Here is a 57671-nt window from a genome sequence, read left to right on the forward strand (position 1 = left end):
GACAAGTCCAATGTCATTTTTTGGTGGTCAGGTGCCCATTGCCAGCTTAATTGGTGACCAAAATGCATCAATGGTTGGTCAATTAGCCTTAGAAAAAGGCATGGTGAAAAACACCTATGGTGCAGGTGCATTTATGATCATGAATACGGGACATAAACCAGTGATGTCCCAAAATCGATTGGTGACAACAATTGGCTATCAGGTTAATGATAAACCGGTTTATGCTTTGGAAGGTTCAATTTTTTCTGCAGGTACAGCTATTCAGTGGTTACATGATCGCTTAGAGTTGATTGAGACGCAATTAGATGCTTGGTCTTTAGCTGAACAGTCAACGAATAATGATGAAGTATATATTATTCCAGCGTTTAATGGGTTGGGCGCACCTTATTGGGATCCAAATGCAAGAGGCAGTGTCTTTGGTATGACGAGAGGAACCAACAAAGCCGATTTTGTGAAAGCAACCTTACAATCAATTGCTTATCAAACGGCGGATATCTTATCAACGATGAAAAAAGATTCCGGCTATGAACTAGCCACAATGAAAGCGGATGGTTCTGTGTCACGTAATCCATACTTGATGCAATTCCAAGCGGACATTGCGCATGTAGAAATTGAACGTTCTTTAGATGAAGATGCAACACCGTTAGGCGCAGCTTTTTTGGCGGGATTAGCGATTGGTTATTGGCAAGATTTGTCCGACTTAGAACAATATGTCCAAGCTGGTCGTCAATTTAAGCCAACGTTAGCTGAAGAACAACGTCGACACTTACGACAAGGTTGGCGTCGTGCAATTAAAGCAACGCAATACTTTGGCCAGAATTAAAATTGTAAGCGATTTACATTAATATAGAAATATTGTGAAAAAAAGTTTATAATTGTTCATATTAAAGTGATGAACTAATAGAGAGTTATTCTTAATGAACGAACAAGTAAAGGAGCATTCATCGTGCCTAAAGAAATTACAACATTGTTAACGTTTTTTGGTGGAACTGGCGATTTAGCAAAACGTAAGCTATATCCATCTACTTATAACCTGTTTAAGAAAGGTTTCTTACAAGAACACTTTGCGATTATTGGAACTGCACGTCAGGCCTTGACGACAGATGAATTTCGTCAGTTAGTGCGGACATCAATTGCTGATACGACTGAAAATCAAGCAAATGCTGAAGAGTTTGTTTCACACTTTTACTACATTCAACAAGATATTACGGACCAAGAGGGCTATGCTGATATGCTTGCATTAAATAATGAGTTAGATGCTAAGTATAGTTTGAAAGGCAATCGTATTTTCTATATGTCTGTTGCACCTCGATTCTTTGGTACAGTGGCAAAATATCTAAAGTCAGAACATTTAATCACTGACAACGGCGAATTCAACCGTTTGATGATCGAAAAACCATTTGGTTCATCATATGAGACCGCTGAAGCATTACAAAATGAGTTATCAGAAGCTTTTGATGAGAACCAAATTTATCGTATTGATCACTATCTTGGTAAAGAGATGGTGCAAAATATTGCAGCAGTTCGTTTTGGTAATCCATTATTTGATGCCACTTGGAACAAAGATTACATTGAAAATATCCAAGTAACGCTATCAGAGGTTTTGGGTGTTGAAGAGCGTGCTGGTTATTATGATACAGCTGGTGCTTTACGTGATATGATCCAAAATCACACGATGCAGGTCATTGGGTGGTTAGCTATGGAGAAGCCGGCATCATTTAACGATAAAGAAATTCGAGCAGCTAAGAATGCAGCCTTTAATTCATTAAAAATTTACAATTCAGCTGAAGAAGTTGCCGAGAATTTTGTGCGTGGTCAATATGGCGAATCAGCTGATGGTTCACAAAAAAAGTATTTGGATGAAATGGACGTGCCTGCAGATTCACAAAACAATACCTATGTTGCTGGTAAATTGCAATTTGATATGCCACGTTGGGAAGGTGTGCCTTTCTATATTCGTTCAGGTAAGCGGTTGGCTGCTAAGTCAACACGTGTTGATGTGGTCTTTAAGAAAGGCTTGAATATCTTTGGTGATGATGTATCATTGCAAAACCCAGTCTTGTCAATTTTGATTGATCCTAAGGGTGGCATTGAATTTAAGATTAACGCTAAGGATATTACATCAGCTTTTGCAACTCGAATGATTGATTTGCAATGGCAAGTATCTGATGAAGATAAGGCACTGACACCAGAACCTTATGAGCGTATGATTCACGATGCCATGAATGGTGATGGATCAAACTTTGCTGATTGGAACGGTGTTGGTACTGCATGGCGTTTCGTTGATGCCATTCAGACAGCTTGGGACGCTAAGAAAGAAAAGTTTCCTAATTATGTTTCAGGCTCAATGGGACCTGTTGCGGCTGATGAATTATTAGCTAAAGATGGTAATGAGTGGGTCTTCAAAGGCTAATTTTAGATAATGAAATAAAATAAATCATCCTCCGTAACCATGGTGTCAATCACAGGTAACGGGGGATGATTTGCATCAGGGAGAAAAAATGGCAAGATATACATCGATTGAATTAACAAATATGATTATGATAGAGAATCCAACGACGCATGAAATTTTAGTAGAAGATCGGCGCAATCCAAATTGGTCGGGCGTGACCTTTCCAGGTGGACATGTTGAAATTGGTGAAACAGTCACGCAATCAGTTTATCGTGAAGCACTTGAAGAAACCGGCTTAACGATTACCAAACCCAAATTAGTCGGTATCAAGGAGTGGCCTTTGCCAGATGGTGCTCGTTACATCGTCTTTCTTTATAAGACAGATGAGTATCAAGGCCAGATTAGAACTGGACGTGAAGGCCAGATTTTTTGGACGACACGTGAAAAATTGTTAAGTGGTCAGTACCAATTGCCAAATACATTTGCCGAAATGTTACCCGTGTTTGACCAGCCCGATATCAATGAATTAGCATTGCATGCAACGGTTGTGGGTGAAACACGAACGGTTAGTTGGCAATAAGTCTGTAGAATACGAACGTCCGAAAAAATAATTTAATTTTAAACGATTATGTCGTTTGAATTCGGGTTTAATTGGAATTATTAAACTTAAAATGAACGACTATGTTATAATGTCAGTATTAAATTAAAAATTACCGAACGTTCGAGGTTATAAAATATGAAAACACGTCGAAGTGATCGTCTAGTAGATATGACACGTTACTTGTTAGAGCGACCACGTACTTTAGTCTCACTAACACATTTTGCAGAAGAATACGAAAGTGCAAAATCTTCTATTTCAGAAGATTTAACGATTTTAAAGCGTACATTTCGTGAACGCGGCATTGGTTTATTAGAAACAATTCCCGGTGCAGCTGGTGGTGCACGCTTTACACCATATATGACACAGACCGATGCGGATGAATTTGTACAATCTTTGGTTAACGCGATTGATGACGAAACACGAGTATTACCTGGTGGTTATGTTTATTTGTCTGATATTTTAGGGCAACCATGGTTCTTACAACGAATCGGTCGTTTAATTGCAACACAATATTTACGCGAGCCCATTGATGCCGTGATGACTGCAGCGACAAAAGGGGTGCCTGTTGCGCAAGCTGTTGCTGAACAGTTAAATGTGCCATTTGTTATTGTGCGTAACGATACCAAAGTTACTGAAGGACCAACGATGTCAGTTAATTATGTGACTGGACAATCACAACGTCTTGAAAAGCTTGAACTATCACGACGTTCTTTGCCGATGGGTTCACGTGTCTTGATTGTGGATGACTTCATGAAAGCTGGTGGGACCATTCGCGGTATGGCATCGTTAGTTAAAGAATTTGAAGGACAAGTTGTTGGCGCTGCGGTTGTTGCAGAAGGTCGAGTAGCACACCGAGTAATTGATGATTATACATCATTAATTCATGTTGATACGAATAAAGATGACGGCATTATCAAAGTGACATCTGGTAACTATGCAGATGAAATTTATGCCAAATTTGAAGAACAATTAGAAAATAAAAAAGATTAGATCAAAGGTGGTAGTCATGCAGAGATTTGTCATTGTTTTGGCAGCTGGAAAAGGGACGCGAATGAAATCGGATTTACCCAAAGTGTTGCATAAAGTTGGTGGGAAACCAATGGTGCAGTTAGTGGTAGATACGGTCAAAAAAGCAGGTGTTGCGAAGGTTGTGACGATTGTTGGTAATGGTGCTGAACAAGTCCGTCAGGCTCTCGGAAAATCATCTGAATTTGCGGAGCAAACAGAACAATTAGGAACGGGACATGCGATTCAAATGGCAGCACCATTGTTGGCAGATCAACAGGGTGTGACATTGATTGCTTCTGGTGATGCCCCAATGTTCACGACAGCAACTTATGAAGCATTATTTAATTACCATGAGCAATCAAATAATGCTGTGACGGTATTAACAGCGAAAGCGCCAGATCCAACAGGTTATGGTCGGATTATTCGTGATGATCAAGGAAATGTGCTACGTATCGTTGAACAAAAAGATGCCAACGATGATGAAAAAAAAGTAGATGAAATTAATACTGGTGTGTATGTTTTTGATAATCATTTATTATTTGAAAGTCTAAAACGGGTGACTAATGATAATGCACAGGGTGAGTATTATTTACCTGACACATTAGAAATTTTACGTGAATCAGGTCAGACTGTTGGCGCTTTCCAAATTAATGATTTTGGTGAATCGATGGGTGTCAATGATCGTGTGGCCTTAGCAAAAGCTAACGAAATTATGCGTCAACGTATCAATGAAGCACATATGCGTGCAGGAGTAACTTTAGTTGATCCAGCAAACACATACATTGATATTGATGTTGAAATTGGGGCTGATACGTTGATTGAGCCCAACGTTTACTTAAAGGGTGACACGAAGATTGGACGACATGTTGTGTTGACAGCGGGAACGAAAATAGTCGACTCTATTGTTGCGGATGGTGCACAAATAGATGCAAGTCATCTAGAAGAAGCCGAAGTGCGAGAAGCAGCAACAGTTGGACCGTTTGCACACTTACGGCCAGCAGCTTACCTTGCTCGTGAGGCGCATGCTGGTAATTTTGTGGAAGTGAAAAAAGCAACACTTGGTGAACGTTCAAAGATGGGACACTTATCTTATTTGGGTGATGCAACTGTTGGTGAAGATGTAAATATTGGTGCTGGCACGGTTTTTGTTAATTATGATGGCCAAAATAAATGGCATTCTAATGTGGGTGATCGCGCATTTATTGGCTCAGGTTCAAAAATTATTAGTCCAGTTGAAATTGCTGATGAATCTTTTGTTGCAGCAGGTTCAATTATTACTGATGACATTCCGAAACATGCCATGGGAATTGCACGTGCTCGGCAAACTGTTAAGTCAGATTTCTGGCAACGAACGCCACTCTTTAAAAAGTTCCATAAATAACAACTTTATTTGATTACTGAGTGCATGAGTCGATTAATAATAGATTGAAGAATACATTGAAAAACTGTACAATGAGACTATTAAAGACTTGAATACACAATTGGATGTGTCTAATGGAGGAAAGCATGGCAACTTATTCGGATCCACATTTGAAAATTTTTTCATTGAGCAGCAACCGCCCATTAGCGGAAAAAATTGCGGCAGCTATTGGTGTGGAACTATCGAAAATTAATATCGCTCGTTTTAGTGACGGTGAAATTCAGATAAATATTGAGGAATCAGTTCGTGGAGATAATGTTTACATTATTCAACCGACATCGGCACCCGTTAATGACAGTTTAATGGAATTGCTGATTATGATTGATGCACTACGTCGTGCAAGTGCACGCTCAATTAATGTTGTAATGCCTTATTATGGTTATGCACGTCAAGATCGTAAGGCGCGTTCTCGTGAGCCGATTTCAGCAAAATTAGTTGCTAATATGTTGGAAATGGTTGGCGCAACACGTGTTCTAGCGCTTGACTTACATGCATCACAGATCCAAGGATTCTTTGATATTCCCGTTGATCACATGATGGGAGCACCATTATTAGCTGATTACCTGATTACAACTGGTATTGCAGATGATAATACAGTTGTTGTATCACCGGATCATGGTGGTGTAACACGTGCTCGTGCCTTAGCTGAATTATTGGGTTCTCATGAACCAATCGCAATTATTGATAAACGTCGTCCAAAGGCAAATGTGGCGCAAATCATGAATATCATTGGTGATGTGAAGGGTAAGCGTGCAATCATGATTGACGATATGATCGACACTGGTGGTACCATCACGCAAGGCGCACAAAAGCTAAAAGATGAGGGTGCTTCTGAGGTTTACGTTGTTGCAACACACGCAGTATTTTCAGGAAAAGCGGTTGAGAACTTACAGAATTCTGTCTTTGAACAAGTCATTGTGACGGATTCAATCAACTTACCTGAAGAAAAGAAATTCCCAAAGTTGGTACAAGTTTCTACTGCAGAATTAATTGCTGAGGCGATTAAGCGCATTAACGAGAATAAGGCAGTTTCGCCATTGTTCAAGAAACGCTTTCATCGGACAGTTGAGTAAAAAATAAGTCGTTGCTCTAGCAAAGTTTAGAGCAACGCTTTTTTATAACAAAGGGAGAAGAATATGGCAAAGAAGAAAATGATTTTAGATTTAGATACTGGGGTTGATGACGCACTTGCGTTAGCATACGCTTTAGCAACACCAGATGCTGATTTGATTGGTGTGGTAACTTCTTTTGGTAATACACAAGTAAATACAGCAGCAGAAAATACGCTGAAATTATTAGAGTTGTTAGGTAAAAGTAATGTACCTGTCTTTGTTGGGGCAAGTTATTCATCAACAACCGACCATTTTGAGACAATGCAAGTTTCGATGGATATTCATGGTAAAAATGCGATTGGAGATGTGATACTACCAGATCCGGAACAAACAGTTGAAACAACGTCAGCAGTTGACTTTTTGATTACGGCTGCGCACCAATATGCTGATGATTTGATTATTGTGCCAACAGGTCCATTAACAAATTTAGCTGCTGCTTATAAACAAGATCCTGCCATTGCTGATTTAATTGGTAATGTGACACTAATGGGTGGTGCTTTGACAGTACCTGGCAATGTCACACCATACACTGAAGCTAATATCAATCAAGATCCTGGGGCAGCTGATTACGTCTTTAAACATGCTAAGCATTTGGTTATGGTTGGATTAGATGTCACGTTGCAGACGTTATTAACGAAAAAAGAAACGCAACAGTGGCGTGATCTAGGAACAGAAAAAGGTCGTGTGTTTGCAGATATTTTTGATTATTATATTGATGCTTATTATAATTTAGATATTAATAAAGCAGGCGCAGCGTTACATGATCCTTTAGCGGTCGGTGTGGCAGTTGATCCTAATTTTGTGTCGTTATTACCATTGAATATGATGGTTGATGTCAATGATGGTCGGACCATTGGTGATTTAAGTCGTTTACATGAGTCCAAAAAGAATAACTTCGTTGCTGTTGCAGTTGACGAGCCATTTTACTTAGAGCGTTTTATGAATTACACATTGACAATTTTGGCCTAGCAAGGGTTATAACACTTGCAAATTGTTGTATTGTCGTGTAGTATAAGTGTTTGTGAGTTATCATTTTTGTTAACTCTCCTTGCCGGCAGGTAGTCGGCCATAGACCAAAAGGAGGAATATATAATGGCATACGAATTAACATACATTATTCGCCCTGACATGAATGCTGACGCTAAGAAAGCATTGGTTGAGCGTTTTGACAAGGTGTTGTCAGATAATGGTGCTACGGTGGTTGAGTCAAAGGACTGGTCATCACGTCGCTTTACTTATGAAATTGCAGGTTACCGTGAGGGTCTTTACCACATTGTTAACTTTACTGCAGAAGATGACGCAGCAATTAACGAATTTGACCGTTTGGCTAAGATTTCAGAAGATATCTTGCGTCACATGGTTGTTAAGCGTGAGTTAGCATCAGCTGAGTAATTTTTATAAATGACATTAATTTAATAATTTAGGGGCTAGGTCTAAAGACCTTGAAAGGAGGCTTTCCATATGATAAATCGAGTTGTTCTGGTTGGTCGTTTAACTCGTGATGTTGAATTACGTTATACGACTTCTGGCGCTGCTGTGGGTTCATTTACAATTGCTGTTAATCGGCAATTTACAAATGCTAACGGTGAGCGTGATACTGATTTTATTAATGCTGTTATTTGGCGTAAATCAGCAGAAAATTTTGCTAATTTTACTTCAAAAGGATCATTAGTTGGTATTGAAGGTCGTATCCAAACTCGTAACTATGAAAATCAACAAGGACAGCGTGTTTACGTTACTGAAGTTGTTGTTGATAACTTCTCGTTATTGGAAAGTCGTGCAGAAAGTGAGGCGCGTCGTTCGCAAAATGGTTCGAACAATTCGAATAATTTTGGTGGCGGTCAACAGCGTAACCAGGGGAACTTCAATTCCTCATCTTCACAAAATCCATTTGGTGCACCCGCATCAAATGGCAATGTGTTTAATGGAAGCGCTGCTAGTTCACAAGCATCTGACGATCCCTTCGGTGGTGGTCAAGAGATTGATATCTCTGATGATGATTTACCATTCTAAATTATTAAGCGTAACATTGTCTAACGACATTATTCTATCAGGAGGAATTTAATCATGGCACAACAACGTCGTGGTGGCGGACCTCGTCGCCGTCGTAAGGTTGACTTTATCGCAGCCAACCATATTGAATATGTGGATTACAAAGATACTGAATTGTTGGAGCGTTTCATTTCAGAACGTGGTAAGATCTTGCCTCGTCGTGTGACTGGTACTTCATCAAAGAACCAACGTAAAGTTACGACTGCTATTAAGCGTGCTCGTATCATGGGCCTTTTGCCATTCGTTGCGGAAGACTAATTTGTATTTAAAAAAGCGACCATCATTTAATTGGTGGTCGCTTTTTGTATGGTCTTATCATTCGCTTCGGTATGTTGTATCAGTTATAATAAATGTAATAAAAAATGGGGGGAGCGAAATATGAATCGAACTATCGTGAATCCCAGGCTTCGTCATTCAAAAACGAGCAAAATAAAACTGTAACCAGTCAAAGTAGTCAGAGTGGCAGCTCTCAAACTAGCGCGATTACTTTGCCAACGAAAAATGAAGTGACTCAGCAAGTCAGTGATATGTTAAATCAGTTTATTAAAGAGCAAAAAAATGAGTTGATTAAAGAGGTATCAGTGAGTGATGCTGCTGATGCCTTTGAAGATTCTTATTTGGATAGTTATGAAGATGATTTGAAAGCGAAATATCCAGGTGAGTCAAATGAAGATCAGATTGAACATTTGTTAGATGTTGCTGAAGCAACGGTTAATGTGCAACAAAAAATTTCAGACAGTAAATCATAATCTAATAGAGAAACTGTTAACAAGATAGTGAGACAAAAGACGTTCTGAAGCCGATTATAACGATGATTAGGGAATTTTAGTTCGAATAATCGGCCCCCTTAATTGTTGTTACAGCAAGCATTCAGTCTTTTGGAACATATTTAAGGACGTCAATCTACCAGTCAATGAACTAAACCCCGTAAGTTGGAGTAAATCCAAACTTACGGGGTTTATTATGTATTCAAAAGAAATTCAAATAGCAGTTTGCTCCTGATCCTTTCAAATGATGTTCTTTTTAGCTGATCATAATGACTGGTATCGTAACTCCTTTTTTATGTCATCATTACTTAAAATACGAACTTTAAATTAATTAAAAGCTTTATTTAGCTATTAATTTAAATAAATACGAACTATTGCGTTGGCTTATATTTAATCGTTAAGTATTATGAAGGTGAAAATAAGTATGTTGCCTAATGACGTTTAAGGAGTGAGCAATGACAATAGCAGGTGAAGTCGCAATATTGATGGGTTCAATTTCAGATTGGCCAACAATGAAATTAACATGTCAACAACTAGATGAAATGGATATTCCATATCAAAAACAGATTATCTCGGCACATCGAATGCCAAGCGAATTACAAACATTTGGTCAACGAGCTCGAGAAAAGGGAATTAAAGTCATTATCGCTGGTGCTGGTGGTGCTGCTCATTTACCTGGAATGATTGCTGCAAACACAACACTACCAGTTATTGGGGTACCGATGAAAACACATGCTCTTAATGGCGTCGATTCACTACTTTCAATTGTTCAAATGCCTGCCGGTACACCAGTTGCAACGGTCAGTATTGGTGAAGCGGGTGCTAAAAATGCAGCTATTTTGGCAGCACAAATATTGAGCATCACGCAAGCTAATATTGAAAAATCACTTAATGATTTTAAACAAGCACAACGGTTAGCGTCTATGGAAAGTGAGGAACATTTTGATTAAAACCATTTAAAGAGACGATCGAAAAGCCGGGCACAACAGAGGCACAGGCAATTGAACAAATTGACATTGGTGGTCCAGCAATGCTTCGGGCTGCGGCTAAAAATTTTACAGATGTCTTAACGGTAGTCGATGTTGCTGATTATGATCAAGTCGTAGCGCGCTTAGCATTTGGGCGGGATGATTTAAAATTCAGAAAATCATTAGCTGCTAAGGTATTTCAGCATACGGCGGCATATGATGCGTTAATTGCCAATTATCTAACAACAGAGGCGTTTCCTGAAAAGTTAACGTTGACGTATGAAAAACAACAGAGCTTACGTTACGGTGAAAATAGTCATCAAGCAGCTGCTTTCTATCGCGAACCAATACCAGCAAAATTGTCGATCATTACCAAACAATTACATGGCAAAGTACTGTTGTTTAACAATTTAAAAGATGCTAATGCCGCATTGAATATGGTTAGTGAATTTAATGAACCATGCGTTGTGGCAATGAAGCACATGAATCCTTGTGGCGTCGGTATAGCTGATAAGATTGAACGCGCTTGGGGTGAAGCATACGAATCGGATCCGATGTCAATTTTTGGTGGTATTGTTGCCGTTAATCGTGAAGTTGATCTTGCCACAGCTCAAAAAATGCACGAAATCTTTTTGGAAATTATCATTGCGCCGTCATTTAGTGCAGATGCATTAGAAGTACTGGCAAAAAAGAAAAATATTCGTTTATTACAAGCTGATTTTAGCCATCGAAAGGAAGATGAACGCTTTGAGGCGGTTACTGTTAGTGGTGGGTTACTAGTGCAAGAAACAGATCGCGAAGTGGCAGAAATACCGGCTTTTGAAGTTGTGACGCAAACACAACCAACACCAGAACAATTAAAAGCACTCCAATTTGGGCAACATGTCGTTAAATTTGTTAAAAGTAATGCGGTTGTCGTAACAACCGCAACGAAAACACTGGGTGTTGGCATGGGACAACCAAATCGCATTGATGCCACTAAGATTGCGATAAACAAAGCGATGCCGAAGGCGGGTTACGAAGATGCCATTTTGGCTTCTGATGCTTTCTTTCCAATGGATGACTGTGTTGAATATGCAGCGCAACACAATATTAAAGCAATTGTGCAGCCAGGGGGGAGTATTCGGGATAAAGATTCAATTGCGATGGCGGATAAGTATGGTATTGCGATGGTAACAACTGGTGTCCGTCATTTTCGACATTAATTAGAAAGGAGTTTTTAATGGTGAAGGTATTGGTCATTGGTTCAGGTGCGCGTGAACATGCGATTGCAGCAACGTTTCTTGCAAGCGGTCAAGTAACGGCTGTTTTTTGTGTGCCAGGTAATCCAGGGATGCAACAACATGGTATTCAAACGATGGCGATTGCTGAAAATGATTTTGAACAGTTGGCAAATTTTGCGGTACAACAACGAATTGATCTAATTTTTGTTGGTCCTGAGGCACCATTAGCAGCGGGAATCGTTGATTTTTTTCAGCAAAAAGGCTTACGTATTTTTGGACCAAATCAAATGGCAGCACAGTTAGAAAGTAATAAAAAATTTGCGAAAGATTTTATGGTTCGTAATCAAGTGCCGACGGCAAAATTTGCGTCTTTTACAGATGCAAATAAGGCATTAGAATATGCTCAAAAATTAACTTTGCCACTTGTGGTCAAAGAAAATGGTTTAGCAGGTGGAAAAGGCCTTCAAATTGTCAAGACATGGGCTGATGTTGTAGCTGCTGTAACAGTTACTTTGAATAATAGTGATCAAATACTCATTGAAGAGTTTTTACAGGGTGAAGAATTTTCATTAATGCTTTTTTTGGGTGGTCCTGAGCCGGTGATTTTACCGGTATCACAGGATCATAAAAAAATTTTTGCTGCTGAAACTGGTCCTAATACGGGTGGCATGGGGGCATATTCACCGGTACCTCATATGACATCAGATGTTATTGACCAAGTTAAACGAACAATTATTAAGCCAATAATGGCAGGTTTGCGTAAAGAGCAGTTGATGTATGCTGGAACATTATATATTGGTTGTATACTGACTAGTACTGGTATTAAAGTGATCGAGTTCAATGTGAGATTGGGTGATCCAGAAACTCAGATTTTATTACCACAATTAGAAAGTGATTTTTATGAAGCCGTAACAGACTTAATTGCTGGCAAAACACCACAAATGGTCTGGCAAAATCACGATTATTATTTAGGAACGGTTGTAGTTGCACCGGGTTATCCAATTGCCCCACAGCAGCAAATTAAGTTGCCAAAGCTACCTGCAAATGTTTTTTATGCTGGAGTCATTGCTAAAGAACAGCACCTTTATAGTACTGGTGGTCGTATTTTTACACTAATCGAACACGCTAAAACTCTTAAGGAGGCACAAAAGAAGGTTAATCAATCGTTAAACTATTTAGTACTGGATGATTTTTATTATCGCACCGATATTGGTTTTCGTGATTTAAACGAATGATTATGATGGTATAAAAAAAGAACGACATTTTGCCGTTCTTTTTTAAGTAGTGGACAAGCAGGGGCTCGAACCCTGGACCCACGGATTAAGAGTCCGTTGCTCTACCAACTGAGCTACTTGTCCAAAAAAATTGTCTCACAACAACAAACAATAATATATCATACAATGAGTATATATGCAAGTGTTTGTTGTAAGTGAAAAAAAGAACCAATTAGTATTAGTTCTTTAAAATGGACAAGCAGGGGCTCGAACCCTGGACCCACGGATTAAGAGTCCGTTGCTCTACCAACTGAGCTACTTGTCCAAAAATTGTTTCACAACAACGAATAAAAATATACCATAAAACGGATCATGATACAAGTTTTTTTATTAGGAAAATTATTAGCAATTAGGTCTTGCAATTTTGTTTTAGCCGAGTAAAATCAGTTGATAAATAAATATTAATTAATTGTTGTAGATTTAATCGTTAGATAAACGGGCTAACAAGTTTCTACCGCCTACCCAATAATAGGCGACAATCTACAAATGATTAGGTATAACTGTACAGTTAACTAGCATTTGTAGGATTATATACTATCCTGCAAATGCTTTTTTATACAAAAAAATGGAGGAATTATGGTTAATTATAGTTTTGCAAATAAATTTGTACCAATGGGGCTAACATTTCAAGATGTTGCATTACCAATTCATCAAACAGAAAATGCGCAAGAAAAAATAAATATGCAAACTATATTGACGCCAACGTTAAAATTAAATCGGCCAATTTTATCAGCAGCAATGGATACGGTTACTGAAGCACCTATGGCAATTGCGTTAGCTGAATTTGGCGGACTAGGCGTGATTCACAAGAACATGCTAATTGCAGATCAGGCTGCTGAGGTTAGACAAGTTAAAGCTGTCAAAGTTGACCCTAAAGCATCTCCGAATGCAGCAATGGATACACAGGGTCGTTTACTAGTTGCTGGGGCCGTTGGTGTGACTTCTAATACGCTGGAACGAGTTGCCGCATTAGTAGCAGCTGGCGCTGATGCGATTGTTCTAGATTCAGCACATGGTCATTCGGAAGGCGTCTTACGTAAAATTCGTGAAGTTCGCCAGGCTTTTTCAAATATTAATATTATAGCTGGTAATATTGCTACTAAAGCGGGTGCAATGGCATTATACGATGCTGGTGCTGATGTTGCTAAAGTTGGTATTGGACCAGGTTCGATTTGTACAACACGGGTCGTCGCTGGCGTTGGTGTACCACAGATTTCAGCGATTGTCGCAGCCCAAGAAGCGGCAAAGATATACCATAAAACGATTATTGCGGATGGTGGCATTAAGACGGCTTCAGATATGAGTAAAGCATTATTAGCTGGTGGTCATGCCATTATGCTAGGATCAGTATTAGCAGGTACTTTTGAAACGCCTGGTGAGATTATAACCACACCAGAAACTGGTTTACGATACAAGGCTTACCGAGGAATGGGATCAATTGCTGCGATGCAAAATGGGTCAAAAGATCGTTATTTTCAAGGTGAAGTTAATGAAGCTAATAAAATGGTTCCTGAAGGTATTGAAGGAAAGACAGCATACAAGGGCACGTTGTTAGATGTATTAGAACCATTGTTAGCAACGACAATGGTCGATTTAAAGCAGGCTGGTTTAACATCAGTCACACAGGCAGCTAATGAGGGTCAATTATTAGTTACCACAACAACCCCAGATTATGCGAATGTGCCACAGAATATACGGTTGATCATTAAAAAGGAGGAGTTGATATAATGCTCAGCAAACAAGGATTAGGACTCAATGAGGTATTATTAGTGCCCAGTGCATCAGATGTGTTACCAAATGAAATCGATATTCGTACGCAAGTCACACAGTATTTGCAACTATCAGTGCCAATTATTGGTGCCACTAATTTTACGACTGTTGATCATGCACTTGCCTTTGCGAAAGCAGGCACATTAGCAATTTTGCCAGAAACATTAGCAACACCGATCATTGTTGAAAAAATGAAGCAAATTGATACAACGTATCTAGTTGGTGTTTCAATCAACTTGTCTGCTAGTATGATAACTAGAGTTCATGAATTAGTAACTGCGGGCATAAATGTGTTGCAATTACCAACCACAACGCAACAGACATCATTACTGATGCGAAGTATTCATGATATAAAAAAGCAATTTCCGACATTACCAGTTTGGGTTGGACCGACGGATTCATTAAAAGATGCGCAAGATGCTTTAGAAGCAGGTGCTGACACGATTATTGTTGGCAACAATAATCATCCTTTAACCAACATTGTGACAACGGTCATGGCTTTTACAGCATTGGCAGCGAAATTTGATAAGAATGTTATTCTTGGATCAGGTGTTAAATATTCTGGAGATGTTGTCAAAGCATTAGCTGCGGGTGCAGTTGCTACGATGGTAGATGATCAAATGATGACCGGTGTTATCGCAGATAATATTTTCCAAATTAGTGGCAGCTTACGATCGGGTATGGGTTATACCGGATCGGGAGATGTTGCTACTTTACGACAACATGGTCAATTTGTCCAAATTACTGCAGCAGGATTAACAGAAAGTCATCCCCACGATGTTACCTTAATTCGGGATGCGCCTAACTATCATCATGTATAAATAATAAAATTATCCCTAATAAGAAAAGACCACACAAATTGATATCTGTGTGGTCTTTATAGTGGACAAGCAGGGGCTCGAACCCTGGACCCACGGATTAAGAGTCCGTTGCTCTACCAACTGAGCTACTTGTCCAAATAAATTGTTTTACAACAACAAGAGTAAATATACCACTGATAAAAATAGATTGCAATAAAAAAATAAAAAAGGCCAGTATAATAACATTGATTAAAGTGACAGTCTAAAAAATTGGCATTATATCGTTTTTTTAAATTTTTGATAAAATTTTATTTTGGTAAAATTCGCTTGCATGTTATAATATCAATCAGAGACCCACCATTGGGAGGACATAATAATGAGTAAAATATTGGTCGTAGATGACGAAAAACCGATCTCAGATATCATAAAATTTAATTTAACAAAAGAAGGTTATGACGTCGTTGTGGCAATGGATGGTCGTGAGGCTTTGGATTTGTTCGATAGTGAGGAACCAGATTTAGTTCTTCTTGATCAAATGTTACCCGAGGTTGAAGGAACTGAAGTGTTGCGTCAAATTCGGACGAAGTCTCAAACACCAGTCATTATGGTGACAGCAAAAGATTCAGAAATTGACAAAGTATTGGGCTTGGAAATGGGTGCCGATGATTATGTCACAAAACCATTTTCAAATCGTGAACTTTTGGCAAGAATTAAAGCAAACTTGCGGCGCCAAACCCCATCGTCTGGGCAAGGACAAGTCGATGATAGTGGTGATATTAAGATTGGTGCGTTAACTATTCATCCAGATGCTTACATGGTTTCAAAAAATGGTCAAGATATTGAATTAACTCATCGTGAATTTGAATTATTACACCATTTATCAAAACATATTGGTCAAGTCATGACACGTGATGATTTATTGCAAACTGTCTGGGGTTATGATTACTTTGGTGATGTTCGTACAGTCGACGTCACTGTTCGTCGTATCCGTGAAAAGATTGAAGAGACACCTAGTCATCCACAAATCTTAATGACACGTCGCGGTGTTGGCTATTATCTAAAAGTATCTGAAGAATAAAGAATTAAGTTGTAAAAGGCTAGTGCCTTGCCAAATGGCATGGCGCTGGCTTTTTTTGTTATTAGGAAAGGCAGTATCAGATTTATGAAAATCAGACGTAAATGGCGCCATTTTTTTTCATCTATTCACTTTAAAATTCCGCTAGTCTTTACGCTAACATTGATTGTTACTTTGGAATTAGTGGGTGCTTTTTTTGTGCGGCAACTAGAACGACAAAGTCTATCATCATTTCGTGATCAAATTTCCTTACCTGTTTATGTTGATGATTCTTTGACGCAGCAATTAGCAAGTAGTAGTCAAAAGAAAGTTAATCAAAATGTGCATACGATTTTGAACTCAACTAATAATGCGGCTATTTCTGAAATTCAGGTTTTTGATACAGCCGGGATTTTACGTGGTACCAATGATGTTAATAATCAGGACAAGGTTGGGCAAAAGACAACAGATGCAGATATTAAAGCAGCTATTGCTGGCAATAAATATACGAAGAATCCAATTATTACTCAAAATGGTACAAGGTATCAATTGGTGATTAAACCATTGGTCAATACGGTGAATGGCGAAAGTAATATTGTGGGAGTTGTGGTTGTTCGTGCCAGTCTGGAAACGGTTTATGATAATTTAACGAAGATATCATTTATTTATTTTGCTTCGTTAGTATTTGCTGTTGCTCTAGGTGTAATCATGGCGATATTTATTTCGCGTAGTATTACAAAGCCGATTGCTGAGATCAGTGAGCGAACAACTAAGATTGCTCAAGGAGATTATTCTGGCGGTATCGTTGTTCGAACGAATGATGAAATTGGAAAATTAGCACAAGATGTTAATGTTTTGGCGGAACGCATTGAGGAAACCACAAACTCAATGGATTTTGAACGTCGTCGTTTGGATTCTGTGCTTGAGCATATGTCGGATGGTGTTATTGCCACCGATAGACGAGGTAGTATTAATATCATTAATATTGCTGCCTTACGAATGACAGGATCTATAGATAGTCAAGATGCGGTGGGAAAGTCCATCTTAGATGTTTTACAAATTGCTGATCAATATAGTCTTCGTGATTTGTTAGATAATCATCATGAATTACTATTAGATTTTAGCACTGATGAACACCCATTAATGATTCGGGCTTACTTTAGTTTAATTGAGCGTGCATCAGGCTTTATTTCTGGATTAGTCATTGTTTTGCATGATGTTACTGAACAACAACGAATTGAACGTGAACGTCGTCAATTCGTTTCAAACGTATCACATGAGTTGCGCACGCCGCTAACATCTGTCAAATCATATGTTGATGCTCTACAAGATGGCGCGGTCGAAGATCCGGAAGTATCGCATAGTTTCTTAAAAGTTGCCCAGGATGAAACGACCCGTATGATCCACATGATTAATGATTTGTTAGAGTTATCACGGATGGATTCAGGTACAATGAAACTTGAAAATGAATTCACGAATATTGCGGATTTATTTAATTATATCCTGGACCGATTTGATATGATCATTGCGAATGACGATAAACCAGCTAAGTATTATTCCATTAAGCGGATTATCCCACAATTACAAATTTGGGTGGAAATTGATACATCGAAATTTACACAGGTGATTGACAATATTATGAATAATGCGATTAAATACTCCCCTGATGGTGGTGTGATTACGGCACGCTTAGTCGATCGTCAAACAGAAGTTGTCTTAAGTATTACTGATCAAGGATTAGGAATTCCAAAACGAGATATGAAACAAATTTTCGATCGTTTCTTCCGTGTTGATAAAGCGCGTTCAAGAGCGCAAGGTGGTACTGGCTTGGGATTAGCAATTTCCAAAGAAATTATTGAACGATTTGGAGGTCGTGTATGGGTTGAGTCAACTGAAGGTGAAGGTTCAACGTTCTCAATTGCATTACCTTATGAACCATATAACGAACTAGACGATGAATGGGACGATGGTGCTTGGGATGAAGAAGAATAAGCAATGGCGAATAAAAATCAGATACTTTAAGCAACAATATGGTCTCATTATTGCCCTAGTTATTGCTATTTTTATTAGTATCTTTTTATCAGTTCAATTATGGCAAAGTCCAACGCAATCAACACAAAACCAGCAATCTGACGAAACAAATCAAGAAAATGTTGCGGGTAAAGATTTAACGGATGTGTATAGTGTGTCACAAATTACTTATAATCATGGACAAAAAAAACTGAGTGTGATTGATTATCGAACTTTAGCGTCTAAAATGATTAATCGTGTGCAAACATGGAGTTTAAGTAGTAAGGGCAGTCAAGTTGTCAAAAAGCAGGCTTATATTAATAAGTTAGCACGGGATAATGTTGTTGTGATGAGTTTTCCAGATTCAGTTTCTGGCAGCATCGTCAAAAAAATCTTTGGTAAACAAATCAAGTTACCAAATAATGCCATGATCAATCACGTGCAATTACCACGAAATAAGGGTAATAGAATTGCCTTTTATGACGATCGTCATCGCAAGATTTATACTTTTCAAGCAACAAATATGCCACAAAAAATTCAGACACGCCCCAATAATAAAAAAGTTGTCACTGTTGAATATGAATGGCTGGGTAAGAGCGTCATGGCAGCGACAACAGAGTCAACCACGTTTCAAAGTTATAGTTATCTGTTAGATGTTGATAGTACGATTTCTCGTTTAACCAAGTTATTTCCAGATAGCGGCACAAGAGAAGTCAATCATAGTCAAGAAATTTTGACTTATACAAATGATAATAATCGACGGATGCAACACAATGTGACGACAGGGGTGATTAACTATGATGCATATGGGATCCATCACAATGTTGATACATTTAACCAGCGTCAATATCAAAGCTATCGTTGGCTAACTACTTTACATCAATTGTCAGATAATTTATATTATTTTGAACAGCAAAATCGTGGTCAAACATTGACATATCGCTTATTTGTGAATGGATTACCGATATTTAATCAATCGACTGATGGCACCGTTCAGGTGAAACAATTACCTAATCAGCATGAAGAAATTGTGATGTCGCAATATTCATTACGAGTGCCATTACCAACAGATCAAAAGAATAAAGTGATACTGGCACCAATGACAGATGCGATGGCAAAATTAGAAAGTGTTGGTGTATCAAAAGATGATATTGAGCAGATGTCAATTGGCTATCGTTGGCAACTGAATACAGATAACCAAATTGTGACGTTGCAACCAGAATGGTATTTTGAACAAGGACATGTTTGGCAATCGGTTAATGATCAAGTTAACAATGAGGAGAGGGGGCATTAGATGGATTTTCGTAAAGTCTTAGCAGCCTTCTTAGCAGTTTTTGTTGCTTTAGATATCTTTTTGGGTATTCAATGGGTACGAGAATACCCATTTAGTGATAATCGGCCAACAGATGAACAAATATTAGATGAAATGAGTGATGATGGCATTGTGTATAAAAATTTATCACAAAATCATCAGATTGGTTCATATCTTGCTGGGAAAAGCGGTAAGCAAATGTTGATGAAGCATGTACAGCAACTTCGTCCACGTTGGCAAACCTCATTTTCAAATAATCAGTTAAAAGTTGTTGCACAAACGCCAATAGCATTAGGAATGGATACCGTCAGCGATGTTCAGGCTCTTAATCAGTTGATCAAAAAGCGTGATCAAGTGATTGCAGGGACACATTATCAGTACAGTAAAAAAATGACGCAAATCGTTCAGTCTGAAAATAAGCAAGCGGCAAACGTCTATGTTTATGTACAAAAGATACCAACAGATAGACACCAATTTTTGGCAGATCGTGCGCAAATCGTTTTTGAAGTAGATCATCATCATCGGCTGAAAAGTTATAGTCAACAATATGTTAATCAAACGCAGTTTTTAAGAGATGATATGCAATTAATTTCTGAAAAACAAGCGTTGATTAGTTTATATCAATATAATGAATTGCCTAATAATAGTACAGTTAAACTGTCAATGATGGGTTATACGACATTAACCACGGTTAAAAATGATATTATCTTTGTGCCGGTATGGCAATTTTTGATTGAAAATAGTAGTAAAACAACGGAAGTTGTCTCAGTTAATGCAATTAATGGTTCAATTATGAAATAGACCTTCTATCACGTGTTAAAATATAATTTGTGGTGGAATAATAATGAAAAGACGTTGGCGTAAATAAGCACGTCCTTAGTAAGAGGCACAAAGTTTGCCACCATAATGGTGTGAATTTTGTGCCTTAAGTGTATATAACAAGATGTCATTGATAGCATCATAAAATTAAGGATATGGTGAAAAAATTTAATGATTATTAGGATAGATTTTTAAATGTTAGTAAGGAGTTAAGAATGGCAAATGATTTTAAGGTGTCAATGTTAGCATCTGGTAGTAAAGGTAATGTTACGTTTATTGAAACGCCTCAACATAATGTGTTGGTTGACGCTGGTTTGTCAGGAAAGAAAATTGCAAATTTAATGTCGCAAATTGGTCGCTCACTAAATGATGTTGATGCGTTATTTGTGACTCACGAACACAGTGATCATATTGCTGGTGTTGGGGTGTTAGCCCGTAAATATGGGATGGATATTTATGCTAATAAAAAAACGTGGGATGCAATGGCGAATAAAATTGGTCATATTGATTCTGAACAAAAGCAATTATTTGAACCGGGTCAAACAAAACTAATGGGGGACCTTGATATTGAAAGTTTCAGTGTATCACATGATGCAGTAGATCCCCAGTTTTACGCTTTTCATCATGACAATAAAACTTTTGCCATGTTAACGGACACAGGGTATGTTAATGATCGTATTATTGGATCAATTAAAAACGCAGATGCTATTTTGATGGAAGCAAATCACGATTATGAAATGTTAAGGATGGGTAGTTATGCATGGTCGTTAAAACAGCGTATTTTAAGTGATCAAGGTCATCTATCAAACGAAGATAGTGCAATGGCATTAACACAATTATTAGGTAATCGAACGAAACATGTCTATCTTGGTCATTTAAGTCAAGAAAACAATCAAAAGCCATTAGCACATATCACAGTACAATCAGTATTAGAAGAAAATGATTTTGGTGTTGATCATGATTTCCAATTGTTAGATACAGATCCAGCAATTGCAACACGCTTAATACAAATCTGAAAAACCTTGATACATATTAAGGTTAAGGCGATTTAAAGGGTGTTAGCTTAAAGTAATATTTATATAGGCTGATAAAATTAATGGTAAAACATAAGATACGGGGCATGAATATGAAATTATCATCAGGAACAAAAATTGTGGTAATGAGTGTCGTCGCTGGACTAGTCGGTGGGGGTGTGGCTGCTGGTGGGGTGACTTATTTTTCACATCAAAATCAATCTACAACTAAAGTAACGACAGGTAAAACAGTACCTGTTAAGGTCAACAGTAGTAATGTTAAGGGGACGTCAAGCGCAACAAAAGCATTTAAAACGGTTTCGGGAGCCGTTGTGTCGGTCATTAACTTACAAAAACAACAATCGTTACAATCCGGTACATATGGGAGTAGCACGACGGATAATGATTCGACAGCAAGCAGTGATTCTTCCGGTTTAGCAACTGCTTCAGAAGGTTCAGGTGTTATTTATAAAAAGACTGATAACACAGCGTATATTGTCACAAATAATCATGTTGTCGCAGATTCTAATGCTATTCAAGTACTATTAAGTGATGGCACCAAACTAACAGCAAAATTGGTTGGAACAGATGAGCAAACTGACTTAGCTGTTTTGAAAGTTTCAGCAAGTAAAGTAACGGAAATTGCTGATTTTGCGGATTCGTCTAAAACTGAAGCGGGTCAATCAGTCCTAGCAATTGGATCACCGTTAGGTTCAGATTATGCAACGTCAGTGACAGAGGGAATTATTTCTGCCACGAAACGTCAAGTGGATGCAACTGATGAAAGTGGTAACTCCCTTGGTAAAGCGACTGTATTGCAAACAGATGCAGCAATTAATCCAGGTAATTCTGGTGGACCATTAGTTAACTTGGCAGGACAAGTTGTTGGTATTAATTCCATGAAATTAGCTTCATCTGAAGATGGTACGTCAGTTGAAGGTATGGGTTTTGCGATTCCTTCTAACACAGTTGTTAGCATCATTAACGAACTAGAAAAGAATGGAAAAATCGAACGACCAGCACTCGGTGTTTCAATGGTAGATTTAAGTAATGTTTCGGCCAGTGACCAGAGTGATGTCTTAAATTTGCCATCTCGTGTTTCTGGTGGTGTGGTGGTGATTAATACGGAAGATGACTCACCAGCAGCCAATGCTGGTTTGAAGAAGTATGATGTCATTACAAAAATTGATAGTACGACGGTCACTGATTCAGGTGAATTGCGAGATGCATTGTATAAGCATAAAATTGGTGATGCAGTAAAATTGACTTATTATAGAAATGGTAAAGAATCGACAACTACCGTTAAACTTAATAAATCAACTAGTTCATTAAGTAGCGAACAATAAAGTGAATAAATTAGAAATAAAATGTGAGAAAGGTGTGAATAAATTCAAACCTTCTTTGCTTTTTGTAAACAAATTGAAATATTTTTGAAACCTTTACGAAAAGTTCATTGTTTATATTGTGTATATCCGCTTTTGTTAGTGGAATTCATTACTCCCCAAAGTATATGAAAAATTACATAGTTCCCCAAACTATGTATCCCCCCTTCGCTGGTTGCGATAGTAGCCGGCGGCGGACCATCGTTGCGTTCCCCCTCTTGCACGGTGGTCTTTTTTTATTGAAAAAAGTCGTTTACAAAAGACGGTTTGACTGTATTGTCAACTTTTTTGTAAACGACTTTTATTTTTATGATTTTGGTATAACGACTAAGGCTAGTTGATAACGGCCAACGTCAACGTGGTTATTTTGTAAGGTATAACTAACTGTTAATTTACCATAGGGGTGTTGGGGCGATATATCACTGAATAATTCATCAGTTTGTACAGTAATTGGGATGTTACCTTGTGGTGTGACATAATGTGTTTGAAAAAATTGTCCCAACATAAAATGTAATTGCACATCAGTAAAGTAATTGTGACGATGCAATAAGATATCATTCGTCGTTGTTATTTTAAATGTTACTGGCGTATCATTAACGTCTTGTTGATGTTCAGTGTATCGGATATAGAGGGCGTTATCTGTTAACGTCAATGTTGCCTCTTCTTCAAATTGAAATTGTTCAATATCATCAGCTTGTTTAATCTGAGTTGTTAACGAAATACGGGTTGACCATGATTTTCTCATAGGTTGCATATAAAACTCCTTGAAATATGATTGTTTCAGTCCATTATACAGGGTTCAATAGGGTATAATGTAATAAATATACGGCATATTCGACAGAATTAGAAAGGAAATCATGACGCAATTTATTAAAACAGGTTCAGAAAAGGTTTTTCGGGATCCCGTACTTAATTCAATACGGGTAAAAGATCAAGTCATTCTTGATTTAATTGGGACGTCTGAATTTCAACGTCTGCGCCGAATAAAACAATTAGGTGTTGCTAGTGCTGTTTTCCATGGTGCTGAGCATTCACGCTTTTCACATTCATTAGGTGTTTACGAAATTGCTCGCCGTTTTGCAAATCATTTAGAACAATTTTATCCTTCGCAAAAAGCTGGGGATGGATTATGGGATGTTAACGAACGGCTTGTTTTGTTGTGTGCGGCATTGCTACACGATGTTGGTCACGGACCATATTCACATACTTTTGAGCATATTTTTAACACAGATCATGAAGTTTACACACAAAATATTATCTTATCAGCAGACACTGAAGTGCACCAGGTATTGGCAAAAATTGCACCCGATTTTCCACAAAAAGTTGCCAGTGTCATTGCTAAAACGTACCCTAATCCACAAGTGGTTCAGTTAATTTCTAGTCAAATTGATGCAGATCGAATGGATTATCTATTACGTGATGCCTATTATTCTGGTGCAACATACGGTCAATTTGACTTATCTCGTATCATTCATGTGATGCGCCCATATTCAGGCGGGATTGCTTTTGATGAAAAGGGCTCTTATGCTATCGAAGATTACGTTGTGTCGCGTTATCAGATGTATGTCCAGGTTTATTTTCATCCGGTATCACGTTCGTTTGAAGTACTCTTACAGCATTTACTTGAACGAGCAAAATTTGTATATGATGAAAGCCAAACGGATTCGCGAGTGGATGGCACGTTTATTTCTAAGACACTCCAGCCACTTTTTGCGGGTAATTTAGATTTACAGCAATATTTGATGTTAGATGATTCGTTAATGTTGGCTAATATCAATTCATGGCGCTACGCTGAAGATGCTATTTTAGCTGATTTAGCCACACGCTTTATTAATCGTAAACCACTAAAATCAATTGTCATTACGGATGAAACGCGTCAATTGTTACCAATTATTAAGGGATTGATCGATTCTGCCGGGTTTGATACACGCTATTATACGGCTGAAAATGATAGTTTTGATTTACCATATGATGCGTACAATCCAAAAGATAAAAAGCCACGAACGCAAATTGAAATTATGCAGTTGGATGGTTCGTTAACAGAATTATCAACGCAAAGTCCACTTGTTGAAGCAATGACTGGACGGATTTTTGGGAATGCGCGTTTCTTTTTCCCGCGTGAAATGTTAGCAGAACATGCAGTAGGTGATATTATGGCACCGATTTATAATGACTTTCAGCGATATGTGCACAATGAAACGTTAATTAATCCGGCAAAGACAGATGGTGAATAGGGAGTGTTTTTAAATTATGGCAATTAAGTTAGTGACAATCGATATTGACGATACTTTGGTGAATTCAGCAAAACAAATTACACCACGAGTAAAAAAAGCATTGCAAGAAGCAAAGGCTAAGGGTGTTAAAGTTGTTTTAGCAACTGGTCGTCCACTGTCTGGCGTTCAAATTTATCTCAGTGAGTTGGGTTTAGCAAATCAAACCGATCAATTTGCAGTGACATACAATGGCAGTGTTGTGCAAACAACGGCTGGTCAACAATTAGGCGGACATGAATTAACGTTAGCTGACTATAAAAAATTTAAAGCGATTGCCGATGAGCATCAAGCTTATATACAAATAGAATCACTTAGTTATGCCATTACTGCTAACACAATGGTTAATCGACATGCAAATGGTGAGAATAACATGGTTCGTATGCCCCTAAAGTTTCAGCCAGTTGCGACAATGACGGAAGATGAACACTATGTAAAATTTATGTTTATCGATGAAGCTGACAAAATTAATGAAATTGTTGAAAATATACCACAAGCGTTAAAAGACACTTATTATATTGTTAAATCGACACCTAATTTCTTGGAAGTCATGCATAAAAATTCTACAAAAGGTGCAGGTTTGCAATTATTAGCTGATAGATTAGGCATTGCGATGTCAGAAACAATGGCTTTGGGTGACCAGCATAATGATATAACGATGTTACAAGCTGCTGGTCTGGGTGTCGCAATGGCAAATGCCGTCCCAGAGGTAAAAGCAATTGCGGATACCATCACGACATCGCAAAATGAAGATGGTGTGGGGGTTGCTGTTGAAAAGTGGGTTTTGAACAAGCATGTGCCTGAATTAGAAAATTAAATTGGAAAATATTTGCCGAAATGACAAAAATATTGTAATATTAGACATTGAGTAAGACCGCGAAAGGACGTGTAGTGATTTGGCATTAACACAATTTGACGGCCAAAATAAGGATGAGCTTTCAATGATTGAAGTTGCTCGTGCAATTTTGTCTGACCGTCATGAAACAATGGGATTTAATGACTTGTTGAATGAAGTACAAGCATTTACCGGTAAGTCGGATGAAGAGATTCGTGCGCGCTTATCACAATTTTATACTGATTTGAATATTGACGGTTCATTCATTTCATTGGGTGATACAATGTGGGGCTTACGTTCATGGTACCCAATTGACTCAATTGATGAAGCTGTTCACTTGGATCTAGAAGAAGAAGTTGAAGGCAAGCCAAAGAAGAAGAAACGCAAGAAGATCAATGCCTTCTTGGCTGATGCTGATGACGACGATGATGTCATTGACTATAATGACGACGATCCTGAAGATGATGACTTTGATGTGGATACAGCTGATGCTGATGATGATACAGCTGATGATGACGATGATGACGACGATGATACTAGTGCTGATGATGATTTTGAGCACGATGAAGTATCAGGTGGTCTCGGTGACGAAATCAGTGGTATTAAGACAGATGTTGATGATGATTATGGTTCAGGTGATATTGAACACTAATTGTTGTTGGTTCGATAACTGAAAATTGTCAAACAATTTTATTTGATTATTAATTGACACTTTTGGGATTTTCGTGTATTATTAAATTCCGGGCTCTTGTATTTACTTACAAGGCGTAATCAAAGTTGATTAATGCTCCCAACGCTACCTAAGCATTGGGGGCTTTTTTATTTTTTATTGGCATCGACATAGAACTCGGAGGATATATTTATATGACAGCTAAATACATCTTTGTTACTGGTGGTGTAGTTTCATCATTAGGTAAAGGTATTGTTGCAGCTTCACTAGGACGTTTATTAAAAAATCGTGGTTTTAAAATTGCGGTACAAAAGTTTGACCCATACATCAATATTGATCCAGGAACCATGTCACCCTATCAACATGGGGAAACATTCGTGACAGAAGATGGCTTGGAAACGGATTTGGATTTAGGTCATTATGAACGTTTTATTGATATTAATTTAAATAAATATTCAAACGTTACTTCTGGTCGTGTTTATTCAGAAGTTTTAGCAAAAGAGCGTCGCGGTGATTATGATGGGGCAACCGTTCAAGTGATTCCACATATTACGAATGCTTTGAAAGAAAAAATGATGCGTGCAGCTGAAACTACTGATGCTGATATTGTGATCACTGAAGTTGGTGGGACAGTTGGTGATATTGAATCACTACCATTCATCGAAGCTTTGCGTCAAATGAAACGTGAAGTTGGTCCTGAAAATGTGGCATACATTCATACGTCATTGATTCCTTATTTGCGTGCAGCTGGTGAAATGAAAACAAAGCCAACACAACATTCTGTAGCAGAATTGCGTTCATTAGGAATTCAACCTGATATGTTGGTCGTTCGTACGGAACAGCATATCACTCAGAGTATGCGTGATAAATTAGCTTTATTCACTGATGTGGCACCTGAAGCTGTTATTGAGTCACTGGATGTTGATATTTTGTATGAGGTTGTCCTTAACATGCAAAAGCAAGGGATGGATGATGTTATCCTAAAGCGTTTGGGACTGTCAGCACCAGCTGCTGATTTAACGAGTTGGCGTGCAATGATTGATAGCATTCGTCACTTGAAGAAGTCAATTAAAATCACATTGATTGGTAAGTACGCTGATTTGCAAGATGCTTATATTTCTGTTAATGAAGCCTTACGTGCTGGTGGGTATGCCATTGACACAGATGTTGAGATCAATGCTGTTAATTCTGAAAAGGTGACTGTAGAAAATGTGGCAGATATTTTAGCTGATGCTGATGGTGTGATAGTGCCAGGTGGTTTTGGACCACGTGGTACAGAAGGCAAGATTGTAGCAATTCAATATGCACGTGAAAATAATTTGCCATTCTTAGGTGTTTGTTTAGGTATGCAATTGGCCACGGTAGAATTTGCACGCCATGTTCTAGGGCATGCAAATGCTAATTCAATTGAATTAGATTCAGAAACAGATACGCCAATCATTGCGTTGATGAATGATCAAAAAGAAATTACCAATCGTGGTGGGACTATGCGATTAGGACTATATCCAGCCATGTTAAAAGAAGGCAGTCTAACTAAAAAACTCTATGGTGCTCAATCAGAGATTGAAGCTCGTCATCGTCATCGTTATGAATTTAATACGGCTTATCGTCAAGAGTTCGAAGACGCTGGTATGGTATTTGCTGGTACATCACCTGACCAAAGTTTGATGGAAATTATTGAATTACCGGCAAATGATTTCTTTGTTGCTGCACAATATCATCCAGAGTTTATGTCACGTCCAAATCATGCAGAACCTTTGTATGCTGGGTTTGTCAAAGCGGCATTAGCACATAAAGAAAAAATAATTTGATAATTTAAAGAAAAAAATGATTGATAATTTTTGTTATCAATCATTTTTTTAGGTTATTATAGTATTCGATTGTTATAATGGTTGAAACGGTTATTTTTAAGTTTTTAGTAATTTTATGCTATTTTTTAGTGAAATTTTAAGTGGGAAAGAAAAACTAACGACATCTTATTGTCATTTAAATGTAACTAATGTAAACTTGTTTAAGTATATTATATTTTGAATATACGTAACCATTTTCATTTGGCGATAGTCGAATGAGGGATAACAAAAAATTTTGAATGAATGGACCTTAATTAAGGATGATAGAGTAAAGACTCTAAAAGGATTGATAAAAATGAAGAAGTTGGTAATCCATGGTGGACGACGGCTCAGTGGTGAAGTAACCATTGGTGGTGCAAAAAACTCTACCGTAGCTTTAATTCCAGCAGCAATTTTAGCTGAAACACCTGTAAAATTTGATAGCGTACCTGATATTTTGGATGTTTATAATTTGCAAGCCATTTTAAGCTCAATGAATGTTACTTCAACATTTGAAGGTGGTGAGCTCATGATTGACCCAACCAAGATTGTTGAGTCAGAGTTACCATCAACAGCAATTAAATCATTACGTGCATCATACTACTTTATGGGTTCATTGCTTGGTCGATTTGGACGAGCAACAGTCACTTTCCCAGGTGGAGATAACATTGGTCCAAGACCAATTGATCAACATATTAAAGGGTTTGAGGCATTAGGCGCAACAGTACATGAAGAAAATGATACTGTTTATATTAATGCTGAGCATGGTTTAAAAGCAGCTCGAATATTCTTGGATGTGGTATCAGTTGGTGCCACGATGAATATTATTATGGCAGCTGTTCATGCAGAAGGCACAACCATTTTGGAAAACGCTGCCCGTGAGCCTGAAATTATTGACTTGGCGACATTCTTGAATAATATGGGAGCTCAAATTCGCGGTGCTGGTACAGATGTCATCAGAATTACTGGTGTTGATAAATTAGTCTCTAAAAATACACACACGATTATTCCAGATCGTATTGAAGCTGGTACATATTTGGCACTGGCAGCTGCGCAGGGGGATGGTATCTTAATTAAGAATGTCATCCCAGAGCATTTGGAATCATTTACGGCAAAGTTATTAGAAATGGGCGTGCAATTAGATGTGCGTGAAGACAGTATTTATGTACCAAAGTCTGTCAACTTGCAACCTATTCAAATTAAAACAGCACCTTTTCCTGGATTTGCAACTGATTTACAGCAACCAATTACGCCATTATTGACGTTAGCAGAAGGGACTAGTTTAATTTATGAAACAATTTATCCGGAAAGAACACGTCACATACCAGAGCTACAAAAACTGGGAGTAAATGTGTCTAATGCGGCGTACGGGCAAATTGCCGTAACGAAGTGTCAGCACTTTCATGGTGCACGCGTTTCTGCTGCAGAAATACGTGCGGGAGCATCTTTGGTCACGGCTGGCTTAATGGCTGATGGTGTCACGGAAGTTTTGAATGCAGAGCATGTTTTGCGTGGTTATGATCATATTATCCATAAGTTAACGATGTTGAATGCTGATATTGAGATTTCTGAAGAATAATGCGTCAAATTAGATAAACAATAAAATGTCTGAGCAAAAATTGGTGGTTCGTATTCGTACAATGAAAGCGCAGACATTTTTTCTTTTGCTGCTTTTAAAATAATTACAAAGAAAAAAGAAGCCATAATGGTTGCTAATTCATGATTATCAGGATAAACTAGATAAGTTACGAAAATAAAGGACGATTACTAAAATCAAACGTAGTATGGACGCCGGATTGTGTCTAGTTTGTTTTTATGTTGATAAGTTCACGATATTAAAGAACGGTTGTTGCGGCAATCGTTACCGGAGGAAAAATTTTGAAGTTTTCAGAGTTGGGTCTTAGTCAAGACCTATTAGCGGCCATTGAAAAGCATGGTTATGTAGAAGCCACACCAATCCAGGAAAAGACAATTCCTTTGATCATGACTGGTAAAGATGTTATTGGTCAAGCACAAACAGGAACTGGAAAAACGGCTGCATTTGGATTGCCAATTCTAGAAATGATTGACAATGAGAACAAAGACGTGCAAGCACTAGTTGTTTCACCAACCCGTGAACTAGCTATCCAAACACAAGAGGAACTATTCAAATTAGGACGTGACAAGCATGTTCGTGTCCAAGCGGTCTTTGGTGGTGCCGACATTCGTCGTCAAATTAATGGTTTGAACCATGGTGCACACATCGTTGTTGGAACACCTGGTCGTTTAATCGATCACATCCGTCGTGGTACGATTAACTTATCACATGTTAAGACATTAGTTTTAGATGAAGCTGATGAAATGTTAAACATGGGATTCTTAGAAGATATTGAATCAATCTTAAAGGCCGTACCTGATTCACGTCAAACATTGCTATTCTCAGCAACTATGCCACCTGCAATTAAGCGTATTGGTGTGCAATTTATGACGAATCCAGAGCATATTCAAATTGCAGCCAAAGAATTAACAACTGACTTAGTAGATCAATACTATGTTCGTGTGCGTGACTTTGAAAAGTTTGATGTCTTGACGCGTATTTTGGATGTACAACAACCAGAATTAGCAATTATGTTCGGACGTACAAAGCGTCGCGTTGATGAGTTAACTCGTGGATTAACTTTGCGTGGATTTAAAGCCGCTGGTATCCATGGGGATTTGACACAACAAAAGCGGACACAGGTTTTGAAACAATTTAAAAACCGTGAAATTAAAATTTTGGTTGCCACTGACGTTGCAGCACGTGGTTTGGATATTTCTGGTGTGACATACGTTTATAATTTTGATATTCCACAAGATTCAGAATCATATGTTCACCGTATTGGCCGTACTGGTCGTGCCGGTGCACATGGTACATCTGTTACCTTTGTAAGTAATTCAGAAATGGATTACTTAAAAGATATTGAAAAGCTAACGAAGAAGCGTATGCAGCCATTAAAGCCATATACTCGTGAAGAAGCACTAGCTGGACGTATGAGTGTTGCTGCCGAATCAGTTGCGGAGATTGTCAAAGCAACTGCAAATGTTGCCGATTCAGAGCAAGTCAACCAATTGGTTGAACAATATGATGCAAAAGCATTAGCTGCTGCACTATTAGGTGCGGTTGCTAATGTTGAAGAAATGGATGCTGAATTTAAGTTATCACACGAACGCCCATTGCCACATAAGCATGGTAACTATGGGGGATCACGCCGTAGTGGTGGTTATCGCGGTCGTCGTGACGGTGATCGTCGTCATGGTGGTGGTTATCGTGGTAACCGTGGTCAACGTGAGCGTCGTTCATACGATCGTGGTTCACGTACTGGTTCAGGTGATCGGTCACAACGTGGTCATTCAGGTGCGCCACGTCGTCAATCACGTAATTTTGTCATTAAAAACAACGACTAATTTAACAAATTAAATGATTTAAAGCTGAAGTTTGCCATTAATTTGGAAAGCTTTAGCTTTTTCGATATATATGTCAAAATAAGAGATTTATTATTTCATTTTAGTTACTAAGTGGTAAATTAGCTAACCTTTTCTCACTTTTCTTTCTGATATAATAAAAAATAAGCGAGCACAGTGATTACCATAGAGGTTATAATGAAAATAATATTTTGGGAGGTGGGGATATGATTCTTGGGCATGGCATTGATGCGCAAATTATCAGTAAAGTTGCTGCTGTTGCTGAACGGAGACCAGGTTTTATTGATGTTATTTTGACACCAGCAGAGCGTGCGGTGTATGACCAAAGAAAAGGTAAGCATCAATTGGAATTTTTAGCGGGTAGATTTTCGATTAAAGAAGCCTATAGTAAGGCGATAGGTACTGGTATTGGCTCACAAGCTAGTTGGCAAGATATTGAAATTTTACCTAATCAGTCTGGACAACCAGTGATGGTTAGTCATCCAAGACAAAATGAAGCAGTGGTACATATTTCTATTTCACATACGGGTGATACAGTACATAGTTCAGTCATTTTAGAGTCACAAACTTCACAACAGGAAATGATTAGTCATAAACAAATTGCCAATCAAGCGGTTATTAGTAATCGACGACCTGCCTGGTTAGAAATTTCGGAGAGAGCGATTAAGCATAATATTGATGCAGTACGTCAATTAACAGCAGTTAAACATTTTATTGCGATTGTAAAAGCAAATGCTTATGGCCATGGTTTGGCACAGATTGTGACAGCGGCACAGCGTGCGAGTGTAGATGGTTTTGGTGTTGCGACAATTGATGAGGCCATTTGGTTACGTCAATATGGTGTTAAAAAGCCAATTTTTATATTGGGTGTTACACCAGTTACTTATGTGGCTGATTTAGTAAAGTATGATCTAATACCTGTTGTGACAAGTGAGGGATGGTTAGATGAACTACTAAAGGAATTACCATTAGCTGCCAGACTACAAGTATCTATTGGTGTTGATACTGGTATGGGGCGCATTGGTATACGACAACGCGACGTGTTACAACATGTTGTGACTAAAATTAATCAAGCAGATAATCTCATACTAAAAGGGATTGGCATGCACTTTGCAACGGCAGATGAAAAGAATACGGATTACTATGAGAAACAAATTGCAACCTGGCATCAGTTAGTAGATGGCTTACCGTTACCGATAGATACTTGGCAACACTTAGCAAATTCTGCAACAGCATTATGGCATGAGCAACCAAGTTTTGATGCAATACGAGTTGGGGCAGCAATGTATGGCTTTAATCCATCAGGAAATGTTTTAGAAACAAATCAGTTAGTACCAGCATTGCAATTAAAAGCGGCACTTGTTCATGTGAAATGTGTTGAGACAGGAAGTGCCATTTCTTATGGGGCAACATATAAAGCGCCAAAACCAGAATGGATTGGTACGTTGCCTATAGGTTATGCAGATGGTTATTCACGTCAGTTGCAAGGTATGTATGGACTGCTACCTGACGGTCGACATGTTGAAATTGTTGGTCGAATTGCAATGGATCAATTAATGATTCGATTGCCAGAAAAGTTACCTATTGGCACAGTCATTACATTAATTGGTAAAGTGGGTCATGAAGAAATAACACTTGAAAATCTTGCAGATCGTTTAAATACGATTCCATATGAGGTTGCAACAAGTTTATCAACACGTTTACCACGAAAATTAATATAATAAAGAGAGACGTATGGCAAAGAAAAATGATATTAAACGAGGTGATATTTTCTTTGCAGATTTATCACCTGTGGTTGGGTCAGAACAAGGTGGTCAACGACCAGTTGTCATTGTCCAAAATGATGTTGGGAATCAACATTCACCAACAGTCATTGTGGCACCAATTACGGCAAAGATTGCAAAGCCAAAATTACCAACACATGTTGGGTTACCTTCAGAGTTGCCAAATACTGGTATTGGTCGGGACTCAGTGATTTTATTAGAACAAATTAGGACCATTGATAAGCGACGATTGCAAGATCAGATTGGTACTGTACCAACGAATTTAGTCGTAAAAATTGATCAAGCCTTGTTTATCAGTCTTGGTTTAGTATAATTTAATAACAATGAGGTGGATAAAACGTTTTGGTTTTATCCGCCTGTTTTTATTAGTAAAATTTATTAGAGGAGGCGTAACATGTATGAAGAACAAGCAATTGAACAAGCTAGATTGAATCAAGTTGTTCAAATTATTGATAAACAGTTACTGCAGGCTAAAGAAGCTTATACAAAAGCACATTCTGAAACGCGAGCAGTTGAAAGCAACTATATTGCTAATACATCAATTAATACTGCTGAAGTGGACGATGCCATGGAAACCAATGCTGAAATTCAACAACAAAGAAATATTGTTGCACGAGTTACTGAGACTGAAAATATCATGGCAAAAACTGTGACAACATTGAAAACGTTACGTCCTAATCCATATTTTGGTCGTGTTGATATTGTTGAAGATCATTTGCCAGAAACGTTATACATTGGTTTATCGTCGTTACAGGATGATCATGGTGAGTTTTTGATTTATGATTGGCGGGCGCCAATTAGTGGTGTTTACTATAATGGTACGTTAGGACAAGTCAGTTACCCAACTCCCAATGGGGAACAAATCGTTGATCTCAAGAAAAAAAGACAGTTTGTCATTGATAATAGCCAAATTACTAGTATGTTTGACACGAATGAGACTGTTGGTGACGAAATGTTGCAGTTCGCATTGGGACAACAAAATGATGATGTGATGCGAAATATTGTTGCAACGATTCAACAAGAGCAAAATCAAATTATTCGAGATACAACCAGTGATTTATTAGTTGTGCAGGGTGTTGCTGGCTCGGGGAAAACATCGGCTATTTTACAACGAATTGCCTTTCTTCTTTTTCATGCCCGTGAATCCCTAAACTCTGATCAAATTGTGTTGTTTTCGCCAAATCGCTTATTTTCTAGTTATATTGCTGATGTATTACCTTCCTTAGGTGAGCGGAACATGCGACAGGTCACACTGGCTGAATTTTTTAGTGCTCGTTTACAGGGTTTAACGGTGCAAACATTGTTTGATAGATATGAAAAAGAACAACAAAATATTGGTGTCGCTAGTCAAAGTATTCGAGAAACTTTAGAAAGTGCAGACATTTTGTCGCTGGTTGAACAATATGTCACTCAACTAGAAATAAATGACTTACATTTTGTGGATATTTATTACGAAGACCAAATATTCTTTAGTGCAACAGAATTTAGTGATTACGCTGCAACACTATCAGATAGTTACGCTATGCGCGAACGAATTGATCAAGTACAAAAACATTTTATGCATGTGCTGACAGATCGTATTGCAAGGTTCCAAAATTCGGATTGGGTGCTTGCTGAGCTAGATAACTTAACTGATCAGGAATATCAAGCCTTATTGGGAGAAGAAGATATTGAAACATCATTAGCAGCAGAAGATGTCGATGATGTGATGTCGTTAGTTGCCAAACGTTATTTAATGAAACATTGGCAAATTATTGATGATGCGCTTTATAATCATTTTTTCTTAGATATTTATGAACAATATTCAGATTTCTTAAAGTATTTAAGCTTCAACGATGTCCAAAGAAGTTCATGGTGGGAAGCTAAAAACAGACGGTTTGATTTACAATTAGAGTATCATCGTATTGATTTAGAAGATGCAGCACCGTTATTATTTTTACGAGATACATTAACAGCGGGTGGAACAAATCAGGCGATGGCATATGTCTTTGTAGACGAAATGCAAGATTATGCGTTGTCACAATTGTTATATTTAAAGCATGCTTTTCCAAAAGCAAAGTTTACGGTACTAGGTGACTCGGAGCAAGCACTCTTTCGTGAAGTCGAAACACCCCAAATGTTATTAAATAAATATGCGCAAGCTTTTGAGGCAAAAAAGCCAATGTTGATCAAACTTAATAAAGCTTATCGATCAACTCAAGAAATTATGAACTTTGCCAAAGCATTACTACCAGATGGTGATGACATTATGACGTTTACTAGGCATGGTGAACAACCGCTTTTATTGCAAACGAATGCTAAGGAAAGTGCTAGTGTATTAACAAATGAAATAACGCGCTTACGTCAATCAAATCAAACGGTCGCTATTTTGACAAAAACAGCCCTACAGGCTGAACAAGTGATGGATGCTTTACGTGGTTATAAAGAGTCAGTACAATTACTACATGCAACAGATCGATCACGACTGGCAAATGTGTTAATTATGCCGATTTATTTAGCAAAAGGTTTGGAATTTGATGCCGTGATTGGCTATGATGTTTCACAGTCTAATTATCCTGATAGTCAAGCGACCGGGTTGTTATATACATTAGCTTCTCGGGCGATGCACGCACTCTGTTTAATCAGTCTTGGACCAGCGTCACCATTGATTACGCAAGTGGAAAAAACACTGAATAAAGAAACAATCTGATAATAAATTAACAAGTGCTTGTTATCACATTAAAAAACTTTTACAATTGGTTTTGACGAATTTTAATCTGTGAAATGCTCACAATGGAAAGAAGAAAAAATATGAGTGAAAAGAAAGTTTTGTTAACTGGGGATCGCCCAACCGGTAAACTACATATCGGACATTATGTTGGTTCATTAAAGAATCGTGTTGCCATGCAAAACTCGGGTTTGTATGATCCGTATATTATGGTAGCTGATAAGCAAGCTTTTACTGATAATGCACGAAATCCTGAAAAAATTCAAAACTCTCTTTTGGAAGTTGTTTTGGATTATTTAGCTGTTGGTATTGATCCAGCAAAGACAACAATATTTGTACAATCAGCGGTACCTGAGCTTTCTGAATTAACAGAATATTTTTTGAATTTAGTATCAATTGCTCGTGTACAACGTAACCCAACCGTGAAAGCTGAAATTCAACAAAAGGGTTTTGGTGAGAGTATTCCAGCAGGATTCTTTATTTATCCAGTATCACAGGCTGCAGATATTGCCTTGTTTAAAGGCCAAGTTGTGCCAGTTGGGGATGACCAAGAGCCAATGCTTGAACAAACACGTGAACTTGTCCGAACATTCAATCGTTATTACAATACAGATATTTTATTAGAACCTGAGGGGATTTTTCCACCAAAGGGTCAAGGACGGATACCGGGGTTAGATGGTAACGCAAAAATGTCAAAATCTTTGGGTAATGCGATTTATCTAAGTGATGATGAAGAGGTACTATGGACGAAAGTCAAGTCAATGTATACTGACCCAACGCATATTCAATTGACGGATCCTGGTCATGTTGAAGGCAATATGGTCTTTACTTATCTGGATATTTTTGATGAAGATAAAGCAACTGTTGCGGATTTAAAGTCGCAATATGAGGCTGGCGGTTTAGGTGATATGAAGATTAAGAAGTATCTATTTGAAGTATTAAACAAAGAACTGACACCAATTCGTGAGCGTCGTGAGCGATATGCTAAAGATAAAGCAGCAGTTTTGGATATTGTGAAAGCAGGATCTGAAAAGGCCCGTGTTATTGGTCAACAAACAATGGCAGAAGTACGCCATGCAATGGGTGTTGATTACTGGGGTTAATTAATACCTTGAAGGAGCATGAAATGAGTTATTTGGCAGTCATTGATTTGGGTTCAAATTCCACCCGAATGGTAGTTGAAGAACTACAAGCAGATGGGAATTTTATTGAATTACGTCGCCGTAAACTAGATACACGTTTAGCAGAGGGAATGGACGAAAACGATGGTGAGCTAACTGATGCGGCAATGACCCGAGTTGTTGACGCATTGTTAGAATTTCAACAAGACTATATGATGTTTGATGATGTGACAGTTGTTGGTATTGCAACAGCTGCTGTTCGTGAGGCAACTAATCAAGCTGAATTTTTAGATAAAGTTTTTCGCGCTGTTGGCGTTGAGATTCGTATTTTAACTGGTGATCAAGAAGCTTACTATGATTATTTGGGTTCAGTATCAGCATTGGATATATCTGATGCATGGTTATTGGATACAGGTGGTGCAAGCGTTGAATTGGTAGGCATTGAAGATCGTATGGCAACGAATATGATGAGCTTACCATTTGGGGCGGTCAATTTATCTGAAAAGTTTAAATTAAATGTAGACGGTGTGGTTTCACCAGAAGCAATTGAGAAAGCAGCGAAGTATGTTGATCAGCAATATCGCCAATTACCATGGTTAGATGACACGATTACATTACCAATTATTTTATTGGGTGGTGCCAACCGTTCTTTAGCAAGGTTAGATCGTGTGCAACATGGCTTGCCTTCTGATTCAGATTTTCATGGTTATGAAATGACAACAGCAGCAGTGATGGCAACATATAACAAGTTAGTTAAGATGACAAGAGTTGAACGTGAAAAATTGCTGGGATTAGAAGCAAATCGTGCTGATATTATTATCAGTGGTTTATTACCATTAATTACATTGATTAAGCGAACTGGTTCAAGTAAAGTCATTTTTTCTGCTTCTGGTGTTCGTGAAGGTTTGTTACAAGAATATCGGATGAATAATTAATACATAGAAGCGACGTTACTAAGACGCCGCTTTTTTGTTAGATGATATTTTAATAACAAAAATGAATACGAATCAATTTCTTATGAGCAATCTTATGCATTAAAAAACCGCCGGTGCATTGACCCGCGGTAACTTTTGTTATACCTATAAAGGCGATAACAAGGGGAGCACTTAAATTTGCGACCCTATATTCAATTGTAATGGTAATAACTAGAGGTTTAATCTGCAGATTTAAACGACTGTCGCTAGTATTACCTAAACCAAATACATCTTGCTTGCAACTACTACTCATCCACATTTATTCGTTTCAAAAGCGAACCGTGTCGGGAGCAGCCTTCAGACGAGAATACATGCTTACACCCTTTAAAAAGAGCTATCGTATTCCGTTAAAGTAACCGATGCTAATGACTGCAAGACTGTCAACTCATGACATAATGTTTATCGTTCAATTTGATACTAAAGTTATCTTGCATCATTACTGTGACACGCCCATACGGACTTTAGTAGATAAAGCGATGTTTGAGGTTGAAGAGAAATCAATTTTCAAATCATCTACCTACCTTTCCTTTGGTACACCATTATAATAACACGCTATGGAAACGTTTACAAATAAAAAGTTCAATATTAATGTTCAAAATGAACAATATGTGGATTAGAGCCAGTTGTACCAGCTTCTAGCACTTGCATGGTTGTTAATAACTGCTCGTCAGAAACTAGTTTTGGTTGTTGATGAACAAGCGTTTCAAAAATTGAATCATAAACACGACCATAATCTCCGATTATTGAAGGAATAAATTTCTCTAAACGATCATTATTTTGGTTATAGTAAGTTAACTTGCCGTAATCTTGTGATGCATCCAAACCGAAACCAACATCACCAGGCATAATACCAGCCTTTAGATCATATTCTTGTTGATCGATATTATGTTTAATATAAGAACCTTTTGTACCATGAAGAATCCATTTTGGATAATGGACAGCGGTTATTTCACTAGACTGGATCGTTGCTTTAAAGGCATTTTCATAGAATAAATTTACCTCAAATTGGTCAGAAAGGGTTGCGGTTAATTCACGGGTCGTTCGTAAATCGTAAGCGACCGTTTTGGGAGCACCAAATAAAGCAACGATTTGGTCAACTAAATGGGCACCGTGATCAAACCATGTTGTATCTATTGTATTACCTGAGGTTTTTACATCATGCGGACGGTAATGATCCATATGTAATTCTAATTCAATTGGACGACCAACATAACCTGTTTTCAGGACATGCTGTAAAGTGAGATAGTCACTATCAAAGCGACGATTTTGAAAAGACATAAAGAATAAATGGTTTTTGTTAGCGATATCCATGAGTGTCTGAACTTCATTGGCTGTCGCAACGACTGGCTTATCAACTAATACATTTTTACCAGCCTGTAATAATTGCTTTGCAACCGCAAAATGAGTTGGTGCTGGTGTGACAACAACTGCTAAATCTATGGTTTGATCAGCAATAATATCTTCGATGTCAGTTGAAAAAATAGTGCCTGTTTTTTCGAGTATTGCTCGATCAGTCGGTCTTTTATTAATATGCGGGGCAACGATACGACTAATGTGAAATTTGTCAGAACGTTGACGAATGTAGGGAATATGGTAACGATTTGTACTTTTACCGAACCCAATATAGGCGATGTTAAGCATAAGGAACCTCCAAAATATGTTCTATGACCATTTTCACGTAATTCATGTATTTGTGCAATAGATGGTAGAATAGTAGTATTAAGTAGAATGATAAACAAGTTTTTATACCACTACATGGACGCGGTATAATCGATATACTATAAAAAACTGGAGAATCACCATGGTTAGTGAACTAAAATCAGATATTTTACATGAAGTTATTTTAAGGCGCCCTGATAATAGTCATAAAGGCGATTATGGTCGTGTCTTGCTAATAGGTGGTAGCATGCAATTTGGTGGTGCTATTTTAATGGCAAGTCAAGCGAGCGTGGGGGCTGGTGCAGGTTTAACCACTGTTGCAACTGATCGAGTTAATTTAACGGCGTTACATGCCCGTACACCTGAGGCAATGTTTTTAGATTGGCAAGATGATCAACAGTTATTGGCTAATATTGAAAAGAATGATGTCATTGTCATTGGACCTGGTTTAGGAACAGATGAACAAGCAGTATCTTTAGTTAAAAAAGTTTTTGACGCAGTTAACGAACAGCATATTTTAGTCGTTGATGGGTCAGCATTAACTGTTATGGCTGAAAATAATCTGATGTTCCCGCGTCAGCCCTACACGATAGCGACACCACACCAAATGGAATGGGCACGCTTGAGTGGTGTACAATTAAATTATCAAACAGAGCATCAATTAAATGAAGTACAACGCCAAATTCTCAACTTGGATGTGCTAGTGTTAAAGCAACATCATACGTTAATTTATGCAGAAAATGAATTGCAACAGTTGATGATTGGTGGTGCATATCAAGCAACTGGCGGTATGGGAGATGTTTTAGCTGGTGTGATTGGTGGTTTTGTTGGTCAATTTAAAAGTAATCATTTAAAAGCAGTTGAAGCAGCGGTGTACGCACATTCCATGATTGCTCAGGAGATGGCAAGTCATAGTTATGTCGTAAAGCCATCATTTATTGCAGATGCCTTGCCAAACTATATGGCACGCATTCAATCTAACTTATAATGCATACGTTATCAGATGTGAAATATTATAAAAAAGTGTATAATTGAGGACAATGTTAATCTTGGAGGAATTTTAAAATGGCAAGACAATGGCTTGCGGAAGCATTAAAATATGAAGATGATTTATTAGAAGACTTGAAAGAAATGTTAGCAATCAAGTCTGTACGTGATGATGAAGCGGCAACCGCAGATGCACCTTTAGGACCAGGACCTAAAGCAGCATTGTTGAAATTTGAGGAATTTGCAAAGCGTGATGGATTCCGAGTTGGGAACTACAAGAATTTAGTTGCTTATGCTGAATTAGGACCTGAAGATGCCGAGGAAACAGTTGCCATTATCGGTCATTTAGATGTTATGCCAGAAGGTGATGGCTGGACAAAGGATCCTTGGACACCTGTTATTGAAGATGGTCGCCTTTATGCTCGTGGTGCCTCTGATGACAAGGGGCCAACTTTTGCAGCTTACTATGCATTGAAGATGATTAAAGATTTGAAGTTAAAGTTGAATCGTAAATTAGTGTTGGTTGTTGGTATTGACGAAGAATCAGATTGGACAGGGATGGACGACTTCTTTGCTGAGTATGGTGAACCAACGATGGGCTTCTCTCCTGATGCTGAATTCCCAATCATTAATGGTGAAAAGGGAAATGTATCAATTGTTACGCGCTTTGCTGGTACTCAAGGTGGTGCCTTAAAGCTTATTTCGTTTACTGCTGGTCAACGCCCAAACATGGTGCCTGGTGTTGCGAAGGCTGTTGTTAAGACACCTGCTTCAGACGCATTGGTTAAGGATATGCACGACTACTTGGCTAATGAAAATCGTGTGAAAGGTGAAGCAACCGTTGAAGGTGATCAAGTGACGTTGACATTCTATGGTAAGCAAGTTCATGGTGCTATGCCGGAAACTGGTGAAAATGCTGGAACCTATCTTGCCAACTTCTTACAAACAGAAGATTTTGGCGGCAACGCTGCGGGCTTTTTAACTTTCTTAGGGACACAACTTCATGATGATACGGTTGCCAAGAAAATTGGTGCGATTAAACATGATGAATTAATGCATGATTTATCAATGAATGTGGGTATTCAACGTTTTGCTGATGGTGAAGATGGATTTGTTAATACGAATTTCCGTTATCCACAAAATACAACTGCTGAAGAAATTGAAAAGCATGTTGCTGAGTCATTGCCTGCAGGTTTTGATGCCATTGCAAAGCAAGAGGGTCATGCACAAGTACCACATTATGTATCTGGTGATGATCCACTTGTTCAAACGCTATTACAAGTTTATCGTGAACATACTGGTTTACCTGCTGGTGAACAAGTCATCGGTGGTGGCACATTTGGTCGTTTGCTAAAACGTGGGGTTGCGTTTGGTGCGATGTTTGAAGGGGTGCCTGATACGATGCATCAAGCTGATGAATTTTACCCCGTTGCTGATTTGACACGTGCAATGGCAATTTTTGGTCAAGCAATGTATGAATTGGCAAATGTCAAATAATTATTAAATATTGAAAATTAATGAAATAACAATCTATTCATTGTTTGTTTAGACAGTGAAATCTGGCTGCATGTCGCTGTGAAAAGCCGTTAATCTAACCATTGGTTGATTAACGGCTTTTCAATTACCCGCAGATGAATTCTTTACGAATGATTTTTTCATTTACAATAAAGATATGTTACAATTATATGACAGTATATTTGATGATCACGGGTCGGTCAACGTCAATGACTCATGATATGCCGACATGTTGCAATGATTATTTAGCAAAATCATTGTATTTTTGACGAAACGAGTTAGTCGAAACATAAACAATATTAGGGAAACTTAAGCATTGCGTTTTATACTAAAGAATAGTAAAAAGAGAGTAGATAGGGTTATGGATCGCAAAGTCTTCGTACTAACGGGAAATACAGGTACAGGGAAAACCACTGTTGCAAATTATTTAAATGAATTTTATGAAATGCCACAGGTTATCACGCATACAACACGCCCGCCACGTGAAGGGGAAATTGATCAGGTGGATTATTATTTTGAAACGGCGCAAAGTTTCCAAGATAATCATTATTTGGAAAGTGTGTCATATGCAAATTACCAATATGGTTCTTCGTATGAAGGATTAGAACGAGCCTGGCAAAAGAATCCTTTGATCACGATCGTACTTGATACAGCAGGCGCTAAAACCTATGCTGAAAAGTTAGGAGATACAGCTGTCATCATCTTTTTGACAGTAACAAAGACTGTTGATCTATTAGGGCGATTGTCAAAACGCGGGGATAATCTTGAAGAAATGCAACAACGCTTATCAAGTGAAGAATATCAACGAGATATCAAGTTACCACAATCATTGCAAGGCATTGCGCACGTTATTGTAAACGATGACTGGCAAAATGCAAAAGCAGAGATTGATCATATTGTTAAACAGGCTGTCGTTAATGACCTGAAGGAGGAGTAGCAACATATGGCATATCGGACACCACCATTTATTACACCAGTCGCATTAGTTTCTATTATTTTAGCTTTAAGTGCTGCCAATGCAATTGTTAATGTATCAACACATACATCAAACGGAGCAGCAAAATCATCAGTCGTATCATCTAGTACAACACAATCTAGTGTGAAAAGTTCAACTTCGACAAGTAGTGATACAGAGAAATCATCACGTCGATCGAGTGAATCAGATGATACAAGTAGTGATGTGGTTAGTGATGACGATGCAGTCAATTCAAGTGCAAAATCAAAAATTAGTAATTCAAGTAGTAGCGAAGCGGATGATGCATCAGTTTCAAGTAGTTCTGAAGATACGGATCAAGCATCATCTGATACATCAACGACAACGACTGGTGGGACAACAACAGATAGTACGACCAATAATACAACTGGTAATACAACCAATAACGCAACACAGGGAGGAACAACCAACTAATGTTATCAATCTTAGATTTACTGAATCATTATCTTGGCTTTTTTAATGTGAATGCACGTTGGAAGGGGCAAGTTTATACGATCCTCGCAACTGTCGGTGATTTTTATATTTTATATTTGGCAATACGTTACACACAAAATGGCGCTTATCTACGAGGCGCTGGTTTGGCACTTGCCTTTCTGTTTATTTTGTATTGTGCCATCTTGAATGGTGTTTATTACTACACAAAAAAGACAGTTCGTTGGGATATTTCGCCAAAGCTAGAGAAACTTTTGGGTGGATCCCAAGCCGCTAAGCAAGAGGCGACGGGGAAAGCAATGCCCTATGTGCCAGCAAATGGACTTTACAATAAAAAGCAAGTTTTACCAGCAACAGCTGTTTCAGATAATGATATGGTTGCGGAAATCGAGAAGGTTATTGAACAACTTCGTGAAAGTGGTATGGTCACTGATAATTACGGTGGCCTGTCAGAAAAAGACCAATTGGCTTTTTTGGCAACTGGGCAACAAGCAATTTTTGCAAATCACCCGGGAACCCCATTACCTTATTTTCGTTTAGAAGAAGAGCGGGGTGGCCTAGCTATTTACGGTGGGGTAAATGAAATGCTTTCATCACGGTTAGCGCGCATTCAAACAGTTGGGTTACAACCAGTCGACTTGGCATTAAAATCATACAATTTATATATCGCATCTGTCGTTATTACTGGTGGCCCAGGCAAAACGCGTGGGCGTCAGGCCTTGATGCCAGTTGAACAACCGTATCGATTAGCAGTAGAATTAGCATATACAAAAAAGTAATTAATTCATTAAAATTGAATTATTTCTCATGTCAACAAACTTAACAAGATGATTGACATTTTAGATAATTTAAGATTATTATTAGTTTAGCGACCCGTCACGAATAAAATCGCGACGGGTTATTTTTATATACTAAGATAATTTCATGAGGTGAGTTATCTATCAAGGAGGAACCACTATGTCGATGATCGAATTCAAAGATGTCAATAAATTTTATGGAGATTTTCATGCATTGACGGACATCAATTTAAAGGTAGAGGCTGGGGAAACGGTTGTTTTAATTGGGCCATCTGGTTCAGGAAAGTCAACGTTAATTCGCACGATAAATGGTTTGGAACCGGTTCAGGGGGGACAGCTAATCGTTAATGGGCAAGATTTAGCGAATCCCAAGACTGATATGAACCGTACACGTAAGAATGTTGGTATGGTTTTTCAACACTTCAACTTGTATGCGAATAAATCAGTATTAGAAAATATTATGTTAGCACCACGATTGGTGTTACATCGTGATGAGACTGAAAATAAGAAAGTTGCGATGGAACTGCTTGAGCGTGTTGGATTAGTTGATCAGGCTGAAAAGTCACCTGCTGCACTTTCTGGTGGACAACAACAGCGTATTGCCATTGCACGTTCACTTGCAATGAAGCCAAAGGCCCTATTATTTGATGAGCCAACTTCAGCGTTGGACCCTGAAATGATTAATGGTGTATTGCAGATTATTCAAGATATCGTTAGTGATTCATCAATGACAACATTAGTTGTGACTCACGAAATGGGCTTTGCTAAGAAGGTTGCGGACCGTGTTATTTTTATGGATAAGGGTCAAATTTTAGAGGATTCACCTACTGAAGAATTCTTTGCTAATCCAAAGGAGCCACGTGCACGGGAATTCCTCTCACAAATTATTCGTTAAGGAGGCGCAACATGAAAAGTAAGTTTCAAGTTGTTATGAAGTCAATTCTTGCAGCTGCTGCAGTCACCTTATTTGCTGGGGCAACCGGGGAAACAGTTATTCATGCAGATACTGCTAAAAACGAGACATATAATCGCATTATGAAAACTAATCGCATGAATTGGGGTGTGAAAGGTGATACCAAATTAATGGGTTTGATGAACATCAAGACAGGTAAACTTGAAGGGTTTGATGTTGATATGGCTAAAGAAATTACAAAGCGTGTCAATCCAAAAGCTAAAGTAGAATATACACAAATTACATCTGGTACACGTGTCCCAATGTTGTTAAACGGTAATATTGATGCCATTATTGCAACGATGTCGATTACACCTGATCGACAAAAAGTCGTTGATTTTTCACAATCATATTTTAATGCCGGACAATCGATTTTGGTTAAAAAATCAAGTAAGTATCATAATGTCAAACAATTGAATACACCTAAAGCACGTGTGTTAGCTGTGCAAGGATCAACATCAATTGATGAAATTAAAGAGTTTGCGCCAAAAGCCAAGGTTGTTGGGTTACAAGATTACGCTACAGCATTAACTGCTTTGAAAGCTGGTCAAGGGGATGCCCTAACAACTGATAATGGTATTCTCTATGGTATGGCAGCAGGGTCGAAGACATTGGAAGTTCGTGGTGGTACTTTTACGAAGGAACCATACGGGGTGGCAATGCAAAAACAAAATCCTAAGTTAGTGAAGGCTGTCAATAAGGCAATTGATGATATTAAGTCAGATGGTACTTATGCTAAGATGGCTAAGAAATGGTTCGGCAATGTTAAGGGTATGAACTGGAAGGAGTTGGCTAAAGAATGATCTCATTATTTCAATCACACGCTGGTGAATTTCTGACTGGATTTGGCTGGACAATTGCTTCATCAATTCTAGCTTTGATTGGTTCATTAATATTAGGAACAGTTTTTGCCTTAATGGAAGTTGTGCCTAATAAATTAGTCAACATCATCGGGCGTATTTATATCGAAGTTGTTAGAAATATTCCGCTATTAGTTATCACAATGTTCTTTTATGTTGTTATTGCCAATGTTATTAAAATCAGTGGTTTTGCAGCAGGAACCTTTGGATTAACACTATATACGTCAGCCTTTATTGCTGAAACAGTGCGTGCAGGTATTAATGCTGTTCCAAAAGGACAGTTAGAGGGTGCTATGTCAAATGGACTTTCGTGGTGGCAAGGTATGCGTTATATTGTTTTACCACAAGCATTCAAACTGGTGATTCCACCACTCGGTAATCAATTTATTAATTTAATTAAAAACTCATCAGTTCTAGCGTTCGTTGCAGGGCTAGATTTGATGTATCAAGCAAATCAGATTTCACAAATGACTTTTGACACATTTGGCCCATTTATTATTGTTGGTATATTCTATCTTATTCTAACGATGCCAATGAGTTATTATATGCGTTATTTGGAAAACAGACTTGAAAAGAATGGAGGTCGCGCATGAGTGAGTTCTTTTCAGCATTTTCGTGGGTGAATATGCGTTTCTTGATGATGGGACTAGGAGTAACGATTGAGGTAGCAGTTGTTTCAATTATCCTGAGTTTCATTATTGGTTCAATTTTGGGAGTGGTTAGGTATGTCAAAATTCCTTATGTCTCACAAATTATCGGATTTATTATTGATTTGATTCGTAATTTGCCATTGCTATTAATTATCTTTTTCACCTATTTTGCTTTGCCAAAAATTGGGATTCATTTTGGTGTCATCACATCGACAATCTTTGCATTGACGATTTTTGAATCTGCAATGCTGGCAGAAATTATTCGTTCAGGTATTTTAGCTGTTCCTAAGGGCCAATTAGAAGGTGCGTTATCAAATGGATTAAACTTTAAGCAAGCTTTGTGGCACATTATTTTACCGCAAGCCTATAAGAAAATGATTCCGCCAATTGTGTCACAATTTGTGTCTTTGATTAAGGATACGTCACTGGCAACGATTATTATGTTGCCTGAAGTGACTTATCGTGCCCAAATTGTGTATGCACAAGAACCTAGCGCAATCATTTCAATGTTCTTTGCATTAGCAGTCATTTACTTTATCCTAAACTTTATTATTTCAAAGATTGGTGATATATTAGATCGTCGTATGACAGCCTAAATTGGTGATGCTTTTATGAAAGGAAGTTCTTAATCGTTGAGAACTTCCTTTTTATTTAGGAAAAATGAGAAAATGACAAAAGTATAAAATGAACTGATTATGAGATAGATTACTAAAAATAAAATAGCGTTAGCAAACATTTATAAAGATATAAATGATGTGTTATTTATATATTCAAAAAGATTGTTTTATTAAAATGAACTTAAAAAAATCGTTGACTATGATTTAAGTTTATTATATGATTATGAAAAAGTTATCACGTTATATGAATGTGGTTAGGAAATGGGGACAAATATGAATAAGACATTAAAGGTTAGTGCCTTGTTGTCTGGTGCGGTTATCTTAGGATCAGCTTTTGTACCAGTAACGGCTAGTGCCGCTAAGTATAAGACAATTAATTGGACTGAAAGTGCTAATGTTGGGACGATGGATCCTTCGAAGACAACTGCCGCCATTGATTTTAATTACTTACAATCAATCGGTGAGGGATTGTACCGTATGGACAAGTCTGGTAAACCACAATTGGCTGGTGCAACATCTGTTGATAAGTCAGACGATGGTTTAACTTTGACATACCATTTGCGTGATATGAAGTGGTCTAACGGTGATCCTGTTACTGCAGGTGATTATGTTTATGGTTGGCAACGTACGAACGATCCAAAGACTGCTTCACAATATGCTTACCTATATTCAGGCATTAAGAATGCCGATGAAGTACAAAAGGGTGATAAGCCGGTCAGTGATTTAGGTGTTAAGGCACTTGATGACAAGACATTGCAAGTCACACTTGAGCGACCAATGCCACAATTAGAATCAGTATTAACAATGGCAACTTTTGAACCACAAAATAAGAAGTTTGTTGATAAAGTTGGTAAGAAGTATGGTACTGCTGCAAAGTATACGATCTCAAACGGACCATATACGATGAAGGGTTGGACAGGTTCAAACAACAAGTTCTCTTTGGTTAAGAACCCAACGTATTGGGATGCTAAGACTGTAAAGACGCCAAAGATTACGATTCAAACAATTAAGGATCAAAATACAGGATATAACTTGTACAAGTCAAAGAAGGTTGACTATACAACCTTATCACCTGACCAATATAAGGCCTCAAAGAATAAGAAAGATTATGTTGTTATTTCACAAGCTTCAACAGCGTTCATTGAATTTAATGAACACAAGAAGCCTTTGAATAATAAAAATATCCGTATGGCTTTGTCAAAGTCGATTGATCGTAAGACAATGGCTTCAAAAATTCTTGGTGGTACTGGAACACCAGCAACTTCATTTACATCAACTAAGTTAGCAAAGGATCCAGCAACTGGTAAGGACTTCGCTAAGGTGGCTTCTGATAAGTCAGCTGTTGGCTACAACTTGAAAGAAGCAAAGAAGTTGTGGAAGCAAGGATTGAAGGAAACTGGTAAGAAGAAGGTTACCTTGCAATACTTGACTGACGATACTGATGGTGCAAAGCGTTCTGCACAATTTATCCAATCACAAATGGAAAAGTTGCCTGGTTTGAAGGTGACAATTAAGACAGTACCATTCAAGCAACGTATCTCATTAGCTAATGAAAAGAAGTTTGATATGGTTAACACTATTTGGGGTGCTGATTACGCTGATCCATCAACGTTCTTGGACTTGTATACATCTGACTCATCATTTAACCATGGTAGTTGGAAGAATACTGATTACGATAATGCAATGAAGGCAGCTAAGACAACTGATGTAAATGATGCAACGAAGCGTTACGCTGACTATGCTAAGGCTGAAAAGTTGCTACAACAGGATGCCGCAGTTGCACCAGTTTACTACCAAGCTAAGCCATCACTATTGAATCAATCAGTTAAGGGTGTTGTTTCAAATACAGTTGGCGCACCATTCGATTGGAAGTGGGCTTACAAGAAGTAATATTCTCAGTGAAACTGATAAAAATCGACTAATGTAAAAAAGGAGGGGGTGTGACAAATAATATATTTGTCCTGCTCTCTCATTTTTTTATCCTTAAAAATACACAATATTATTGGTTAAAAAAGTGGATTTTTAGAAAATAAGCGTGAGTTTCATTATTAGTTTGCAAAACAGTGTGACAAAAGAAAAAATAAATGAAAACCCATTAAAAAAATTGATTTTTCATCAATGTAAGCGATGGCATTTTAATAAAAAATTAAATATTTATGTGAGCTTTTATAACAAACTCTTTTACAATCACACAACGTCTGGTAGAATTAAAAACATCTAATTAATAGCTATGAGATATGAGAGTATGGTTGTTTTCGAAATGACTTTCTAGCATATTATGAGTAGAAACAAAAATAGGGAAGGCATGGCCATGTTCAAATATATAATTAAACGGTTAGCAATTATTGTGTTAACTTTGATCTTGATTATTTCGGCAACATTTTTCTTAATGAAGCTGATGCCAGGATCACCGTTGGCTAACGCAGAACGTTTATCTGCCAGTCAACAAAAGTTGATTGAAGCTCAATATGGATTGGATAAGCCCGTTATTGTGCAATATGTGACTTATCTTTGGGATGCACTACATTTTAATTTTGGTGTTTCATTCCAATTCGCAAATCAAGAAGTATCGACTTTGGTTGCCCAGCGCCTTGGTCCTTCAGCACAACTAGGAATTCAAGCATTAATCTTTGGCTTGATTGCGGGTACTGGTCTTGGTGCAGCAGCTGCAGTTCGTCGTAATACTAAGACTGATACATTTCTATCAATCTTAGCCGTTCTTGGTATCTCAATTCCTTCATTCGTATTCGCAGCTTTACTACAATACTGGATTGGACTAAAGTTGGGTTGGTTACCAATTGCTGGTTGGAAAGGTTTTGCAGCAACTATTTTGCCAACCATCGCTTTAGGCATGAGTCCATTAGCAACGTCAGCTCGTTTCATTCGAACTGAAATGGTTGATGTGCTTGGTTCAGATTACATAGAATTAGCTCGTGCGAAGGGCTTATCAAAGAATGAAATTATTTGGAAACACGCTTTGCGTAATTCATTGATTCCATTGGTCACATTGATTGGACCAATGGCGGTTAATTTGTTGACTGGATCAATTGTTGTGGAGAACATCTTCTCGATTCCTGGTATTGGTAGTCAATTCGTTGATTCAATTTTGACAAATGATTATCAAATCATCATGGGAACAACGATTGTTTATTCAATGATGTTGATGGTCGTTTTGTTGTTAACCGATATCTTGTACGGAATTATTGATCCACGTATACGATTGGCCAAATAAGGAAGGAGTAGCTAATGTCTGAAAAAGTAAATTTAACAGCAGATGATTTTCAATTGCTTCCCGCTGATCGTCAAACTGACAATGAAAAGATTTTAAAGCCATCTGTCAGTTTCTTAAAAGACGCTTGGCGTCGTTTAAAAAAGAATAAGGGTGCTTTTATCTCGCTTTGGGTATTGATCTTTGTTTTTGTAGTTGCATTTGCTTCAACGCCAGTTGCTAATTCAACCGCAACTGCTCGTCAAGATGTGACGATTCAAAACTTACCGGCTCGTTTACCAGGTGTACTAGGTGATATTCCTGGATTTACTGGTGAAGCTAAGCTGGATGGAAAAAAGGTCGACCAATACAAATCAGCAGGGGTTTCTGATAAGAAAAATTACTGGTTTGGAACAGATCAATTTGGACGAGATATCTTCAAACGTGTTTTATATGGTACGCGTATTTCATTGGAAGTTGCATTGATTGCAACTTTGATGGATTTGGCCTTTGGGGTTGCTTATGGTATTCTCTCAGGTTGGCGTGGTGGTAAGACAGATATGGTCATGCAACGAATTATTGAAATCGTGTCATCAATTCCTAATTTAGTTGTTTTCGTGCTATTGATTTTAGTTATGAAGCCAGGTATGCTTTCAATTTCATTAGGAATTGCTTTGACATCATGGACGTCGATGGCCAGATTGGTCAGGGCACAAGTTTTGACAGCGAAAGAACAAGATTATATTTTAGCTGCACGGACATTAGGTTCGTCTACTTGGCGGATTGGGTTACGGCATTTGGTACCTAATCTAAGCTCGACAATTATCGTTCAACTAATGTTTACCATTCCATCTGCAATCTTCTTTGAGGCATTGCTCTCATTTATTGGATTGGGTATTCCGGTACCGATGGCATCGTTGGGTACTTTGTTAAATGATGGACAAAAAGCCATGCAATTCTACCCTTATCAATTAGTTATTCCGGCAGTCGTTTTGGGAATTATTATGATTGCATTTAACTTATTAGGTGATGGATTACGTGATGCGTTTGATCCACGTACAAAGGATTAATGGAAGAGAGTGAAGATATGGCAGAGAAAATTCTTGAAGTTGATGACCTTAAAATCAATTTCAATACTTATAATGGAAGTGTTCAGGCCATCCGCGATGTTTCATTTGATTTGTACAAAGGTGAGACATTAGCAATTGTGGGTGAATCAGGATCGGGAAAATCAGTCACAACACGTTCATTGATGGGATTGTTAGCCAAAAATGCCCGTGTTGAAAAGGGATCAATTACCTTTAAAGGTGAGGAAATCATTGGCAAATCAGAAGCACAAATGCAAAAAATTCGTGGTTCTGAAATTGCAATGATTTTCCAAGATCCTATGACATCATTAGATCCAACGATGAAAATTGGACAACAGATTGCAGAACCATTAATTAAACATCAACATTTAAGTAAGAAAAAAGCTTGGGAAAAAGCTTTAGAAATGATGAAATTAGTGGGTATTCCCAATGCAAAAGCTCATATTAATGATTATCCCCACCAATTTTCTGGTGGTATGCGACAACGTATTGTTATTGCGATTGCACTGATTGATAATCCAGAGATTTTGATTGCTGATGAACCGACGACTGCTTTGGATGTGACCATTCAAGCCCAAATTCTTCATTTAATGAAGGATATTCAAGAAAAATCAGAGACATCAATCATTTTCATTACGCATGATTTGGGTGTGGTTGCCGGAATGGCTGATCGTGTTGCTGTAATGTATGCTGGTGAGATTATTGAAATTGGTAAAGTTGATGAAGTCTTTAACTTTCCACAACATCCATATACGTGGGGCTTGCTAAATTCAATGCCAACGACTAAAACAGAACGTGGTAAGTTGGAAGCTATTCCAGGAACGCCACCTGATCTGTTGAATCCACCGATTGGTGATGCCTTTGCACCACGTAATCGCTATGCTATTGCAGCTGATGAAAAGGTGAAACCACCTTATTTCAAGTTATCACAGACACATTATGCTGCAACTTGGTTGTTAGACGAAAGAGCACCGGAAGTTGAGCCACCGTTAGAGGTGCAAAAGCGATGGGCACGTTTCCAAGCTGAACATCCAGAAGCGGACCGTTCAAAGGCTGTTCCAGTCGATAATGCTGCTGTTCTAGGAAATGGAGGTGGCAAATAATGGCTGATGATCGTAAGAAGTTAGTTGAAATACAGGGATTAGATATTACTTTTAATGAAGGAAAATCTAATGAAACAAAAGCGGTTCAAAATGCTTCCTTTGATATCTATGAAGGTGAAACTTTTGGTTTGGTTGGGGAATCAGGATCAGGTAAGACAACAATAGGTCGTGCCATTATGAAACTATATGAACCAACAAATGGTAAGATTTTATTTGAAGGTGAAGACCTTGCAAAGTTAAAGAAGCATGATAAACTAAGCAAGTTCCATCAAGCAGTGCAAATGATTTTCCAAGACCCACAAGCATCTCTTGATTTACGTATGAAAGTTAAGGATATTGTAGCGGAAGGTATTGATGTTAATCATTTAGCAAAAGATGCAGCAGATCGTTCTAAGCAAGTTGAAGATCTATTGGAAATTGTTGGTTTAAACCGTGACCATTCTAGTCGTTACCCACATGAATTTTCAGGTGGTCAACGGCAACGTATTGGTATTGCGCGGGCACTTGCAGTGCGCCCCAAATTCATCATTGCTGACGAACCTATTTCAGCATTGGATGTTTCGATTCAAGCACAAGTGGTTAATTTGCTGAAAGATTTACAAGTCCAACAAGGATTAACTTATTTGTTTATTGCCCACGATTTGTCGATGGTCAAGTATATCTCAGATCGTATTGGTGTTATGCACTGGGGTAAAATGGTTGAAATAGGATCTGCCGATGAAGTCTATAATCATCCGCTACATGATTATACGCGTTCATTGTTGAGCTCGATCCCGGTACCCGATCCAAGCGTTGAAGAGCAACGTGTACCATTGGTATATGATCCAACTGATGAATTAGATGGACGTGATAGACAAATGGTTGAAATCGCCCCACAACATTTTGTTTGGGCCGGTGAAGATGAAGTTGCCATGTATCAAGAACGTGCTCGTGAATTCGGGTTAATTGATTAAAAATGAAAATAAGACGGAAGAATGTGTAAGCTCTGACTGATTTGAGCAACAATCTTTCGTCTTATTTTATTCGGGTCAATTTTATCGTGATGAGCGTTTATGTTATAATTATACGATACAAATAAAAGAATAGGTTAGGTGAGACGGGTGAGAAATTTTACAGCGTTACCGACATTCTTTAAAAATCAGCGCCTTGCTGGCATGGCAACCTTAGTATCGTTCATTGCAATTGTGGGGTCAATTTTGGCCTGGTTGGTTAATTGGATTGTCGGTATTATTTGGTTAGTTTTAGTTGTCATTGCGCTAATAGTCATTTTTAAAACACTACAAGACTTGAGCGAACAAACAACCCATTATATTGAAAATTTATCTTATCGCATTAATCGTGGTGAGCAAGAAGCCATTATTCAAATGCCACTAGGTGTTATTCTTTTTACAGATGATGGAGAAATTGAATGGGTCAATCCTTATTTGCAACAATTATTAGGTGATGAAACGATTGTTGGCAGCGATTTGCAGCAGGTGTCTGAGCAATTAGCTGAAATTGTTACTGTGTGGCCAGATGAAACTAAGAGAATTACAGAATTGAATTGGTTGGGTCATATTTTTCAATTACAAGTGCAGCCAGAGTTGAATGCGGTCTATCTAATGGATCGGACAACATCTGCTAAAATATCAGCAGATTATGAAAATCATAAATTATTTTTAGGGATTGTATCGCTTGATAATTATGATGAAGTAACCGAAGGTATGAGTGATGCAGATGCATCGACATTACGTACATATGTCACGAAAACGTTATCTGATTGGATGGCGGACCATGATATCTACGTTCGGCGTTTATCAGTTGATCGGTATTTAATGATTGGTTACCGCGAAGCATTGAAGAAAGCAGAAAATGATAAATTTAATCTGTTAAAAGCCATTCGTGAGTCAACTTCAATGCAAAATGCACAAATTACATTAAGTATTGGGATTGCTTATAATGAAATGGCTATCGATGTATTAGCTGAAAATGCACAAGCTAACTTGGACTTGGCATTAGGTCGTGGTGGCGATCAGGTTGTTGTGAAGTCATCTACTGGTTCTGCAAGGTTCTATGGGGGAAATACAAATCCAATGGCAAAAAGAACGCGTGTTCGTGCACGTGTGATTTCACAAGCTTTGGCTGATTTGTTTGACCAAGCGGATCAAGTGTTTGTCATGGGGCACAAACGACCAGATATGGATTCGTTTGGTGGCGCCTTAGGTGTTCGGCGGTTAGCTGAAATGTTGGGTAAACCAGCTTGGATTGTTTATGAAGAAACGGGCCAAGAGCACTCTGATATTCAATTATTATTGGGTCAGTTAGCGGAAGATGCTTCCGATGAGAATGCGATGCTCACACCGAGTGAAGTGTTAAGTCAGATGACGGATCAAAGTTTGTTAGTTATTGTTGATCATTCGAAGCCATCGTTATCAGAGTCACAAGAAGTATACGAAGCAATGAAAGACCGTGTTGTTATTATTGATCACCATCGACGTGGTGAAGAGTTTCCTGAAGAACCACAATTGGTGTATGTGGAATCGTATGCGTCATCAACTTCAGAATTGGTTGCAGAATTATTTGAGTATCAACCACGTCGTGCCCAAGGACTTAGACGTTTGGAAGCAACGGCAATGTTAGCTGGTATTCAAATTGATACGAAGTCATTTACATTACGGTCAGGTACACGAACGTTTGATGCGGCAAGTTATTTACGTGCCGTGGGCGCAGACGGAACTTTATTACAAGACTTTATGAAAGAGTCGGTTGATTCGTATCGAAATCGGGCACATCTTATTGAACGTGCGCAAATACATGATACAGTTGCCATTGTTGTTGGTGAAGATGATGTGCAGTATGATTCAGTCGTTGCAGCACAAGCATCAGACTCATTGTTACAAATGATTGGTGTGTCTTCAGCATATGTTATTACACGTAGAGATACCGATACTGTTGCTGTTTCTGCTCGTTCTACAGGAACCGTTAGTGTCCAATTAGTAATGGAAGCAATGGGTGGCGGTGGTCATTTAAGTAATGCGGCTACCCAAGTTAAAGAAGCGACCACTGAAGATGTTTACCAGATGTTGTTGACCGAACTTAATAAAGATAGTGATCAAGAAAATTAGTTAGAAGAAGGTATGAATAGTGAAAGTTATTTTCTTAGAAGATGTTAAGGGTCGTGGGAAAAAAGGTGAAGTAAAAAATGTGCCAGATGGTTACGCTAATAATTTCTTGATTAAGAATCATAAGGCGCAAGCAGCAACAAATGCCAACGTCTCTGCTTTACGGGGTCAGAAGAAAGCGGCGGATCGTGAGGCTGCTGAAGAAAAAGAAGCAGCAATTGCTTTAAAAAATAAATTAGAAGATGATGCAACTGTTGTTGAGTTAAAAGCAAAAGCAGGTAAAGATGGGCGTTTGTTTGGTGCGATTTCATCAAAACAAGTAGTGGCAGCTTTGTTAAACCAGTACGATATTAAAATTGATAAGCGCAAAATGGATATGAAAGAACCTATTCGCGCATTGGGTTATCGTAATGTTAAGGTGAAACTTCATCGTGATGTTGAAGCAACAATTCGTGTTCACACGGATGAACAATAACCTATCAGTTGAGATATTGTCATCATATCTCATCAAAGAGCCAGTAATCTAACCATTTTTATTTGGTGGGTTGCTGGTTTTAAACTAGTGTCAAAAGATGACAGTAACGATAGGCAAAATTGTTGGTTATTTGATACAATGAGAAATGGATTATTTGTGAAAGGAGGTTATGTTCACATGGCTGATCAAAATGAGGCTGCACCATTACAAGTGCCACAAGATGTTGAAGCAGAACAAGCTGTACTGGGGTCAATTTTATTAGCAACGGATCCACAAGATCTATTAGCTGATTTAATGACAATTCTGGAACCAGATGATTTTTATCGGACAGCACATCGCTTAATTTATTCAGCTATCTTAGCACTTGATGAGTCACAACGTGCTATTGATATCTTAACAATTACTGATGAATTGGATAAAGATAATCAAGTTGAAAATGTTGGTGGCATGGCCTACTTAACCGAATTAGCATCAAGCGTACCAGTTGCAGGTAATGCATTGTATTATGCACGCATTGTGCGTGAACGTTCAGTGCGCCGTAATATGATTGATACACTGCAGGATAGTTTGACACAAACATATGAGGGTAGTGATTCAGTTGATGATGCTGTGGCAGATCTTTCGA

The 57671-nt window shown here is 38.1% G+C and carries 51 protein-coding genes, 3 tRNA genes, 1 pseudogene and 1 riboswitch (2 of these 56 only partly in view); of the genes and pseudogenes, 50 read left to right on the top strand and 5 right to left on the bottom strand.

Going from position 1 to position 57671, the window contains the following annotated elements; all coding sequences use genetic code 11:
• The 14 genes and pseudogenes from glpK to purD form a co-directional block, all read left to right on the top strand.
• A protein-coding gene (gene glpK / locus ACSKY2_RS08495) for a glycerol kinase GlpK (RefSeq protein WP_489877453.1) crosses the window boundary here: on the top strand, positions 1-823 show its 3' portion. 689 nt of this gene lie to the left of the window's left edge; only the last 823 of its 1512 coding nucleotides appear in the window; its start codon lies off the left edge, out of view; it ends in the stop codon at positions 821-823.
• A 123-nt stretch (positions 824-946) separates the two neighbouring features.
• Positions 947-2413, top strand: a complete 1467-nt coding sequence (gene zwf, locus ACSKY2_RS08500; RefSeq protein WP_489877454.1) for a glucose-6-phosphate dehydrogenase — start codon at positions 947-949, stop codon at positions 2411-2413.
• Between the two features lie 88 nt (positions 2414-2501).
• A complete protein-coding gene (locus ACSKY2_RS08505) occupies positions 2502-2972 on the top strand; it encodes an 8-oxo-dGTP diphosphatase (protein ID WP_489877455.1) in 471 nt (156 codons plus the stop codon).
• Between the two features lie 156 nt (positions 2973-3128).
• On the top strand, positions 3129-3983 hold the full coding sequence (gene purR / locus ACSKY2_RS08510) for a pur operon repressor (RefSeq protein WP_489840175.1): 855 nt from the start codon (positions 3129-3131) through the stop codon (positions 3981-3983).
• Between the two features lie 16 nt (positions 3984-3999).
• Positions 4000-5382, top strand: coding sequence for a bifunctional UDP-N-acetylglucosamine diphosphorylase/glucosamine-1-phosphate N-acetyltransferase GlmU (gene glmU / locus ACSKY2_RS08515; protein WP_489877456.1), 1383 nt, complete (start codon positions 4000-4002; stop codon positions 5380-5382).
• A gap of 125 nt (positions 5383-5507) precedes the next feature.
• A complete protein-coding gene (locus ACSKY2_RS08520; RefSeq protein WP_489877457.1) occupies positions 5508-6494 on the top strand; it encodes a ribose-phosphate diphosphokinase in 987 nt (328 codons plus the stop codon).
• Between the two features lie 63 nt (positions 6495-6557).
• A complete protein-coding gene (locus tag ACSKY2_RS08525; protein ID WP_489877458.1) occupies positions 6558-7502 on the top strand; it encodes a nucleoside hydrolase in 945 nt (314 codons plus the stop codon).
• A gap of 123 nt (positions 7503-7625) precedes the next feature.
• A complete protein-coding gene (gene rpsF, locus ACSKY2_RS08530) occupies positions 7626-7925 on the top strand; it encodes a 30S ribosomal protein S6 (protein WP_002828739.1) in 300 nt (99 codons plus the stop codon).
• A gap of 69 nt (positions 7926-7994) precedes the next feature.
• Positions 7995-8546: a single-stranded DNA-binding protein gene (ssb, locus tag ACSKY2_RS08535; RefSeq protein ID WP_489840171.1), complete on the top strand. Its 552-nt coding sequence runs from the start codon at positions 7995-7997 to the stop codon at positions 8544-8546.
• Positions 8547-8600: 54 nt separating this feature from the next.
• On the top strand, positions 8601-8843 hold the full coding sequence (gene rpsR / locus ACSKY2_RS08540) for a 30S ribosomal protein S18 (RefSeq protein WP_042492992.1): 243 nt from the start codon (positions 8601-8603) through the stop codon (positions 8841-8843).
• Between the two features lie 104 nt (positions 8844-8947).
• On the top strand, positions 8948-9334 hold the full coding sequence (locus ACSKY2_RS08545; RefSeq protein ID WP_489877459.1) for a hypothetical protein: 387 nt from the start codon (positions 8948-8950) through the stop codon (positions 9332-9334).
• Positions 9335-9807: 473 nt separating this feature from the next.
• Positions 9808-10302, top strand: coding sequence for a 5-(carboxyamino)imidazole ribonucleotide mutase (purE, locus tag ACSKY2_RS08550; protein WP_489877460.1), 495 nt, complete (start codon positions 9808-9810; stop codon positions 10300-10302).
• Positions 10299-11525: pseudogene (gene purH, locus ACSKY2_RS08555) on the top strand (bifunctional phosphoribosylaminoimidazolecarboxamide formyltransferase/IMP cyclohydrolase); the annotation flags it as partial. The gene purE and the pseudogene purH, both read left to right, overlap by 4 nt.
• 17 nt (positions 11526-11542) lie before the next feature.
• The gene (purD, locus tag ACSKY2_RS08560; RefSeq protein ID WP_489877461.1) at positions 11543-12778 is read left to right on the top strand and encodes a phosphoribosylamine--glycine ligase; all 1236 of its coding nucleotides are present in this window, start codon (positions 11543-11545) and stop codon (positions 12776-12778) included.
• Positions 12779-12828: 50 nt separating this feature from the next.
• Here purD and ACSKY2_RS08565 read toward each other — a convergent pair.
• Positions 12829-12901, bottom strand: a tRNA-Lys gene (locus ACSKY2_RS08565).
• Positions 12902-13009: 108 nt separating this feature from the next.
• Positions 13010-13082: transfer RNA gene (locus tag ACSKY2_RS08570), tRNA-Lys, on the bottom strand.
• A gap of 131 nt (positions 13083-13213) precedes the next feature.
• A riboswitch (purine riboswitch) is annotated at positions 13214-13316 on the top strand.
• Between the two features lie 77 nt (positions 13317-13393).
• On the opposite strand from ACSKY2_RS08570, the gene guaB reads away from it, so the two are divergent.
• Both guaB and ACSKY2_RS08580 read left to right on the top strand, forming a co-directional pair.
• Entirely contained in the window at positions 13394-14545 is a 1152-nt protein-coding gene (gene guaB, locus ACSKY2_RS08575; RefSeq protein ID WP_489877462.1) for an IMP dehydrogenase, read from the top strand.
• Positions 14545-15408, top strand: a complete 864-nt coding sequence (locus ACSKY2_RS08580) for an IMP dehydrogenase (RefSeq protein ID WP_489877463.1) — start codon at positions 14545-14547, stop codon at positions 15406-15408. Before guaB ends, ACSKY2_RS08580 begins: the two co-directional genes overlap by 1 nt.
• 62 nt (positions 15409-15470) lie before the next feature.
• Here ACSKY2_RS08580 and ACSKY2_RS08585 read toward each other — a convergent pair.
• Positions 15471-15543 (bottom strand) — tRNA-Lys (locus ACSKY2_RS08585).
• Positions 15544-15763: 220 nt separating this feature from the next.
• On the opposite strand from ACSKY2_RS08585, the gene yycF reads away from it, so the two are divergent.
• The 6 genes from yycF to ACSKY2_RS08615 all read left to right on the top strand — a co-directional run bounded on the left by yycF (position 15764) and on the right by ACSKY2_RS08615 (position 22941).
• Positions 15764-16465 carry a response regulator YycF gene (gene yycF, locus ACSKY2_RS08590; RefSeq protein WP_489840156.1) on the top strand — a complete coding sequence of 234 codons (702 nt, stop codon included), beginning with the start codon at positions 15764-15766 and terminating at the stop codon, positions 16463-16465.
• A gap of 84 nt (positions 16466-16549) precedes the next feature.
• Positions 16550-18433, top strand: coding sequence for a cell wall metabolism sensor histidine kinase WalK (walK, locus tag ACSKY2_RS08595; RefSeq protein WP_489877464.1), 1884 nt, complete (start codon positions 16550-16552; stop codon positions 18431-18433).
• Positions 18420-19745, top strand: a complete 1326-nt coding sequence (yycH, locus tag ACSKY2_RS08600; protein ID WP_489877465.1) for a two-component system activity regulator YycH — start codon at positions 18420-18422, stop codon at positions 19743-19745. Before walK ends, yycH begins: the two co-directional genes overlap by 14 nt.
• The gene (gene yycI, locus ACSKY2_RS08605) at positions 19746-20564 is read left to right on the top strand and encodes a two-component system regulatory protein YycI (RefSeq protein ID WP_489877466.1); all 819 of its coding nucleotides are present in this window, start codon (positions 19746-19748) and stop codon (positions 20562-20564) included.
• Between the two features lie 233 nt (positions 20565-20797).
• Positions 20798-21598 (top strand): MBL fold metallo-hydrolase, encoded by an 801-nt coding sequence (locus ACSKY2_RS08610; protein ID WP_489840152.1) that lies wholly within the window; start codon positions 20798-20800, stop codon positions 21596-21598.
• Positions 21599-21708: 110 nt separating this feature from the next.
• A complete protein-coding gene (locus ACSKY2_RS08615; protein WP_489877467.1) occupies positions 21709-22941 on the top strand; it encodes a S1C family serine protease in 1233 nt (410 codons plus the stop codon).
• Between the two features lie 343 nt (positions 22942-23284).
• Here ACSKY2_RS08615 and ACSKY2_RS08620 read toward each other — a convergent pair whose 3' ends face one another.
• Positions 23285-23731, bottom strand: a complete 447-nt coding sequence (locus ACSKY2_RS08620; protein WP_489877468.1) for a YwiB family protein — start codon at positions 23729-23731, stop codon at positions 23285-23287.
• Between the two features lie 103 nt (positions 23732-23834).
• Between ACSKY2_RS08620 and ACSKY2_RS08625 the strand changes: the two genes are divergently transcribed.
• The 11 genes from ACSKY2_RS08625 to ACSKY2_RS08675 all read left to right on the top strand — a co-directional run bounded on the left by ACSKY2_RS08625 (position 23835) and on the right by ACSKY2_RS08675 (position 38569).
• Positions 23835-25211 carry an HD domain-containing protein gene (locus ACSKY2_RS08625; RefSeq protein WP_489840149.1) on the top strand — a complete coding sequence of 459 codons (1377 nt, stop codon included), beginning with the start codon at positions 23835-23837 and terminating at the stop codon, positions 25209-25211.
• 16 nt (positions 25212-25227) lie between these two features.
• Positions 25228-26064: a Cof-type HAD-IIB family hydrolase gene (locus tag ACSKY2_RS08630; protein ID WP_489877469.1), complete on the top strand. Its 837-nt coding sequence runs from the start codon at positions 25228-25230 to the stop codon at positions 26062-26064.
• A 79-nt stretch (positions 26065-26143) separates the two neighbouring features.
• Complete coding sequence (gene rpoE / locus ACSKY2_RS08635; protein ID WP_489877470.1) at positions 26144-26734, top strand: DNA-directed RNA polymerase subunit delta; 591 nt, start codon at positions 26144-26146, stop codon at positions 26732-26734.
• Positions 26735-26946: 212 nt separating this feature from the next.
• Positions 26947-28563, top strand: coding sequence for a CTP synthase (gene pyrG / locus ACSKY2_RS08640; protein ID WP_489877471.1), 1617 nt, complete (start codon positions 26947-26949; stop codon positions 28561-28563).
• A gap of 334 nt (positions 28564-28897) precedes the next feature.
• The gene (gene murA / locus ACSKY2_RS08645; RefSeq protein ID WP_489840145.1) at positions 28898-30160 is read left to right on the top strand and encodes a UDP-N-acetylglucosamine 1-carboxyvinyltransferase; all 1263 of its coding nucleotides are present in this window, start codon (positions 28898-28900) and stop codon (positions 30158-30160) included.
• A gap of 299 nt (positions 30161-30459) precedes the next feature.
• Positions 30460-32004: a degradosome RNA helicase CshA gene (gene cshA / locus ACSKY2_RS08650; protein WP_489877472.1), complete on the top strand. Its 1545-nt coding sequence runs from the start codon at positions 30460-30462 to the stop codon at positions 32002-32004.
• 224 nt (positions 32005-32228) lie between these two features.
• Positions 32229-33743, top strand: coding sequence for an alanine racemase (gene alr, locus ACSKY2_RS08655; RefSeq protein WP_489877473.1), 1515 nt, complete (start codon positions 32229-32231; stop codon positions 33741-33743).
• A gap of 13 nt (positions 33744-33756) precedes the next feature.
• Positions 33757-34119, top strand: a complete 363-nt coding sequence (locus tag ACSKY2_RS08660; protein WP_489840142.1) for a type II toxin-antitoxin system PemK/MazF family toxin — start codon at positions 33757-33759, stop codon at positions 34117-34119.
• An 81-nt stretch (positions 34120-34200) separates the two neighbouring features.
• Positions 34201-36495: an RNA polymerase recycling motor HelD gene (helD, locus tag ACSKY2_RS08665; RefSeq protein ID WP_489877474.1), complete on the top strand. Its 2295-nt coding sequence runs from the start codon at positions 34201-34203 to the stop codon at positions 36493-36495.
• Positions 36496-36596: 101 nt separating this feature from the next.
• Complete coding sequence (trpS, locus tag ACSKY2_RS08670; RefSeq protein ID WP_489840140.1) at positions 36597-37616, top strand: tryptophan--tRNA ligase; 1020 nt, start codon at positions 36597-36599, stop codon at positions 37614-37616.
• Between the two features lie 23 nt (positions 37617-37639).
• Positions 37640-38569, top strand: a complete 930-nt coding sequence (locus ACSKY2_RS08675) for a Ppx/GppA phosphatase family protein (RefSeq protein WP_489840139.1) — start codon at positions 37640-37642, stop codon at positions 38567-38569.
• 624 nt (positions 38570-39193) lie between these two features.
• On the opposite strand, the gene ACSKY2_RS08680 is transcribed toward ACSKY2_RS08675, so the two are convergent.
• Positions 39194-40249: a Gfo/Idh/MocA family oxidoreductase gene (locus ACSKY2_RS08680; protein WP_489877475.1), complete on the bottom strand. Its 1056-nt coding sequence runs from the start codon at positions 40247-40249 to the stop codon at positions 39194-39196.
• A 160-nt stretch (positions 40250-40409) separates the two neighbouring features.
• Between ACSKY2_RS08680 and ACSKY2_RS08685 the strand changes: the two genes are divergently transcribed.
• The 17 genes from ACSKY2_RS08685 to dnaB form a co-directional block, all read left to right on the top strand.
• Positions 40410-41255, top strand: a complete 846-nt coding sequence (locus ACSKY2_RS08685; protein WP_489840137.1) for an NAD(P)H-hydrate dehydratase — start codon at positions 40410-40412, stop codon at positions 41253-41255.
• A 77-nt stretch (positions 41256-41332) separates the two neighbouring features.
• Entirely contained in the window at positions 41333-42751 is a 1419-nt protein-coding gene (gene pepV, locus ACSKY2_RS08690; protein WP_489877476.1) for a dipeptidase PepV, read from the top strand.
• A gap of 379 nt (positions 42752-43130) precedes the next feature.
• Positions 43131-43706 (top strand): guanylate kinase, encoded by a 576-nt coding sequence (locus tag ACSKY2_RS08695; protein ID WP_489877477.1) that lies wholly within the window; start codon positions 43131-43133, stop codon positions 43704-43706.
• A 6-nt stretch (positions 43707-43712) separates the two neighbouring features.
• On the top strand, positions 43713-44177 hold the full coding sequence (locus tag ACSKY2_RS08700; RefSeq protein WP_489877478.1) for a hypothetical protein: 465 nt from the start codon (positions 43713-43715) through the stop codon (positions 44175-44177).
• Positions 44177-44974 carry a DUF6681 family protein gene (locus ACSKY2_RS08705; protein ID WP_489840133.1) on the top strand — a complete coding sequence of 266 codons (798 nt, stop codon included), beginning with the start codon at positions 44177-44179 and terminating at the stop codon, positions 44972-44974. Before ACSKY2_RS08700 ends, ACSKY2_RS08705 begins: the two co-directional genes overlap by 1 nt.
• A gap of 178 nt (positions 44975-45152) precedes the next feature.
• On the top strand, positions 45153-45887 hold the full coding sequence (locus ACSKY2_RS08710; protein WP_489840132.1) for an amino acid ABC transporter ATP-binding protein: 735 nt from the start codon (positions 45153-45155) through the stop codon (positions 45885-45887).
• 11 nt (positions 45888-45898) lie between these two features.
• Positions 45899-46747, top strand: a complete 849-nt coding sequence (locus ACSKY2_RS08715; protein WP_489840131.1) for a transporter substrate-binding domain-containing protein — start codon at positions 45899-45901, stop codon at positions 46745-46747.
• A complete protein-coding gene (locus ACSKY2_RS08720) occupies positions 46744-47397 on the top strand; it encodes an amino acid ABC transporter permease (protein WP_489877479.1) in 654 nt (217 codons plus the stop codon). The genes ACSKY2_RS08715 and ACSKY2_RS08720 overlap by 4 nt, the downstream gene beginning before the upstream one ends.
• Positions 47394-48050 carry an amino acid ABC transporter permease gene (locus ACSKY2_RS08725; protein WP_489877480.1) on the top strand — a complete coding sequence of 219 codons (657 nt, stop codon included), beginning with the start codon at positions 47394-47396 and terminating at the stop codon, positions 48048-48050. The genes ACSKY2_RS08720 and ACSKY2_RS08725 overlap by 4 nt, the downstream gene beginning before the upstream one ends.
• A 294-nt stretch (positions 48051-48344) precedes the next feature.
• On the top strand, positions 48345-49961 hold the full coding sequence (locus ACSKY2_RS08730; RefSeq protein ID WP_489877481.1) for a peptide ABC transporter substrate-binding protein: 1617 nt from the start codon (positions 48345-48347) through the stop codon (positions 49959-49961).
• 421 nt (positions 49962-50382) lie between these two features.
• Positions 50383-51303 carry an ABC transporter permease gene (locus ACSKY2_RS08735; RefSeq protein WP_489840127.1) on the top strand — a complete coding sequence of 307 codons (921 nt, stop codon included), beginning with the start codon at positions 50383-50385 and terminating at the stop codon, positions 51301-51303.
• Between the two features lie 14 nt (positions 51304-51317).
• The gene (locus ACSKY2_RS08740; protein ID WP_489840126.1) at positions 51318-52349 is read left to right on the top strand and encodes an ABC transporter permease; all 1032 of its coding nucleotides are present in this window, start codon (positions 51318-51320) and stop codon (positions 52347-52349) included.
• A gap of 17 nt (positions 52350-52366) precedes the next feature.
• Positions 52367-53470, top strand: a complete 1104-nt coding sequence (locus ACSKY2_RS08745; RefSeq protein WP_489878247.1) for an ABC transporter ATP-binding protein — start codon at positions 52367-52369, stop codon at positions 53468-53470.
• Positions 53470-54423 (top strand): ABC transporter ATP-binding protein, encoded by a 954-nt coding sequence (locus ACSKY2_RS08750; protein WP_489840124.1) that lies wholly within the window; start codon positions 53470-53472, stop codon positions 54421-54423. The genes ACSKY2_RS08745 and ACSKY2_RS08750 overlap by 1 nt, the downstream gene beginning before the upstream one ends.
• Positions 54424-54570: 147 nt before the next feature.
• Complete coding sequence (locus ACSKY2_RS08755) at positions 54571-56574, top strand: DHH family phosphoesterase (RefSeq protein ID WP_489877482.1); 2004 nt, start codon at positions 54571-54573, stop codon at positions 56572-56574.
• A 19-nt stretch (positions 56575-56593) separates the two neighbouring features.
• A complete protein-coding gene (gene rplI / locus ACSKY2_RS08760) occupies positions 56594-57046 on the top strand; it encodes a 50S ribosomal protein L9 (protein ID WP_489840122.1) in 453 nt (150 codons plus the stop codon).
• Between the two features lie 177 nt (positions 57047-57223).
• On the top strand, positions 57224-57671 hold the beginning of the coding sequence (gene dnaB, locus ACSKY2_RS08765; protein WP_489840121.1) for a replicative DNA helicase. Its footprint extends 968 nt past the window's final position; the window shows 448 of its 1416 coding nt (coding positions 1-448); the start codon lies at positions 57224-57226; its stop codon lies beyond the right edge, outside the window.

It is taken from the genome of Weissella sp. ESL1156, assembly GCF_058505625.1.

Bases quoted from the DNA above. Each gene is read 5' to 3' on its own strand.
- ACSKY2_RS08505 (WP_489877455.1), top strand. From the start codon at position 2,502: ATGGCAAGATATACATCGATTGAATTAACAAATATGATTATGATAGAG.
- purR (WP_489840175.1), top strand. From the start codon at position 3,129: ATGAAAACACGTCGAAGTGATCGTCTAGTAGATATGACACGTTACTTG.
- glmU (WP_489877456.1), top strand. From the start codon at position 4,000: ATGCAGAGATTTGTCATTGTTTTGGCAGCTGGAAAAGGGACGCGAATG.
- ACSKY2_RS08520 (WP_489877457.1), top strand. From the start codon at position 5,508: ATGGCAACTTATTCGGATCCACATTTGAAAATTTTTTCATTGAGCAGC.
- ACSKY2_RS08525 (WP_489877458.1), top strand. From the start codon at position 6,558: ATGGCAAAGAAGAAAATGATTTTAGATTTAGATACTGGGGTTGATGAC.
- rpsF (WP_002828739.1), top strand. From the start codon at position 7,626: ATGGCATACGAATTAACATACATTATTCGCCCTGACATGAATGCTGAC.
- ssb (WP_489840171.1), top strand. From the start codon at position 7,995: ATGATAAATCGAGTTGTTCTGGTTGGTCGTTTAACTCGTGATGTTGAA.
- rpsR (WP_042492992.1), top strand. From the start codon at position 8,601: ATGGCACAACAACGTCGTGGTGGCGGACCTCGTCGCCGTCGTAAGGTT.
- ACSKY2_RS08545 (WP_489877459.1), top strand. From the start codon at position 8,948: ATGGGGGGAGCGAAATATGAATCGAACTATCGTGAATCCCAGGCTTCG.
- purE (WP_489877460.1), top strand. From the start codon at position 9,808: ATGACAATAGCAGGTGAAGTCGCAATATTGATGGGTTCAATTTCAGAT.
- purD (WP_489877461.1), top strand. From the start codon at position 11,543: ATGGTGAAGGTATTGGTCATTGGTTCAGGTGCGCGTGAACATGCGATT.
- guaB (WP_489877462.1), top strand. From the start codon at position 13,394: ATGGTTAATTATAGTTTTGCAAATAAATTTGTACCAATGGGGCTAACA.
- ACSKY2_RS08580 (WP_489877463.1), top strand. From the start codon at position 14,545: ATGCTCAGCAAACAAGGATTAGGACTCAATGAGGTATTATTAGTGCCC.
- yycF (WP_489840156.1), top strand. From the start codon at position 15,764: ATGAGTAAAATATTGGTCGTAGATGACGAAAAACCGATCTCAGATATC.
- walK (WP_489877464.1), top strand. From the start codon at position 16,550: ATGAAAATCAGACGTAAATGGCGCCATTTTTTTTCATCTATTCACTTT.
- yycH (WP_489877465.1), top strand. From the start codon at position 18,420: ATGAAGAAGAATAAGCAATGGCGAATAAAAATCAGATACTTTAAGCAA.
- yycI (WP_489877466.1), top strand. From the start codon at position 19,746: ATGGATTTTCGTAAAGTCTTAGCAGCCTTCTTAGCAGTTTTTGTTGCT.
- ACSKY2_RS08610 (WP_489840152.1), top strand. From the start codon at position 20,798: ATGGCAAATGATTTTAAGGTGTCAATGTTAGCATCTGGTAGTAAAGGT.
- ACSKY2_RS08615 (WP_489877467.1), top strand. From the start codon at position 21,709: ATGAAATTATCATCAGGAACAAAAATTGTGGTAATGAGTGTCGTCGCT.
- ACSKY2_RS08620 (WP_489877468.1), bottom strand. From the start codon at position 23,731: ATGCAACCTATGAGAAAATCATGGTCAACCCGTATTTCGTTAACAACT.
- ACSKY2_RS08625 (WP_489840149.1), top strand. From the start codon at position 23,835: ATGACGCAATTTATTAAAACAGGTTCAGAAAAGGTTTTTCGGGATCCC.
- ACSKY2_RS08630 (WP_489877469.1), top strand. From the start codon at position 25,228: ATGGCAATTAAGTTAGTGACAATCGATATTGACGATACTTTGGTGAAT.
- pyrG (WP_489877471.1), top strand. From the start codon at position 26,947: ATGACAGCTAAATACATCTTTGTTACTGGTGGTGTAGTTTCATCATTA.
- murA (WP_489840145.1), top strand. From the start codon at position 28,898: ATGAAGAAGTTGGTAATCCATGGTGGACGACGGCTCAGTGGTGAAGTA.
- alr (WP_489877473.1), top strand. From the start codon at position 32,229: ATGATTCTTGGGCATGGCATTGATGCGCAAATTATCAGTAAAGTTGCT.
- ACSKY2_RS08660 (WP_489840142.1), top strand. From the start codon at position 33,757: ATGGCAAAGAAAAATGATATTAAACGAGGTGATATTTTCTTTGCAGAT.
- helD (WP_489877474.1), top strand. From the start codon at position 34,201: ATGTATGAAGAACAAGCAATTGAACAAGCTAGATTGAATCAAGTTGTT.
- trpS (WP_489840140.1), top strand. From the start codon at position 36,597: ATGAGTGAAAAGAAAGTTTTGTTAACTGGGGATCGCCCAACCGGTAAA.
- ACSKY2_RS08675 (WP_489840139.1), top strand. From the start codon at position 37,640: ATGAGTTATTTGGCAGTCATTGATTTGGGTTCAAATTCCACCCGAATG.
- ACSKY2_RS08680 (WP_489877475.1), bottom strand. From the start codon at position 40,249: ATGCTTAACATCGCCTATATTGGGTTCGGTAAAAGTACAAATCGTTAC.
- ACSKY2_RS08685 (WP_489840137.1), top strand. From the start codon at position 40,410: ATGGTTAGTGAACTAAAATCAGATATTTTACATGAAGTTATTTTAAGG.
- pepV (WP_489877476.1), top strand. From the start codon at position 41,333: ATGGCAAGACAATGGCTTGCGGAAGCATTAAAATATGAAGATGATTTA.
- ACSKY2_RS08695 (WP_489877477.1), top strand. From the start codon at position 43,131: ATGGATCGCAAAGTCTTCGTACTAACGGGAAATACAGGTACAGGGAAA.
- ACSKY2_RS08700 (WP_489877478.1), top strand. From the start codon at position 43,713: ATGGCATATCGGACACCACCATTTATTACACCAGTCGCATTAGTTTCT.
- ACSKY2_RS08705 (WP_489840133.1), top strand. From the start codon at position 44,177: ATGTTATCAATCTTAGATTTACTGAATCATTATCTTGGCTTTTTTAAT.
- ACSKY2_RS08710 (WP_489840132.1), top strand. From the start codon at position 45,153: ATGTCGATGATCGAATTCAAAGATGTCAATAAATTTTATGGAGATTTT.
- ACSKY2_RS08715 (WP_489840131.1), top strand. From the start codon at position 45,899: ATGAAAAGTAAGTTTCAAGTTGTTATGAAGTCAATTCTTGCAGCTGCT.
- ACSKY2_RS08720 (WP_489877479.1), top strand. From the start codon at position 46,744: ATGATCTCATTATTTCAATCACACGCTGGTGAATTTCTGACTGGATTT.
- ACSKY2_RS08725 (WP_489877480.1), top strand. From the start codon at position 47,394: ATGAGTGAGTTCTTTTCAGCATTTTCGTGGGTGAATATGCGTTTCTTG.
- ACSKY2_RS08730 (WP_489877481.1), top strand. From the start codon at position 48,345: ATGAATAAGACATTAAAGGTTAGTGCCTTGTTGTCTGGTGCGGTTATC.
- ACSKY2_RS08735 (WP_489840127.1), top strand. From the start codon at position 50,383: ATGTTCAAATATATAATTAAACGGTTAGCAATTATTGTGTTAACTTTG.
- ACSKY2_RS08740 (WP_489840126.1), top strand. From the start codon at position 51,318: ATGTCTGAAAAAGTAAATTTAACAGCAGATGATTTTCAATTGCTTCCC.
- ACSKY2_RS08745 (WP_489878247.1), top strand. From the start codon at position 52,367: ATGGCAGAGAAAATTCTTGAAGTTGATGACCTTAAAATCAATTTCAAT.
- ACSKY2_RS08750 (WP_489840124.1), top strand. From the start codon at position 53,470: ATGGCTGATGATCGTAAGAAGTTAGTTGAAATACAGGGATTAGATATT.